General features: G+C 72.8%; 62 protein-coding genes and 1 riboswitch. Of the genes, 22 read left to right on the forward strand and 40 right to left on the reverse strand.

The annotated features are described in order from the left end of the window. Positions 1 to 172 precede the first annotated feature (172 nt). The 15 genes from SNR22_RS25155 to SNR22_RS25225 form a co-directional block, all read right to left on the reverse strand. Positions 173 to 895 carry a hypothetical protein gene (locus SNR22_RS25155; RefSeq protein WP_320069129.1) on the reverse strand — a complete coding sequence of 241 codons (723 nt, stop codon included), beginning with the start codon at positions 893 to 895 and terminating at the stop codon, positions 173 to 175. Between the two features lie 99 nt (positions 896 to 994). Next, entirely contained in the window at positions 995 to 1,357 is a 363-nt protein-coding gene (locus tag SNR22_RS25160) for a hypothetical protein (protein ID WP_320069130.1), read from the reverse strand. Further along, the gene (locus SNR22_RS25165; RefSeq protein ID WP_320069131.1) at positions 1,357 to 1,662 is read right to left on the reverse strand and encodes a hypothetical protein; all 306 of its coding nucleotides are present in this window, start codon (positions 1,660 to 1,662) and stop codon (positions 1,357 to 1,359) included. Before SNR22_RS25165 ends, SNR22_RS25160 begins: the two co-directional genes overlap by 1 nt. Before the next feature lie 37 nt (positions 1,663 to 1,699). Further along, a complete protein-coding gene (locus tag SNR22_RS25170) occupies positions 1,700 to 1,876 on the reverse strand; it encodes a hypothetical protein (RefSeq protein WP_320069132.1) in 177 nt (58 codons plus the stop codon). Continuing rightward, positions 1,873 to 2,058, reverse strand: a complete 186-nt coding sequence (locus SNR22_RS25175) for a hypothetical protein (RefSeq protein ID WP_320069133.1) — start codon at positions 2,056 to 2,058, stop codon at positions 1,873 to 1,875. The genes SNR22_RS25170 and SNR22_RS25175 overlap by 4 nt, the downstream gene beginning before the upstream one ends. Next, on the reverse strand, positions 2,055 to 2,336 hold the full coding sequence (locus SNR22_RS25180; protein WP_320069134.1) for a WhiB family transcriptional regulator: 282 nt from the start codon (positions 2,334 to 2,336) through the stop codon (positions 2,055 to 2,057). The genes SNR22_RS25175 and SNR22_RS25180 overlap by 4 nt, the downstream gene beginning before the upstream one ends. Continuing rightward, positions 2,333 to 2,527: a hypothetical protein gene (locus SNR22_RS25185; RefSeq protein ID WP_320069135.1), complete on the reverse strand. Its 195-nt coding sequence runs from the start codon at positions 2,525 to 2,527 to the stop codon at positions 2,333 to 2,335. Before SNR22_RS25185 ends, SNR22_RS25180 begins: the two co-directional genes overlap by 4 nt. Then, the gene (locus SNR22_RS25190) at positions 2,524 to 2,796 is read right to left on the reverse strand and encodes a hypothetical protein (RefSeq protein WP_320069136.1); all 273 of its coding nucleotides are present in this window, start codon (positions 2,794 to 2,796) and stop codon (positions 2,524 to 2,526) included. The genes SNR22_RS25185 and SNR22_RS25190 overlap by 4 nt, the downstream gene beginning before the upstream one ends. A 307-nt stretch (positions 2,797 to 3,103) precedes the next feature. Beyond that, on the reverse strand, positions 3,104 to 3,346 hold the full coding sequence (locus tag SNR22_RS25195) for a hypothetical protein (protein WP_320069137.1): 243 nt from the start codon (positions 3,344 to 3,346) through the stop codon (positions 3,104 to 3,106). Continuing rightward, positions 3,343 to 3,603: a hypothetical protein gene (locus tag SNR22_RS25200; protein WP_320069138.1), complete on the reverse strand. Its 261-nt coding sequence runs from the start codon at positions 3,601 to 3,603 to the stop codon at positions 3,343 to 3,345. The genes SNR22_RS25195 and SNR22_RS25200 overlap by 4 nt, the downstream gene beginning before the upstream one ends. Continuing rightward, positions 3,596 to 3,943 carry a hypothetical protein gene (locus SNR22_RS25205; RefSeq protein ID WP_320069139.1) on the reverse strand — a complete coding sequence of 116 codons (348 nt, stop codon included), beginning with the start codon at positions 3,941 to 3,943 and terminating at the stop codon, positions 3,596 to 3,598. The genes SNR22_RS25200 and SNR22_RS25205 overlap by 8 nt, the downstream gene beginning before the upstream one ends. A 10-nt stretch (positions 3,944 to 3,953) precedes the next feature. After that, complete coding sequence (locus SNR22_RS25210; protein WP_320069140.1) at positions 3,954 to 4,760, reverse strand: hypothetical protein; 807 nt, start codon at positions 4,758 to 4,760, stop codon at positions 3,954 to 3,956. A gap of 5 nt (positions 4,761 to 4,765) precedes the next feature. Further along, positions 4,766 to 5,422: a GGDEF domain-containing protein gene (locus SNR22_RS25215; protein WP_320069141.1), complete on the reverse strand. Its 657-nt coding sequence runs from the start codon at positions 5,420 to 5,422 to the stop codon at positions 4,766 to 4,768. A gap of 78 nt (positions 5,423 to 5,500) precedes the next feature. After that, entirely contained in the window at positions 5,501 to 5,779 is a 279-nt protein-coding gene (locus tag SNR22_RS25220) for a hypothetical protein (protein WP_320069142.1), read from the reverse strand. Next, positions 5,779 to 6,027, reverse strand: a complete 249-nt coding sequence (locus SNR22_RS25225; RefSeq protein ID WP_320069143.1) for a helix-turn-helix domain-containing protein — start codon at positions 6,025 to 6,027, stop codon at positions 5,779 to 5,781. Before SNR22_RS25225 ends, SNR22_RS25220 begins: the two co-directional genes overlap by 1 nt. Before the next feature lie 221 nt (positions 6,028 to 6,248). On the opposite strand from SNR22_RS25225, the gene SNR22_RS25230 reads away from it, so the two are divergent. Beyond that, on the forward strand, positions 6,249 to 6,740 hold the full coding sequence (locus SNR22_RS25230) for a helix-turn-helix transcriptional regulator (RefSeq protein WP_320069217.1): 492 nt from the start codon (positions 6,249 to 6,251) through the stop codon (positions 6,738 to 6,740). A gap of 202 nt (positions 6,741 to 6,942) precedes the next feature. Beyond that, positions 6,943 to 7,341: an AraC family transcriptional regulator gene (locus SNR22_RS25235; protein ID WP_320069144.1), complete on the forward strand. Its 399-nt coding sequence runs from the start codon at positions 6,943 to 6,945 to the stop codon at positions 7,339 to 7,341. 103 nt (positions 7,342 to 7,444) lie between these two features. On the opposite strand, the gene SNR22_RS25240 is transcribed toward SNR22_RS25235, so the two are convergent. Together SNR22_RS25240 and SNR22_RS25245 are read right to left on the reverse strand one after the other, a co-directional pair. Beyond that, positions 7,445 to 8,155: a response regulator transcription factor gene (locus SNR22_RS25240; protein WP_320069145.1), complete on the reverse strand. Its 711-nt coding sequence runs from the start codon at positions 8,153 to 8,155 to the stop codon at positions 7,445 to 7,447. After that, positions 8,152 to 8,943, reverse strand: coding sequence for a sensor histidine kinase (locus tag SNR22_RS25245; protein WP_320069146.1), 792 nt, complete (start codon positions 8,941 to 8,943; stop codon positions 8,152 to 8,154). Before SNR22_RS25245 ends, SNR22_RS25240 begins: the two co-directional genes overlap by 4 nt. Before the next feature lie 321 nt (positions 8,944 to 9,264). Between SNR22_RS25245 and SNR22_RS25250 the strand changes: the two genes are divergently transcribed. The 5 genes from SNR22_RS25250 to SNR22_RS25270 all read left to right on the forward strand — a co-directional run bounded on the left by SNR22_RS25250 (position 9,265) and on the right by SNR22_RS25270 (position 13,570). Next, positions 9,265 to 11,199 (forward strand): hypothetical protein, encoded by a 1,935-nt coding sequence (locus SNR22_RS25250; RefSeq protein ID WP_320069147.1) that lies wholly within the window; start codon positions 9,265 to 9,267, stop codon positions 11,197 to 11,199. Between the two features lie 11 nt (positions 11,200 to 11,210). Next, entirely contained in the window at positions 11,211 to 11,885 is a 675-nt protein-coding gene (locus SNR22_RS25255; protein ID WP_320069148.1) for an ABC transporter ATP-binding protein, read from the forward strand. A 14-nt stretch (positions 11,886 to 11,899) separates the two neighbouring features. Beyond that, positions 11,900 to 12,256 (forward strand): hypothetical protein, encoded by a 357-nt coding sequence (locus tag SNR22_RS25260; RefSeq protein WP_320069149.1) that lies wholly within the window; start codon positions 11,900 to 11,902, stop codon positions 12,254 to 12,256. 205 nt (positions 12,257 to 12,461) lie between these two features. Continuing rightward, complete coding sequence (locus tag SNR22_RS25265; RefSeq protein ID WP_320069150.1) at positions 12,462 to 12,881, forward strand: VOC family protein; 420 nt, start codon at positions 12,462 to 12,464, stop codon at positions 12,879 to 12,881. 65 nt (positions 12,882 to 12,946) lie between these two features. Further along, positions 12,947 to 13,570 carry a histidine phosphatase family protein gene (locus tag SNR22_RS25270; RefSeq protein WP_320069151.1) on the forward strand — a complete coding sequence of 208 codons (624 nt, stop codon included), beginning with the start codon at positions 12,947 to 12,949 and terminating at the stop codon, positions 13,568 to 13,570. Positions 13,571 to 13,717: 147 nt separating this feature from the next. On the opposite strand, the gene SNR22_RS25275 is transcribed toward SNR22_RS25270, so the two are convergent. Next, positions 13,718 to 14,257 carry a hypothetical protein gene (locus tag SNR22_RS25275; protein WP_320069152.1) on the reverse strand — a complete coding sequence of 180 codons (540 nt, stop codon included), beginning with the start codon at positions 14,255 to 14,257 and terminating at the stop codon, positions 13,718 to 13,720. A 167-nt stretch (positions 14,258 to 14,424) separates the two neighbouring features. Between SNR22_RS25275 and SNR22_RS25280 the strand changes: the two genes are divergently transcribed. Together SNR22_RS25280 and SNR22_RS25285 are read left to right on the forward strand one after the other, a co-directional pair. Beyond that, positions 14,425 to 16,800 (forward strand): M4 family metallopeptidase, encoded by a 2,376-nt coding sequence (locus tag SNR22_RS25280; RefSeq protein WP_320069153.1) that lies wholly within the window; start codon positions 14,425 to 14,427, stop codon positions 16,798 to 16,800. 128 nt (positions 16,801 to 16,928) lie between these two features. Further along, positions 16,929 to 17,702 (forward strand): enoyl-CoA hydratase/isomerase family protein, encoded by a 774-nt coding sequence (locus SNR22_RS25285; RefSeq protein ID WP_320069218.1) that lies wholly within the window; start codon positions 16,929 to 16,931, stop codon positions 17,700 to 17,702. Positions 17,703 to 17,968: 266 nt separating this feature from the next. Here the strand turns inward: SNR22_RS25285 and SNR22_RS25290 are convergent, their stop codons facing one another. The 3 genes from SNR22_RS25290 to SNR22_RS25300 form a co-directional block, all read right to left on the reverse strand. Continuing rightward, complete coding sequence (locus SNR22_RS25290; RefSeq protein ID WP_320069154.1) at positions 17,969 to 19,282, reverse strand: hypothetical protein; 1,314 nt, start codon at positions 19,280 to 19,282, stop codon at positions 17,969 to 17,971. Between the two features lie 145 nt (positions 19,283 to 19,427). After that, positions 19,428 to 20,969 carry an FAD-dependent oxidoreductase gene (locus SNR22_RS25295; RefSeq protein ID WP_320069155.1) on the reverse strand — a complete coding sequence of 514 codons (1,542 nt, stop codon included), beginning with the start codon at positions 20,967 to 20,969 and terminating at the stop codon, positions 19,428 to 19,430. Positions 20,970 to 21,008: 39 nt separating this feature from the next. Beyond that, positions 21,009 to 21,521, reverse strand: coding sequence for an MSMEG_6728 family protein (locus SNR22_RS25300; RefSeq protein WP_320069156.1), 513 nt, complete (start codon positions 21,519 to 21,521; stop codon positions 21,009 to 21,011). A gap of 87 nt (positions 21,522 to 21,608) precedes the next feature. On the opposite strand from SNR22_RS25300, the gene SNR22_RS25305 reads away from it, so the two are divergent. Continuing rightward, positions 21,609 to 23,369 carry a potassium channel protein gene (locus SNR22_RS25305; RefSeq protein ID WP_320069157.1) on the forward strand — a complete coding sequence of 587 codons (1,761 nt, stop codon included), beginning with the start codon at positions 21,609 to 21,611 and terminating at the stop codon, positions 23,367 to 23,369. A gap of 39 nt (positions 23,370 to 23,408) precedes the next feature. Here the strand turns inward: SNR22_RS25305 and SNR22_RS25310 are convergent, their stop codons facing one another. Beyond that, positions 23,409 to 24,200 carry a phosphatase PAP2 family protein gene (locus SNR22_RS25310; protein WP_320069158.1) on the reverse strand — a complete coding sequence of 264 codons (792 nt, stop codon included), beginning with the start codon at positions 24,198 to 24,200 and terminating at the stop codon, positions 23,409 to 23,411. Between the two features lie 77 nt (positions 24,201 to 24,277). Here SNR22_RS25310 and SNR22_RS25315 point away from each other — a divergent pair, with 77 nt between their 5' ends. Next, positions 24,278 to 25,501, forward strand: coding sequence for a DUF4032 domain-containing protein (locus SNR22_RS25315; protein ID WP_320069159.1), 1,224 nt, complete (start codon positions 24,278 to 24,280; stop codon positions 25,499 to 25,501). A 35-nt stretch (positions 25,502 to 25,536) separates the two neighbouring features. On the opposite strand, the gene SNR22_RS25320 is transcribed toward SNR22_RS25315, so the two are convergent. Further along, a complete protein-coding gene (locus tag SNR22_RS25320) occupies positions 25,537 to 25,977 on the reverse strand; it encodes a DoxX family membrane protein (protein WP_320069160.1) in 441 nt (146 codons plus the stop codon). 84 nt (positions 25,978 to 26,061) lie between these two features. On the opposite strand from SNR22_RS25320, the gene SNR22_RS25325 reads away from it, so the two are divergent. After that, positions 26,062 to 26,670, forward strand: a complete 609-nt coding sequence (locus SNR22_RS25325) for a TetR/AcrR family transcriptional regulator (RefSeq protein ID WP_320069161.1) — start codon at positions 26,062 to 26,064, stop codon at positions 26,668 to 26,670. A 363-nt stretch (positions 26,671 to 27,033) separates the two neighbouring features. Here SNR22_RS25325 and nagA read toward each other — a convergent pair whose 3' ends face one another. From nagA to SNR22_RS25340, 3 genes are read right to left on the reverse strand one after another with little or no spacing between them, the layout of a single operon-like run. Next, complete coding sequence (gene nagA, locus SNR22_RS25330; protein ID WP_320069162.1) at positions 27,034 to 28,143, reverse strand: N-acetylglucosamine-6-phosphate deacetylase; 1,110 nt, start codon at positions 28,141 to 28,143, stop codon at positions 27,034 to 27,036. After that, positions 28,143 to 29,093: an ROK family protein gene (locus SNR22_RS25335; protein WP_320069163.1), complete on the reverse strand. Its 951-nt coding sequence runs from the start codon at positions 29,091 to 29,093 to the stop codon at positions 28,143 to 28,145. Before SNR22_RS25335 ends, nagA begins: the two co-directional genes overlap by 1 nt. Further along, positions 29,090 to 30,019 carry a sugar isomerase gene (locus SNR22_RS25340; protein WP_320069164.1) on the reverse strand — a complete coding sequence of 310 codons (930 nt, stop codon included), beginning with the start codon at positions 30,017 to 30,019 and terminating at the stop codon, positions 29,090 to 29,092. Before SNR22_RS25340 ends, SNR22_RS25335 begins: the two co-directional genes overlap by 4 nt. A 198-nt stretch (positions 30,020 to 30,217) precedes the next feature. Between SNR22_RS25340 and SNR22_RS25345 the strand changes: the two genes are divergently transcribed. From SNR22_RS25345 to SNR22_RS25360, 4 genes are all read left to right on the forward strand, one after another. Then, the gene (locus SNR22_RS25345) at positions 30,218 to 31,003 is read left to right on the forward strand and encodes a DeoR/GlpR family DNA-binding transcription regulator (RefSeq protein ID WP_320069219.1); all 786 of its coding nucleotides are present in this window, start codon (positions 30,218 to 30,220) and stop codon (positions 31,001 to 31,003) included. Positions 31,004 to 31,186: 183 nt separating this feature from the next. Further along, positions 31,187 to 32,137: an ATP-binding cassette domain-containing protein gene (locus SNR22_RS25350; protein WP_320069220.1), complete on the forward strand. Its 951-nt coding sequence runs from the start codon at positions 31,187 to 31,189 to the stop codon at positions 32,135 to 32,137. Then, the gene (locus SNR22_RS25355; RefSeq protein WP_320069165.1) at positions 32,134 to 33,153 is read left to right on the forward strand and encodes an ABC transporter permease subunit; all 1,020 of its coding nucleotides are present in this window, start codon (positions 32,134 to 32,136) and stop codon (positions 33,151 to 33,153) included. Before SNR22_RS25350 ends, SNR22_RS25355 begins: the two co-directional genes overlap by 4 nt. 137 nt (positions 33,154 to 33,290) lie before the next feature. Then, positions 33,291 to 33,761 carry a DUF3263 domain-containing protein gene (locus SNR22_RS25360; protein WP_320069166.1) on the forward strand — a complete coding sequence of 157 codons (471 nt, stop codon included), beginning with the start codon at positions 33,291 to 33,293 and terminating at the stop codon, positions 33,759 to 33,761. A 5-nt stretch (positions 33,762 to 33,766) separates the two neighbouring features. On the opposite strand, the gene SNR22_RS25365 is transcribed toward SNR22_RS25360, so the two are convergent. Beyond that, entirely contained in the window at positions 33,767 to 33,982 is a 216-nt protein-coding gene (locus SNR22_RS25365; protein ID WP_320069167.1) for a hypothetical protein, read from the reverse strand. A gap of 250 nt (positions 33,983 to 34,232) precedes the next feature. Here SNR22_RS25365 and SNR22_RS25370 point away from each other — a divergent pair, with 250 nt between their 5' ends. After that, entirely contained in the window at positions 34,233 to 34,742 is a 510-nt protein-coding gene (locus tag SNR22_RS25370) for a GNAT family N-acetyltransferase (protein WP_320069168.1), read from the forward strand. Positions 34,743 to 34,797: 55 nt separating this feature from the next. Here SNR22_RS25370 and SNR22_RS25375 read toward each other — a convergent pair whose 3' ends face one another. Genes SNR22_RS25375 through SNR22_RS25400 form a run of 6 tightly spaced genes read right to left on the reverse strand, consistent with a single transcriptional unit; the run spans position 34,798 to position 42,926 of the window. Further along, complete coding sequence (locus tag SNR22_RS25375) at positions 34,798 to 37,056, reverse strand: AAA family ATPase (protein ID WP_320069169.1); 2,259 nt, start codon at positions 37,054 to 37,056, stop codon at positions 34,798 to 34,800. 59 nt (positions 37,057 to 37,115) lie between these two features. After that, a complete protein-coding gene (locus SNR22_RS25380) occupies positions 37,116 to 37,904 on the reverse strand; it encodes a GTP-binding protein (protein WP_320069170.1) in 789 nt (262 codons plus the stop codon). Continuing rightward, positions 37,882 to 38,373 carry a DUF742 domain-containing protein gene (locus SNR22_RS25385; RefSeq protein ID WP_320069171.1) on the reverse strand — a complete coding sequence of 164 codons (492 nt, stop codon included), beginning with the start codon at positions 38,371 to 38,373 and terminating at the stop codon, positions 37,882 to 37,884. Before SNR22_RS25385 ends, SNR22_RS25380 begins: the two co-directional genes overlap by 23 nt. Further along, a complete protein-coding gene (locus SNR22_RS25390) occupies positions 38,370 to 38,837 on the reverse strand; it encodes a roadblock/LC7 domain-containing protein (RefSeq protein ID WP_320069172.1) in 468 nt (155 codons plus the stop codon). Before SNR22_RS25390 ends, SNR22_RS25385 begins: the two co-directional genes overlap by 4 nt. Beyond that, a complete protein-coding gene (locus tag SNR22_RS25395; RefSeq protein ID WP_320069173.1) occupies positions 38,834 to 41,701 on the reverse strand; it encodes a nitrate- and nitrite sensing domain-containing protein in 2,868 nt (955 codons plus the stop codon). Before SNR22_RS25395 ends, SNR22_RS25390 begins: the two co-directional genes overlap by 4 nt. Beyond that, on the reverse strand, positions 41,691 to 42,926 hold the full coding sequence (locus SNR22_RS25400) for a hypothetical protein (protein ID WP_320069174.1): 1,236 nt from the start codon (positions 42,924 to 42,926) through the stop codon (positions 41,691 to 41,693). Before SNR22_RS25400 ends, SNR22_RS25395 begins: the two co-directional genes overlap by 11 nt. Positions 42,927 to 43,297: 371 nt before the next feature. Here SNR22_RS25400 and SNR22_RS25405 point away from each other — a divergent pair, with 371 nt between their 5' ends. Together SNR22_RS25405 and SNR22_RS25410 are read left to right on the forward strand one after the other, a co-directional pair. Beyond that, complete coding sequence (locus tag SNR22_RS25405; protein WP_320069175.1) at positions 43,298 to 46,168, forward strand: alpha/beta fold hydrolase; 2,871 nt, start codon at positions 43,298 to 43,300, stop codon at positions 46,166 to 46,168. After that, a complete protein-coding gene (locus SNR22_RS25410) occupies positions 46,168 to 47,040 on the forward strand; it encodes an ABC transporter permease (RefSeq protein ID WP_320069176.1) in 873 nt (290 codons plus the stop codon). Before SNR22_RS25405 ends, SNR22_RS25410 begins: the two co-directional genes overlap by 1 nt. 41 nt (positions 47,041 to 47,081) lie before the next feature. Here the strand turns inward: SNR22_RS25410 and SNR22_RS25415 are convergent, their stop codons facing one another. The 5 genes from SNR22_RS25415 to SNR22_RS25435 form a co-directional block, all read right to left on the reverse strand. Next, entirely contained in the window at positions 47,082 to 47,603 is a 522-nt protein-coding gene (locus SNR22_RS25415) for a GNAT family N-acetyltransferase (protein ID WP_320069177.1), read from the reverse strand. Next, a complete protein-coding gene (locus SNR22_RS25420) occupies positions 47,600 to 47,890 on the reverse strand; it encodes a DUF1778 domain-containing protein (protein WP_320069178.1) in 291 nt (96 codons plus the stop codon). The genes SNR22_RS25415 and SNR22_RS25420 overlap by 4 nt, the downstream gene beginning before the upstream one ends. Before the next feature lie 50 nt (positions 47,891 to 47,940). Continuing rightward, the gene (locus tag SNR22_RS25425) at positions 47,941 to 48,210 is read right to left on the reverse strand and encodes a hypothetical protein (protein WP_413775702.1); all 270 of its coding nucleotides are present in this window, start codon (positions 48,208 to 48,210) and stop codon (positions 47,941 to 47,943) included. Beyond that, positions 48,207 to 48,440, reverse strand: a complete 234-nt coding sequence (locus tag SNR22_RS25430; protein WP_413775703.1) for a DivIVA domain-containing protein — start codon at positions 48,438 to 48,440, stop codon at positions 48,207 to 48,209. Before SNR22_RS25430 ends, SNR22_RS25425 begins: the two co-directional genes overlap by 4 nt. Positions 48,441 to 48,638: 198 nt before the next feature. Then, positions 48,639 to 49,199, reverse strand: a complete 561-nt coding sequence (locus SNR22_RS25435) for a hypothetical protein (protein ID WP_320069180.1) — start codon at positions 49,197 to 49,199, stop codon at positions 48,639 to 48,641. 218 nt (positions 49,200 to 49,417) lie between these two features. Here SNR22_RS25435 and SNR22_RS25440 point away from each other — a divergent pair, with 218 nt between their 5' ends. Beyond that, entirely contained in the window at positions 49,418 to 49,657 is a 240-nt protein-coding gene (locus SNR22_RS25440) for a winged helix-turn-helix domain-containing protein (RefSeq protein ID WP_320069181.1), read from the forward strand. A gap of 561 nt (positions 49,658 to 50,218) precedes the next feature. Continuing rightward, the gene (locus SNR22_RS25445; RefSeq protein ID WP_320069182.1) at positions 50,219 to 50,452 is read left to right on the forward strand and encodes a winged helix-turn-helix domain-containing protein; all 234 of its coding nucleotides are present in this window, start codon (positions 50,219 to 50,221) and stop codon (positions 50,450 to 50,452) included. Between the two features lie 97 nt (positions 50,453 to 50,549). Here the strand turns inward: SNR22_RS25445 and SNR22_RS25450 are convergent, their stop codons facing one another. Both SNR22_RS25450 and SNR22_RS25455 read right to left on the reverse strand, forming a co-directional pair. Next, positions 50,550 to 51,263 carry a hypothetical protein gene (locus SNR22_RS25450; protein ID WP_320069183.1) on the reverse strand — a complete coding sequence of 238 codons (714 nt, stop codon included), beginning with the start codon at positions 51,261 to 51,263 and terminating at the stop codon, positions 50,550 to 50,552. 112 nt (positions 51,264 to 51,375) lie between these two features. Further along, positions 51,376 to 51,843, reverse strand: coding sequence for a hypothetical protein (locus tag SNR22_RS25455; protein ID WP_320069184.1), 468 nt, complete (start codon positions 51,841 to 51,843; stop codon positions 51,376 to 51,378). A gap of 197 nt (positions 51,844 to 52,040) precedes the next feature. Continuing rightward, a riboswitch (SAM riboswitch) is annotated at positions 52,041 to 52,172 on the forward strand. Positions 52,173 to 52,184: 12 nt separating this feature from the next. On the opposite strand from SNR22_RS25455, the gene thrC reads away from it, so the two are divergent. Continuing rightward, the gene (gene thrC, locus SNR22_RS25460) at positions 52,185 to 53,471 is read left to right on the forward strand and encodes a threonine synthase (protein WP_320069185.1); all 1,287 of its coding nucleotides are present in this window, start codon (positions 52,185 to 52,187) and stop codon (positions 53,469 to 53,471) included. Positions 53,472 to 53,737: the final 266 nt, after the last annotated feature.

Raw genomic sequence — 53,737 nt, forward strand, 5'->3', positions numbered from 1 at the left:
CCCCCCGGTGGGTGGTGTTTGGTGTGGGTCCCCCCCAAACCCGCCACCCCCCCCCCGCCCTATAGACAAACCTCTGGTGTCGGCGGGGCCGGGGCACGCGGGGCCCCGGTCGGGGGGGCCCGCGCCGGGTTATTGAGCAGGGGCTGGGCGGCTGGGACGTCTACCCGGCCGCCTACCCGGCCGGGCCGGGGTTGCCGCAGACCCGCCCAGTGCCCGGAGCGTGGCCGTACAGCCGCCCGGCCGGGTCCTCGCAGTAGCAGGTACCGGGCAGGCTGTCGTGACACCAGCAGCCGCACGCGGCGCAGACCGGCGGGGTGCACTGGTCGTCGTGGAGTCGTTCGAGGATCCGGAGCCGGTCGCCGATGTCGTTGGCCTCGATGTCCCACCGGCCGGGCGGCAGGCCTGCGGCGGGCATCTGCTCGACGGCCAGGTCGTGCACGAGGCAGATCACGGCCGGGCCGGTGGGGGCGGCCACCGCGCAGTCGGCGGGATGCTCGATCTCCCACGCGCCGTCGCCGGCGACGGCCACGACGTGCCCGCTGACGGGCCGCTCGTCGGCGGGGATGGCTCGGCCGATCAGGGCACGTCCGTCGGCTCGGGCGTGGGCCAGGCGGCGCTGCACGTCGAGCGGCACCCCGTCGGCACCGAAGTCGAGGGGCTCGCCAGTGAAGAGCGCGTCGAGCAGGTGGTGGACGTAGGGCGGGGTCGTCGGCGCGGCGATCCGGCCGGCGGCGGCCAGTTGCATCAGGACGGCCCGGAACCGGTAGTCCTGGTCGGCGGCGGGCACCAGGCACCGGCAGGCGACCGTCCGTCCGCAGACGGGGCAGGGGGCGAGGCGGTACGCCTCAGCGGCGAGGGCCACGTCGGCGGTGGTGAACAGGGGCGGGTTGGTCATGGTCATCTCCACCAGCGGGTGCGGACGTACGTACGGGTTCGGCGGCGGCGGATAAGCAGGGGCACGAGGTGCCGGATCACCGCCGCCCGCACTACGCGGTTAGGCACGGTCGCCACCGACCGATCGGAGAGCGCCCGGCCGGCCGCTGGGCACGTCGGTCAGATCCAGGCCGGGAATCGGATCCGGGCGAGCCGGCGGCGGGATGCGCCTGTCGGTCAGCCCCTTCGCCCACGCCATCAGGGCGGCGGCCTGGTCCGGGTCGGTCTCCGGCTCGATGCGCAGTAGCCGGATCGTGGGAGTCGGGACCAGGTCGCCCTCGACGACGTCGTGTTTGATCGAGACGCAGTCGAGCACCACGATGGCGACGTGTTGGCCCTCCGGGTTCTCCAGCAGTTGCTGCCGGATCTCGCCGATGCCGTTGAGCTCGTATGGCGGCAGGGTGCCCTTGATCTTCGTCCCCATCAGGCCACCTGGGGGGTGTCGTCCGTGTCCGCCGAGCGGGCCTGCTCGGTGGCGGCGGTGAGGATCTGCTCGCCCCGGGTCGTGAGCCGGTAGAGCCGGATGCCCTCGTTGTCGGCGTCGCTGGTCAACTCGACCAGCAGGGCCGCCTTCAAGGGGCGCAACCGGGCTGTCGCCCGCCGGGTGTGGTGCCGGTTGTCCGAGAGTCGCTCGAAGTCGGGCCGGCTGAAGCGAGCATCCGCGTGGACGCGGCCGGCGTCGACGGCGGCGAGCAGGGCCACCTGGTCCTCATCGAGGATGATCTCCATCAGGGTCTCTCCGATCGGGTGTGTGGGGTTGGGGCGGTCAGGCCGCCGTGGTGGTGTGCTGGCCTCCGTCGAGCAGCACCAGGTGCCGGCCGCGGGGCGGCGGGGCGGGCACGGCCGGGGCCTGGGGCACCCGCCGCGGCGGGGCCGGCGGCGGAAGCGGCCGGGGCCCGTACCGCTCCAGCAGCAGCTCCGCGAGCAGCTCGTCGCGCGTCATCCGGCACCGGCCCGTGGGTCGAGCTGCTGGGCGCAGGCCGCGCAGTTCCGGCCGGTGTAGCGGTACGGGTTGCCGGAACGGGTCGCGGTGGTCGTCATGCCGCACAGGTGCGGGTACCGGCCGGCCACCGGGACCGGCCGGCCGAGCACGGTGGTGGCCACCAGCCACGTCCCGGGCGTCACGAGGCGCTCCGGCGGGGCCTGAGCCAGCGGCGTTGGCTGCGGCTGGTGCCGGCCCAGATCCCGTGCAGGCTGTCGGGTGGCTGCGCGAGCGCCCACGCCCGGCACGGCCGGTACAGCGGGCAGCGGTGGCAGTAGAGGGCGGCGGCGGCCGCCGCTGCTGCGGAGGTCTCGGGTTCGGGAAAGAACGTGGTGTCGTCCTCTGTGCCGGCGCACGCGGCCGGGCCGTGCGGGGTGTCAAGGAAGTCCGGGGCGGCGCTGCGGGTGCCGATCGGGCTCACCGGGACCACCGCCGGGCCTGCCGGGCGGAGCGGCGGTACGCGCCGGCCTCGGTCCAGGTGTAGCCGGTGGCGACCTGGCCGGTGGCGGAGATGACGGTCCACTGCCACCGCGGCCGCCACGGCGGCCGGGCCGAGTTGCGCAGCGGGTGGAACACGGCCGGCGCGGCGTCGGCGTCGGCGCGGTCGCTCACCGGGTGCCTTCACGGATCGCGCGTAGGGGCGGGTCGATCAGGCGCACCTCGTACCGGCCGGTGGGCAGAGACCCGCCGGGGACAGCGTCGAGTAGCTGTCGGGCCTCGCAGCGCGGCGACAGGCAGTCGGCGGGGTGCTGCACGGCGCGGGTGCCGTCGGCGACCTCGACCAGGTGCCGGTCCGGGGCGGGCCCGCCGGCCTGCGAGCCGGGCAGGGCCGGTGGCGTGTTGGCGGCGCGGACGACGTCCTCGGCCAGTGCCCAGCACACCCGGTCGGCGGCCGGCCAGCCGAGGACGGCCAGGACGGCGCGCGCCCCCCGGGCGGGGGCCCGGGGGGGGGGGGCGCCCGGGGGGGGGGGCCCCGCACGGCACCAGGTCGCCGCCGGACGGCGGCGCAGGACGCGGGTCGGCGACGTCGGGCGGTGCGGTGGCCGCGAGCGTGGCGTCGACCAGGGCGAGGCAGCGGTCGACGCCACGTTCATCGACCGGGCCGGCGCTACGGGGGTGCCGGGCGGCCAGGTCGGTCTCCCACATGGTGCGGCCGGGCGGCCGCGACCGCGTGTACGTCGACACCGGTTATTCCTCTCCGTCGGGGCGTTCGCCGAGAATCGCGGCGTCGCGGGCGCGGGCGGCGGCCGCGAGACCGGGCGGTAGCGGCCGGCGCGGAGGCAGCGCCGGCGCGGGCGGCGGGGTGTGCCGGACGTCGCCCGGCTCGCCGACGCGCCCGCAGTTGCGGCACGTCGCCCGCTGGCGGTGGTCCAGTCCGAGGTCCGGGTCGGCCACGAACTCCGGGCACTGGCGCGGCGGTGGCGGCTTCACGGCTGCGCCTCGTCGACGTCGGCGTCGTTGACGCCGGCCTGGTCGACGTCGGTCAGGCCGTCGAGCAGGTGCGGGCCGGCCTGCCCGGTTGCTCTGCCGGGCCGGGACAGGCCCGGCAGAGCAACCGGGGTGACCTGGGCCCGGGCCAGGGCGCGGCGCTTACGCCAGCACCCTGACCCGATCCGCCGGGCCCGGGCCACCGCGCTATGCACGGGGGTCCCGCAGTCCAGGCAGGGCACCTTGGGTTTGTCAGGCACGACCCGACCCATCCGCGCCGTCCGGGACCGGGGCCGGGGCCGCCGTGGTGGCGGCCGCCGGCTGCGGGTCGACCCGGGCCACCGCCGCGGCGCGCAGCTCATCGTGGAGCCGGGCGGGCAGCAGCTCGCCGAGCCGGTCCAGTGACATCGTGAGCGGGTCCAGCACCTCGGGCACCGCGATGATCGGCAGTTCCTGGGTGGACGTCGTCAGCGCCTCCGCTGTGACCACCGCGACCGGGGCTGGGTCCGCCGACGCCGGGGCCGGCGGGTCTGGCGGTGGGGCGGGCCGCAGGGCCCACAGGGCCGCGCCTAGCGGCGGAAGCTCAGCGATCGCTGGCACATGCTCCTCCTCAGGCATTGCAGTCGGTGGCCGCAGGCCGGCCCGGGGTCGGCACCGGCGGCGGCTGCGGTCGCTGCGATCTGGGCTGCGTGGTGACCCGCACGCCGAGTGCCTTGGCGTGCTGGCGGGCGGCGGCGCGCAGCGCGGTGCGGGCCGCCGCCTTGCTCCGGCCGCAGTCGATGACGACGACCTCGCCGCCGTCGGGCCGGTGCGTCACCGCCCACCCGGCCTCACGGCTGTAGCTGGCCTGCGCCAAGGGGTGCTCGGTGTCGGGGCGGTGGATCGTGTCGAGGGTGATGACCGCGTACATCGGCGCGTCGCGCGCGTAGTCGTGCTCCCAGACGCGGACCTCCGCGACGCCGTGGCAGCGTCGGGGCGGGGCAGCCGCGTCGAGCTTGCGCCAGGGCGGGATGGACCACGAGTAGCCGGGGCCGGTCCGGTCGGTCCACACCCGCACCGCCGAGAACTCGGTAGCCCGCTCGACGCGCTCAACGGTCTCCCACCGGCCCAGCGGCGACACGACCTGCCAGCCCTGGGCCACCTGCTCCGCCACGGGCCGAATGTCGTCGCAGCCCACGCACTTCTTGCTACCGCCGCAGATGCGGCAGGTCGGCTCGCGCCCGTCGAGGACCTGGGCGGCCAGGTCCCGGCGGTGGCGCAGGATCCGCAGGACGGCGGAGACCGCGCCGGCCGCGTCCGGGGCGATCTCGCCGACGGCGGTCCGCAACTCGGTCAGCGCCTGGTCGAAGTCGTAGTCGTCGGCCGGCAGGTACGGGACCCGCTGGGTGGCGTCGTACCGCTGGGACCACTCAGACACGGGGCTCATCGGGTGCCGCCGATCCGGTCGCGGAGCCGCAGTCGGGGGCGGGACCGCATCGGCCGGTCGTCCAGGGCCGGGTCGTAGGCGGCCACCGATCCGGGGGCCGCCCGCTTCGCCCGGTACATTGCCGCGTCTGCGCGCCGGAGGGTGGCGTGCAGGTCCCCGAGGACCACGGGGGCCAGGCCCACCGTGGCGGTCACCGTCACGGTGGGGCCGTCGGGCAGCGCCACCCGCCATGCCCGGTCGGGGGTGCCCTGCATCCGGCCCACGATGACCAGTTCGTCGCCGCCGAGGCGGGCGGCGATCGGCCAGCCGAGCAACTCGCCGGCGATAGCGGTCAGGACCGCGTCGCCGGCGGGGTGCCCGTACGTGTCGTTGATGGCCTTGAAGCGGTCCAGGTCGAGCAGGCCGAGCTGGTAGTCGCCCTGCACCGCCCACCACGCCCCGGCCAGGCCGGCCCGGTTGTAGAGACCCGTGAGCGGGTCGGTGCAGGCCTCGCGCCGAGCCTCCACAAGCTGCGCCTGCAGGAAGGCGACCCGGGCTTCCAGGTAGGCGATCCGCCCGGTGGGGTGACTGCCGCTGCCGGTGCTGGGTGTCGGCCCGAGCGGTCGGGGCGGGTGGGGTCGGACGTCGGTGACGTCCGGTACGATCGCGGTCATCTGGGTCTCCTGGTCTGTGGCGGGTCAGGATCTGGTGCTGGAGCCCTTGGCCGTTCGCGCGGCTGAGGGCTCGCGTCGTTAGGCCGAGGCCCGACGGCGCGTCTGCGCGCTGGACAGCGCCATGCGGCGGTAGTGCGCCTTCTTGAGCCGGTCGACCGCAGCCGCCAGCTCGGCCGGGGCGAGCACGCCGTCCGGGTCGGCCTTGCGCTCCCACTGCCGCTGCCGAGCGGCCCGGGCGGGCGCCAGGGCTGCGGTGCGGTCTGCCTGGCTGGTCACGCGGGACCAGCGGGTCAGCGACCCGATGGATGCGGCGAGCTGCCGCTGAGCCGGCGGCAAAGCCTGGAATCCCCGGCTCATCAGGCGGCGGCCCTGTCGGTACGGAAGGCGTCGGCGCGTTCCGGGCGCAGGATCTGCACCAGCGAGGCGTGGACGGTGACGCTGCACCGGGGCGAGTAGCCCAGCTCCAGCTTGCTGATGTACGCCTTGCTGACGCCGACCCGGGTGGCGAGTTGGAGGACGGACAGTCCCCGCTGCTTGCGCGCCTCGCGCAGCACGGGGCCGTCGATCGCGATGGCCGCGCTGGCGCGGCTTCGAGGCGACTTCATGGCGGAAACTGTAGGAACCTGTAGGGCGAAAGTCAACCAGGAACCTACAGGAAGCTCGAAACCTGCGCCTACCTGGCGTGAGTTACTTAACCCGCGCTTAATTCACGTTCACGAATCATCTAGCGCTCAGCAGGGCGGGTTTTTGTTTCCCGCAGTTTCCTGTCATCCTGTGCCTACATGAAGAAACCTTGACCCGAGAGCGCTGGTCGATGACCAAACGGATGAGCCCGGATCAGCGGGCTGCGGTAGGGAAGCTCGTACAGAGGCACCGCGCTGCGCGTGGGCTGAGCCAGGACGCCATGGCTGCCAGAGCGCCGATGAGCGCGGTCACCTGGGGTCGGGTCGAGGACGGCAAGGGCGTCCACGCCGCGACCTACGTCGGCGTCGAACGGGCCCTCGGTTGGCCCCTCGGGACGATCGCGCGCTACGTCGACACGGGCGAGGAGCCGCCGGCGCCCACGAGCGGCGAGACAGACGTAGCCGAGCAGGACCAGGACATCGTGGAGTCCGTCTTGGACGGGCCCTATCCGGACGCGGTCAAGGTGCTGCTCGTCAAGGCGCTGCGGTCCGACGGCGACCCGGTCGATGCGCTCCTGGATGCCGCAGCCCCGGACGGGGACAAGATCAGGGCGATCAGGGCGCTGCGCGAGCTGCGGTCAGGAGGGTCACGAGCGAGCCCCGCACGGTCCGCAGATCGGGCCCGAACAGCCTAGCCAGCGACCAATCGCTTATCGGCTTCGCGCTGCCTGTGATGGCGCTCAGAGCCTCCAACCGTACGATGCTCCGGCGGTCTCTGCTTGTAAGCGAGATGTCGCCGGTTCGATCCCGGCCGGGGGCTCCATATTTTCGCCGGCGTCCCGGAGGACGGTATTCCGGCTGTCGCGCAGGCGTCCGTCCGCGCTGGACGGAGGTGGGATGAGTCGCGCGGTGGAGGAGTCCAACCGGGCCATGCTCCGTGCCCGGGACGCCATGGACCGCTCGTACGCCGAGTTGCTCGACATCCCTGCCCTGGCCCGGATCGCGCACGTCTCCGAGGCGCACTTCATCCGCACCTTCCGCGCCACCTTCGGCGAGACCCCGCACCGGTACCTGCAACGGCGTCGGGTCGAGCGGGCCATGTACCTGCTCGCCCAGACCGACCGGGATGTCACGGAGGTCTGCTTCGCGGTGGGGTTCAACAGCCTCGGCACCTTCAGCCGGACGTTCCGCCGGATCGTCGGGGAGTCGCCGACGGAGTACCGCCGGCGCAAGGGCCCGGTGGACGTGCCCGCGTGCTTCACCAAGGCATGGATGCGACCTAGTGTCGTCTTTTGACGGCTGGCTTAAGTGAGGATCTGGTAGGTGGTCCTGGTCCAGATGGGCGGTTGGCAGCGTTCGTTGCAGGCGTCGATGAAGGTCAGGAACTCGCCGAGACGTGTTATGGCCGCCGGTCACGTACGGGGGCGGGCACGGGATTCACAAGGCCACCGTTGTATGCGGCGATCACGAGTTGCACCCGGTCGCGGGCCCCGAGCTTGTTCAGCAGGTGCGAGACGTGGGACTTGACGGTCTTGACGGCGATGGTGAGATGCCCGGCGATTTCGTCGTTGGACAGACCCTGCCCGATGAGGCCGAGTACCTCGGCCTCCCGGGCGGTCAACTGGTCGAGCAGGGATTGTGCGGGAACGGCAGGGCCGGTGTGCTGCCTGCAGACGTAGTGCTCGACCAAGCGCGCCAGGATCGACGGGGCGAAGAGCGATTCGCCGTTGTGCGTACGCCTGATGGCGTCGAGTAGATCGTCGGGCCGGCTGTCCTTCAGCAGGAAACCACTGGCTCCGGCACGGAGCGCGTGGAAGACGTGCTCGTCGAGGTCGAACATGCTCAGGACCAGCACTCGGGTGTGCCCGAGCTCCGGCAGTCGGCAGATGCCCCGGGTCGCCTCGATGCCGTCGAGCCGCGGCATCCTGACGTCCATGAGCACCACGTCGGGCGCGGTGGCCTCGGCCGCGGCGATCGCCTCCATCCCGTCGCCGGCCTGTCCGACCACAGCGAGATCGGGCTCGGCGTCGATGATCATCGCGAGGCTCCGTCGGAGTAGGGGTTCGTCGTCGACGAGAACGACCCGCAAGGGCCGGTTGGATCCGCTCATACCGCTCCCTCGGGGATGATGGCCTCGAGACGGAACCCCACACGATCCCCGTGCTCTTTTGCGCGCGGCTCGGCCGTCAGGGCACCACCCAGGCTGTTCACCCGTTCCCGCAGCCCGATGAGGCCGTGCCCGGCGCCTGGCCGGACGGCCCAGCCCCGGTTCGGCCCGTCGTCGTCGATGGTCACACTGACTGCCGCCGGGGTCCGCGTCAGACGGACGTCGACCCTGGTCGAGCCAGCGTAACGCGCGCTGTTGGCCAGCCCTTCGCGGACGACCCGGCAGATCGCCACCTGGGCGCCCGGGGACACCGCGCCGAGCTCTTCCTGGGTCAACTCCACGTCCAGACCGGCCCGGCGGGCGCCCTCGATGATCTCCGGCAGGGACGCCAGGGTCTCCGTCGGGTGGCGGGTGGGCCGGTCGTCGGCCTCCCGTAGCGCGTCCAGCATGCGGCGCAGCTCGACCGTCGCCTTCCGGCTGATGGCCTCCACGTCCTCGATGGCGGCCAGCAGCGCTTGATCGTCCGGCTTGCGTGCGTGCAGGTGCGCCGCGGCGGCCGCCCGCACGGTGATCATGCCCAGGCCGTGAGAGACGATGTCGTGCAGGTCGCGGGCTAGGCGCAGGCGCTCCGCGAGCACCGCCTCCGCGATGTCGCGGCGCGCCATCACCGTCTCGTGCTCGGCGCGCTCGACCCGTAGTCGGACGATCGCCCAGACGGAGACCGCCGCGAAGCCGAGCAGCAGGACGGTGACGAATGGCCAGGTGAGCCCGAGCGCGAGCACGGACGTCATCACGACGAGTAGCGCGCCGGCCGACAGTAGCAACCATGATCGACGAGAGCGATGCCGGCTCGCGATCATGCGGTGCAGCCTACCGTTACCAGGCTCCGTGGCGTACGAAGCGCGAGTTCGTGCCTCCCGGGCACCCGCATCGGACCACGGTCTGACGGACTCAGGGCCGACGAGCGACCTCCAATGCCGCCCACGGCCCGATGCTCCGGCGCGCTCCACATGGTTGTTTGGACACGGCGAGTGGCATCACCTTCGCCACGGTGTCCAGATCGCCCGGGAGGGTCGTTGTACAGGCGCGTGGTAATGGCGGTCGCGGGAGCGTTGTTCACCCTGCTGGCTCTGGTGGCGGTGGTCGTCACCGATCTGCACGACCGGGACTTTCCCCAGGCCATGGGCGCGCAGAGCAGGCTGGGCCTGGACTTCGGCGAGTCGCAGTTCAGCGACCGGGAAGCCTTCACAACATTGACGCAAATGGATGTTGAATGGAGCCTGGGGCTGGTCAGGATCGCCCCGGAACTGGTTGGCGACAGCGACGAGCGGATCTTCGTGGCCCTCAACGACGGGAGCCTGCCCGCGACGTTCCGCTGGTTCAACGGCGCCGGCGCGGGAAGGGTCGTCGGCAGGGACCGGCTGGCAAACTCGTCGCCCGACGGCTTCTATCTGGTCACCGGGGACACCGCCCAGCTCGCCGAGTTGGAGAGCCGGCTGAGCAGCACGGGCGTACGGGTGACCCGCATCGACGCGTCCGTGACCCACAGTCTCTGGTTCGCCATGCGGGAGGGCGGCTTCGCCGCGGCCGTCCTGGCCGCTTTCGCCCTCATCGCGGCGCTGGCGCTGTTCTGGCTGTCGATGAAGGCGCGCAGCCGCGCGCTCCGGGTGCTCGGCGGCTGCCCCACGTTGCGCATTCAGGCACAGGACCTGGGCGGGTTCGCGGCCGCACTGCTCGTTCCGGCGGCCGCTGTCACTCTCGCGGCCGCCGCCTATGTGGGCCTTTCTCGTGGCTGGCTGTACGTCGGCGTCTTCGTCAAGGCACTGGCCGGCGTGGAGGTCGCGGTCATCGCCGTGTCACTGCTCGTCGCCCTGACCATGTCGGCCTCCGCCTGGCCGAGCGCCACGATGCTCGCCACCCGGCAGCCTGCGGTGAAGAGCCTTCGCTCGGCGGCCGTGGTCGTCCAAGCGCTGACGTTTCTGCTGGTGTTGGGCGTGGCCGGGCCGGCATGGTCGGCGTATCGCAGCTCGTCCGCCATGGCCGCAGAGATGGCGCAGTGGAAGAACCTCGCGGATCAGGTCGCGGTCCAGTTCGGAATGAGCGATGACGAGATGACCAGTCTCGAATCCCGGATCGGAAACCTGGTCAAGGATGGCGAATCGGCCGGGGTGATCGCGTACTCGTACACCTTCTCGGACGAGACATGGGGAGGCGATTTCGGCGACTACTCGGCGATCACCTTCGTGAACCAGCGGTGGCTCGATCTGATGACGACGAACGCGCCGCCGGACGCGCTCACGCCGGTGCCGTACGAGCGTGTGAGCAGCATGCTTTCCCGGGAGTTCGGCGAGACGTTCTCGCTGTGGTCGAGAGACCGGCGTTCCGGGGAAGAGGTCCTGTCGGGGTTCGGATTCCTGCGGCCCGCCGGCGGATTCCGGATGCCTGTCGCCCAGGGTGGCGGCGGGGATCTGAGTTTCCTGGACGATGTCCTCGTCGCCGTAATGCCCTCCCTGCATCAGACGTTCAATGATCGGAACCTGACGTCGATGGTCTCGACGAGGAACATCCTGTTCACCGGCGTGGCGGCCACCCAGGCGTTGCTTGAGCGCGGAGACCCTTCCGCCGAAACCCTGAGCGGCCGGGGGATCAACGGTGACCTGAGTGTGGTCTACGTCGCGGAGGAAGGGATCCTTCGGGCGCAGTTCATGGCGTACGTGGTCTGGCTCATGAATCTCGCGCTCACCGCCTTGGTCGTCGCCTTCACGGTCGCGGCCGTGATCAGCGCTCTGATCACCGCACTGCTGCATGCGAAGCGCGACTTTCCGTTGCGGCTGTCCGGCCGGCCGTGGGCGCGGATCCTGCAGAGCCGGGTGTCCAAGGAGTTGCTAACCGGCGCGGCGCTCGTGTCCCTCGTGGCGCTGTTCCAGAGACCCGACTCCACAGGGGCCCTGCTGGTGGCCGCGTTGTTCGGGATGTTCGTTGTCCCGCTGAGCCATCTGTGGGCCGCGAACTGGTGTTTCTCCGGCGTCAGCAGGCGTCGAATCTGATGGGAGCTCCCATGCTGATTGAGGCCGAGGCCGTTTCCGTGGCGATCGGTGGGCGGCTGGTGCTCGATGGCGAATCCGTACGTTGCGAGCCCGGGACGATGACCGCCCTCGTGGGCCCGAGCGGATCAGGGAAGACCACGCTGCTGCACTGCCTCGGGCTGCTGCTCCCGGTCGACCGGGGCCGCGTCCTGATCGACGGGAAGAACGTCACGAGGTACGGCTTGGCGGCACGGCGCCGCTTCTGGCGTGACCACGCTGCATTCGTCCTGCAGGACTACGGGATCATGGACGAGGAGTCGGTTGCCTTCAACGTCACGATGCAGTCGAGCCCGCTGGGCAAGCGGGCCACCGGCGACGGGAAGCGGCTGGCACAGGTTCTCGATCAGACCGGGCTGGCGGGTCGGCGGGATGAGGCGGCCAGTCACCTCAGTGGCGGTGAGAAGCAGCGGCTCGCGCTGGCCCGCGCCATCTACAAGCGAGCCGCGATCGTGTTCGTTGACGAGCCCACCGCGTCGCTCGACGCCGCCAACCGGCGGAAGGTCATCGCTCTGCTTGCGGAGTTCGCCGCCGACGGCTGCACGGTCGTCGTGTCCACGCATGACTCCGAGATGATCGAGGCCTGCGGTTCACGCCACGAGATCGGGAGCGGACGAACTGTCGCGCAACCCGTCGATCAGTCCCACTAGTGGAAGGACCTGCCATGTCACTGCTATCCAAGATCGCGATTGGCGCCGTCGCGGTGGTTGCCATCGGCGCGGGTGCGGCCGCGGTTCTCGGCGCCGCGTTCCCAACGTCGACCGACACCCACCCACCCTGCGAGGAACTGCCGACCGCCGCCGAGGCCAGCGCAGCGTTGACCAGGAGCGAGTCCCTCGCCACCGACATCGCGGCGCTGGGCAAGGGAATCTCGGTCGAGGTGGGCTCCCCGTGCCCCAAGGGCCAGGACCGTGCGCTGATCCAGGTGACCTACGGATCGAAGCCGGAGCGTGAGGCGATCAGCGGCCTACTCGCGCGCCGCGACGGGTTCGGTGTTCCGGTGCACCTCGTCGAGAGGTAGCCGGATGACACGCCTGTGGCTCGGTGAGCATCGTTCGCCGAGCCACAGGTGTCAGAGCAGGGTCAGCAGGTGCGGTGGTGGCAGCTGGCCTCGACCAGGACCGCCGACCAGATCCTCACCAAAGTCAACCGTCAAAGAACTCAGACACGCGACCTAGCAGTTTTGGATAAGCAGCAGGTCAGGCCGGTCGAATAGCGTGATCGGCATGACGATGAACGCGATCAGCCGCTCCCAGATCTACGTGCTCGACCAGGACGAGGCCCTCGACTTCTACGTCGGCAAGCTCGGCATGGAGGTCAACACCGACCAGGACCTCGGCTTCATGCGCTGGCTGACGGTCAACCTGCCCGGCGACCCGACGCGGGAGATCCTGCTGGAGACGCCCGGCTCGCCGGCCCTGGACCCGGCCACCGCCGAGCAGGTCCGCGAGCTGCTCACCAAGGGGGCGCTGGGCGGCTACCTCTTCATGACCACCGACGACGCGCACAAGACGTACGAGGGTCTGGTGGCCAAGGGCGTGGAGATCACCGACGAGCCGACCGAGCGCCCGTACGGCATCGACTTCGGCATTCGGGACCCGTTCGGCAACAAGATCCGTATCGGTCAGATGTTCCCGCGCGGCTGAGCGGGGCGGGTGGGGCGCGGGAGTCGCGGGTTAGCATCGCGCCTCCCGACCCGTACGAGGTGACGATGGCGAGCCGCCTGCTGTTCCTGGCCCGGCACGGTGAGCAGGACCGGCCCGCCGGCACTACCGACGACCCGCCGGAGGTGGGGCTCTCCGCCCGGGGTCGGCGGCAGGCGGCCCTGCTCGGCGAGCGGCTGGCCGGGGTGCCCTTCACCGCCGTCCACCACGGGCCGCTGCCCCGGGCCGCGGAGACCGCCGGCCTGGTCGCCCGGCAGCTGCCCGGGATCCCGGTGTACGCCACCGAGCTGGCCGGCGACCACCTGCCGCACGACACCGATCCGACCGGCCTGCCCTCGGCGTACGCGAGGCTCCTGGCCGGGTTCTCCGCGAGCGAGCGGGTCGACGGGCCGCGGCTGACGGCGGCGGCCGTCGCGCGGTTCGCCGCCCCGCCGGCCGACGGGGACGACCGGGTGCTGGTGGTCACCCACACGTTCCTGATCGCCTGGCTGGTCCGGCACGCGCTGGACGCCCCGCCCGGGCGTTGGCTGGGGCTGAACCACCACAACGCCGGGCTCAGTGTGATCCGCTACAGCTCGGCCGGGCCGCCGACCCTCGTCGCCGTCAACGACGTGGCCCACCTGCCGGCCGAGCTGCGCGGCACCGGGCTGCCCCCGGACTACCGGTTCTGAGCCCGGCTACCGGTTCTGAGCCCCGTCGGTTCTGAGCCCGGCCGCGCATCGGCGGGCAGTCAGCCGGCGAGGAGGCTCACCACGGCGGGTTGCGTCGGCACCGCCCCGTGGCTTCCTCTCCACGCATCGGCCCGGGTCGATCTCGGGTCAGTCGACGGCGGTGAAAACGAGCGTGGCCAGATCCGACGCCGCCTGCGGTGGCTGGCCGGCCACCGGGCAGTCGGTCCAGTCGATCGTGGCGGTGCCGACGGTGAGCCGGTATTCGTAGGCGTCGGAACAGCGGCCGGCGGCGTCGGCAGTGCCGCCCTCGGTGAGCCGGGGTTCGGCGGTGAGTCGCCGCAGCTGGTCCAGGGCCGTCGCGCCGAGCCGGCCGGTACGTCGGGTGCCGGCGCGGTCGACCGCCGTCCACCGGCCGTCCGGTTCGACGGTGACCGTGTCGTCGCGCCCGGGGAAGCCGCCTGAGCGGCGCAGCACCACCCGGGCGGCGGGCGCGGGGGACGCCTCGGCCGGACCGGGGGTTGCGGCGGTCGCCTCGGGTGCCGCGGTCGTGGTGGACGACGTGTCGGCGGCGGACGGGACGGCGGTGGACGTCGACGGCGCGGGCGCGCCGGGGTCGCCGGCCGAGCATCCGCTCGCCGTCGTCAGCAGGGCGGCGAGCAGGGCGAGGCGCAGGGGAGTCGAGCTCATGTCCGTCGGACGTATCCGGACTCCGCCCGGTTCCGTCACCTTGGCCTCCTCATCCTTTCGGTCAGTGTTGCGGACCGGTAGTGGCCGCCCTCTTCCACTTTTGTCGATCAATCACTATATCTACATGCGTGACTATTCTTGTCACACATTCCTTGCCAGGAGGGCACGTGAAGAAAACCCTCGCCGCCGCCAGTGCAGCGCTGCTTACCGGCGGCCTGCTGACCTGCGTCGTCACCACGGCGCAAGCGGCAGCCCCCACCGCCCCCGCTCCGGAACGCGCCGAGTCCGTCCTCAGTAGCAACCCCGGCGCCGTCCAGGGTGCCAGCGGAGAGGCGTACCAGGCCGTCCGGACGAAGGTGGACGCCAGCGGTGCGTCGCACACCCGCTACTCCCGGACGTACAACGGCCTGCGCGTCTACGGCGGTGACTTCGTCATCCACGCCAAGGCCAACGGCGAGTACGCCGGAGCCTCGGTGGGTCTCGCGGCTCCGTTGACCCTGAGCACCAGCGCGAAGGTTCCCTCGGCCAGCGCCAAGGAGGCCGCGCGCAAGGTGTTCTCGGGTTCCCTGACCGGCGTGGGCGCCCCGGAGCTTTTCGTCGACGCCAGTTCCGGTAAGGGCCGGTTGGCGTGGGAGACCGTCGCTTCCGGTTGGAAGGCCGACAAGCAGACCCCGTCGAAGCTGCACGTGATCACCGACGCCGTCAGCGGCAAGGTGATCGGCTCGTACGACGAGATCGAGACGGTCACCGGCAGCGGCACGGGCATCTACACCGGTGCGGTCAGCGTCGACACCACGCTCTCCGGCAGCACCTACAACATGATCGACCCGGTGCGCGGCAACGGCCGCACCTGCGACATGAACAACGGCACGTCGACCTGCACCACGTTCACCGACGCCGACAACGTCTGGGGCAACGGCGCCAACACCAACCGGCAGTCCGCCGGCGTGGACGCCCACTTCGGTGCCGCGATGACGTTCGACTACTTCAAGAACGTGCACGGCCGCAACGGCATCTTCGGCAACGGCACCGGCGTGCCGAGCCGGGTGCACTACGGCAACGCCTACGTCAACGCCTTCTGGGACGGCGCCCAGATGACCTACGGCGACGGTTCCGGCAACTCCCGGCCGCTGGTCTCCCTCGACGTGGCCGGCCACGAGATGAGCCACGGCGTCACCGAGGCCGTCGCTGGCCTGGTGTACTCCGCCGAGTCCGGTGGCCTCAACGAGTCCACCAGCGACATCTTCGGCAACATGGTCGAGTTCTACGCCAACGCACCCAGCGACCCGGGCGACTACCAGGTCGGCGAGAAGATCAACATCAACGGCAACAACACGCCGCTGCGCTACATGTACAACCCGACGCTGGACGGCTCGTCCGACTCGTGCTGGTCGACCAGCACGAAGAACAAGGACGTCCACTACTCCTCCGGCGTGGGCAACCACTTCTTCTTCAACCTCGCCGAGGGCACCGGCGCCACCGCGTACGGCACCTCGCCGGTCTGCGGCACCGCCCCCGCGGTGACCGGCATCGGCCGGACCAAGGCCGAGAAGATCTGGTTCCGGGCACTGGACGTGTACTTCACCTCCAACACCTCCTACGTCAACACCACCACCCCGGCGAACACCTCCCGCGCCTACACCCTCCGGGCCGCCACCGACCTGTACGGCAACTGCTCCACGGAGTACAAGGCCGTCCAGGCTTCGTGGACCGCGGTGAACGTGGCCGGCAACGACGCGCCCTGCTCGTCGACCGGTAACGACTTCTCCGTCACGCTCTCGCCGACCTCCGGCTCGGTCGCCCCGGGCGGCTCCGTCGCCACCACCGTGGCCACCGCCACCACCAGCGGCACCGCGCAGACCGTCACGTTCTCCGCGTCCGGCCTGCCGACCGGCGCGACCGCGTCGTTCAACCCGGCCTCGGTGACCTCGGGCGCCTCGTCGACCCTCACCATCGCCACCACGGCCGGCACCCCGGCGGGCACCTACACCGTCACGGTGACCGGCACCGGCGTGGTGGCCAAGACGGCGACCTACTCGCTGACCGTCACCGGCACCGGCGGCTGCACCGGCGCGGGCCAGAAGCTCGGCAACCCCGGCTTCGAGTCCGGCAACACGGTGTGGACGGCCAGCTCCGGCGTCATCGGCCAGCACGGCACCAGCCAGCCCGCCCGCACCGGCACCTGGGGCGCCTGGATGAACGGCTACGGCAGCACCCGTACCGAGACGCTCTCCCAGTCGGTGAGCGTGCCGTCGGGCTGCAGCTCGTACAACTTCAGCTTCTGGCTGCACATCGACTCGGCCGAGACCACCACCAGCACCCAGTACGACAAGCTCGCGGTGCAGGTGCTCAACTCGTCCGGGACCGTGCTGGCGACCCTGGCCACCTACTCGAACCTGAACAAGGCCGCCGGGTACAGCCAGAAGTCGTTCTCGCTGGCCTCGTACGCCGGTCAGACCGTCACCCTGAAGTTCAACGGCACGGAGGACGTCTCGCTGCAGACCTCCTTCGTCATCGACGACACCGCGCTCAACGTCGCCTGACGTAGCCGTACCGTCGGCGGGCCCGTCGGCCACCCCACTCGGGTGGTCGGCGGGCCCGCGCCGTTATGGTCGCCGTACCGCCCCCGGCGCGTCCGCGCCGTCGACCGGGCCGGCGAGGCGAAGGGGTGGTGGCGGTGTCTGACGCGGAGCTGACCGTCGAGGTGACGGGCCCGGTGGCCACGGTTGTGATCGCAAATCCGGGGCGACGTAACGCGATGACCCCGGCGATGTGGCGGCAACTGCCGGTGCTGCTGGACCGGCTGGAGGCGGACACCCGGGTCCGGGCGTTGGTGCTCACCGGCGCGGCCGGAACCTTCTGCGCCGGGGCCGACCTGGGCGACCTCGATGAACTGCTGGAGGCCGGGGACGCCAGCATCGCCGTGGCTGCGGAGGAGCGACTCGCCGCCTTCGGCCGGCCCACCATCGCCGCGATCTCCGGTGCCTGCGTCGGGGGCGGCTGCCAGCTCGCGGTCGCCTGCGACCTGCGGTTCGCCGCCGCCGACGCCCGGTTCGGCGTGCCACCGGCCCGGCTGGGCCTGGTCTACCCCGCACCCACCACCCGGCGGCTGGCTCGGCTGGTCGGGCCGTCCGCCGCGAAGCATCTGCTCTTCACCGCCGACCTGATCGACGCCGAGCGGGCCCTGCGGATCGGCCTGGTCGACGAGGTGCTGCCGCCGGACGAACTCGCCGACCGGATCGCCGCGGTCACCGCCACGATCGCCGACCGCTCGCGGCTCACCGTCGCCGCCGCCAAGGAGATCGTCGACGAGCGGGCCGACGCGGAGCGGATCGCCTGGTGGCACGGGCAGGTCCGGGACAGCGGCGAGGCGCGCGAGGGGGTCGCGGCGGCCAACGAGCGCCGGCCGCCCCGGTTCGGCTGGGCCCCGCCCGCCGCCGACTGACCTGGGTACGGCGGCAGCGCCGGGTGACGTTCCGCGTGTCGGCGGCGGTGGAGGCCGGCGGGTGCCGCGCCGGGGCGTACCCCTGACGCGGCCCCCCGTTCCCGCCGGCCGGTCCGTCACCCCGGGCGCCGCCCCATCCGGGCGGCCGGTCCGTCACCGCCCGGCGGGCACCGCCCCACTCGGGACGGCCGGAGAGGGTCGCAGCGACACGCGTCTGAGACGCAACGACTCGGCTCGTTCCCGGCGGGTTGGTTGACCTTGCATGATCACGGTAGGTCGGCGGGGGCGAGACGGGCAACGTATTTCGATCCAGCGTCGGCCTCGGCGGGCCGGTGCTGCCGGCGGGAGCGGGCGGCGGCCCGGGCGTCGGCCAGCGGACGATCGACCCGGACGGCCATCCGCACGATCAGCTCGCCGTCGAGCAGCGGCCGGTTCACCTCACCGGCGATGGCCAGGGCTGGCCCGGAGACCGACCGCCAGATGGCCGTCAGTCCAGCGGCGAGCCCGACCAGGGCGACGGCCGCGCGGGCGGTGGGGGAGCCGGACGCCGCGGCGGCGCTCACCCCGACCACCGCCAGGAGCACCACCAGCAGCGGTACGAGGACCGGCCAGAAGACCCCCCGGGCCGCCTGCACCACCAGCCGTCGGTCCCGGACGATCACGTTCCGGGCGACGATCGCGTAGTCGTCCTCGTCGAGCAGGTCCCGGGGGTTCAACCCACCGGTCAGCACGTTGCGCCACAGCTCGCCCTGGTTGCGCAGCTCCCGGGCCAGCTCGGCGAGGCCCGCCTCGGCCGGGTCGCCCAGCCCGGCCCGGGTGACCGCGCCGGCCCACGCCGCGAGCGACCGGCGCACCACCGCGGCCGAGTACGGCGGCAGCACGCTGGCCAGCTCGTCCAGCCAGCGGCTGATCTGGAACTGTCGGCCGGCGAAGCGCCACGGCACCTGGTCAGCGTCGCCGCGCCGGACGGTGTCGGCCAACGACCGGCCGAGCCGGTAGGCCAGCCCCACCCGGTAGTTCGTGGCCGTCGCCCAGCGGAGCACGTCGACGTTGAGGTCGTCGAGGGCGAGCAGGATCTCGTCCGCCTCGGTCGGCAGGGCCGCCCGGACGGCGGCGGTGGACGGCGTGACCCAGGCGGCGAGGGCCGGCCCGGCTGCGGGCCAATCGGTCGGTCGAGTTGGCCCGGCGGCGGGTCCGGGCTCCGGTCCGGTCGGCCCGGCCATGGGTCCGGTGGCGGGATCGCCCGTGGGCCCGGCGACCGCCGTGGTGCGGGTCAGCGCGGCGATCTGGGCGAGCGCCATGTCGATGCCGTCCAGGTACATCCGCATCCGTCGCCGGCCGGACATCTCGGTGAGGTTGGTGAGCTTCGCCGGTGGTGCCTTCGGCCGCTCATCCGTCGTCAGGTCGGCGGTCCGGGCGTAGTGGTACGCGTCGGCCATCCACCAGCCCAGCCGCAGGGCGGTCACGATGCAGGCCCGCTCGTCCCGCAGCAGGCCGTACGCGTCGTCGTCCCGGCCGCCGCCGGGTGCGTCGTCGACCGGCGGCCGGTCGGCCGGTGCGCGCCGGTGCGCTGTCGACACCCTGTCTGACCTCCCGTATCGGCCGTCGCCGGCGTCGCTGGGCGTCAGACGAGCGTAGAACAGTGGCTGGCCGTTTCGCGGTGAATTCGTTGCTTTAGCGGTTATTTCGACACGTTAATAGGGGGCCCTTCCTATACCGGAAGCGTTAATAAGGTGCCCTTTCTTTCCTCCGGAGGAGGCCGTGGGGACGGATCGACCGGACGGGCTCGGCCGCCCCGCCGCAGGCCCGGAGGATGTGGTTCGCGGCGATGATCCCGGTCGCCGCCGACCGCTCCATCAACGCGCTCGGGAAGTCGGTCCGGATGCCGTCGCCGGCCAGGTAGAGCCCGGCGGCGTCGGTGCGTACCGCCGGCCGCCCGGCGTGGCTGCCCGGGGTGAACGCCGGGGCCTTCGCCTCCACCCGGGCGCGCAGCTCGCGCACCCGCAGCCGGGCCGACTCCGGCCAGAGCGCCACCAGCTCGGCGCGCATCCGCTCGGCCAGCTCCTCGGCGGGCACGCCCTCCTCGCAGGCGTACGCGTGCAGCTCCACCACCGAACCGCCGGTGCGCTCCGCCCAGCGGCGCGACTCGTTCTCCAGCCGGTGATACAGGGTCACCGAGTCCAGCGTGGGCTGCCGGGACACCCCGCTGAACACCGCCCGTCCCGCGTCGACGTCCCCGTCGCACCAGTACCGCGCCACCGCGTACGGCGGGCCGGGGGTGCCGAACGCGGGCATGGCCGCCACCAGCTGCGGCGCGGCCCCGGCCAGCACCGGCGAGGCCGCGACGAGGGCGGCCAGCGCCGGCGGGTCGACGGCGAGCACCACGTGCCCCGCCGGGTACGCCGAGCCGTCGGCGGCGGTCACCCGCCACCCGGCCGGGCCCCGGTCCAGCCGGGCGGCGGCGGCCCCGGTGATCACCCGTCCGCCGTGCTTCTCCACGTGCCGGGTCAACGGCTGCCAGATCGCGGTGGCGTAGTCCTCGTCCGGGCAGTCGAAGGCCAGCCCCTCCGGGTTGCCGAGCAGGTAGAAGTGGAACTGGGCGATCATCTCGGCCGCCGACATCTCCGCCTCGTGGTTGAAGAACGAGTGGGAGAAGACCTCGAACAGCATCGCCCGGGCCCGGTCCGGCAGCCGCAGCGAGCTGAGCAGCTCGTCGGCGGTGGCGTGATCGAACTCGGCGTACGTGCGCACCGGGTCGTAGGCGAGCAGCGGCAGCGCGGCGTCGCGGTCCATCCGGCGCAGGTCGGCCAGGCGCAGGCTGGGGCTGCGCAGCAGCAGGGCGAGCAGGTTCGCCGGCGGGGCCGGCGGCAGCCTGCCGAACTCCTCGGCCGGCCACTGCCCGCTCAGGATCGGATAGCCCGGGACCGGCCTGAGGAAGCCCAGCTCCGGATCGACCCGGCGCAGGATCGACCGCCAGTTGTAGTACTGCCGGAAGAACGCGTGGAAACCGTGCTCGTTGACCTGGGCGCCGTCGGCCAGCGCCTCCGGCCACGCGCCCAGCCGGCCGCCGAGGGTCGGCGCCGCCTCCAACACCGTCACCCGCACCCCGCGCTCGGCGAGGACCACCGCCGCCGACATGCCGGCGATTCCGCCACCGACCACCACGGCCTCGGTCGGGCGCGGCACGCGCGGGGCTCCACCGCCGCCCGGGTCCACCACGTGCTGTCGTACGCCGATGAGCCGACCGATCATCCGCGACAGTGTCATGCGTCACAGTCTGCCCCAGCCTCGGTGGGAGGACATCGCTCAGCGCCCCGCGTCGGCCGGGGGTCCTCCCCCCGGCCCCGGGCCGTGGCGTTCCCGGTCGGAGGCCGGCCAGACGTACTCCAGGGCCAGGTCGACGTCGCCGAAGATCGGGCGGTAGTGCTCCGGCGCCTTGCGCACCAGCGAGGAGCGGTGGCTGCGGTGCAGGTCGTCGAGGCCCAGCCAGGGCGGTAGCTCGCCGGCGGCGGCCAGCTCCGCCTGGGTGCGCACGACGGCGATGCCGCAGGCGGCAGCGAGGTCGGTGACGAGCGTCGCCGCACAGGTGTCCGCCCGCCCCGGCTCGCACCACACCGCACAGACGTCGAGGCCGTAGCGGACCAGCGCCTCCTCGTACCCGGCCCACATCTTCACCGCCGGGTGGTTGCGCCAGCCGTACCCCGGCCAGGTCAGCCCGCGCAGCACCTGGATCGCCTCCACCCGCTGCTTACCGAGCCGCTTGGTGTCCAGCGTCCGGGCGCTGGCCAGGAAGTCCGGGTACGGCAGGAACGTCTGCATGCCGCTGCTCTACCCGTCCCGGGGCGCGGCATTCGTTCGTGATCACGGGGCTGCGTGGTCTCGCGCCCGCTGACTACGATTCGGCGCATGGCGGATCCCCTGCGTGATCGTGCCCGCCGCGCGACCGGCTGGCGGCTGCGGATGAACGGGGAGGGCCGTCCGCACTACGTCGTCTGCGGGTCGGACCCGTTGGCGTACTGGGTGGTGCGGGCGCTGCTCGCCACCGAGCTGGACTCCGGCCGGATCCGGATCACCCTGGTGGTGCCCGAGCGCCGCCGCTCCGAGGGGCCCGACGGCAGGGACGTCCAGGGCATCCAGGTGGTCCGGGCCGACCGGCTCGACGAGGCGACGTTCCGACGGGCGGGCCTGGCCGGTGCGGACGGGCTGGCCCTGCTGCACCAGGACGACGTCGGCAACATGCACGCCGCGCTCTGCGCCCAGGAGGTCGAGCCCCGGCTGCGGTTGGTGGTGCGGATGTTCAACACCAGCCTGGCCAACGGGGTTCGGCAGCTCTTCCCCGACTCGGCGGTGCTCTCCGACGCGTCGATGGCCGCTCCCGCTTTCGTGGCCGCCACGCTCGGCGAGGTCGCGCCGACCCACTTCCGGCACGGCGGGCGCACCCTCTACGTGGCCCGCCGCGCCGACGTACGCCCGGAGACCGTGCTCTGCGCGGTGGCCGACACCCGCGATTCCGCCCGTCCCCGGCTCCTGCCGGCCGACGAGACGACCGCCGACGTGGTGCTCGCCGAGGCGGCCGGGCAGCCGCCCGGCACCGAGCTGGCCGCCCGCCGGTTGGTCCGCGCCCGACGCCGCCGCCAGCCGCTCGCGGTGCTGCTCCGGGCGGTCCGTAGCTTCGCCACCCGCAAGATCGGCGTCGCGGTGCTGGTGCTGCTCGCGGTCATTGCCGCCCTCGGCTGGCTCAACGCCCGGGCCGCCGGGGTCGACTGGGCGGACGCGCTCTACCTCACCCTGGTCACCACGCTCACCGGCGAGGACCCGGACGTCACCAAGCCCGTCGCCGCGCAGGTCATGCAGGTGGTGCTCAACCTGGCCGGGCTGGCGCTGATCCCGCTGATCACCGCCGTGGTGGTCGACGGCATCGTCAACGCCCGGCTGGCCCTGCACGCCGGGCGGATCCAGCCCGACCGGGCGGGGCACGTCGTGGTCGTCGGGCTGGGCAACATCGGTACCCGGGTGATGGCCCAGCTGCACGACTTCGGCGTCGAGGTGGTGGCCATCGACAAGACCCCGGATGCGCGGGGCACCTCGTTGGCCCACCGGCTCGGGGTGCCCGTGGTGGTCGGCGACGCGGCACTGGAGGAGACGCTGCGGTCCGCCTCGGTCGAGACCTGCCAGGCCCTCGTCGTGGTCTCCACCGACGACGGGGCCAACCTGCGGGCCGCGCTGAACGCCCGGGGGCTCAACGCGGACCTGCGGGTGGTGCTGCGGCTCTTCGACGGCGATTTCGCCGAGCGCATCCAGAAGGCGTTCGACATCGGCATCTCGCGCAGCGTGTCGTACCTGGCCGCGCCCTCGTTCGCCGCCGCGCTGCTGGACCGGGCGGTGATCGCCACCATCCCGGTGGGCCGGCACGCGCTGCTGGTCACCGAGATCCCGGTGGTCGCCGGCTCGCCGCTGGACGGCCGCCCGCTGGCCGCCGTGGCCCACCCCGGCGAGGTGCGCCTGCTCGCACACGCCCGTCCCGGCCAGAAGGCCGACTGGTCCGCCGACTCCCGCCTGGTGATCGGCGCCGGTGACCGGCTGACCGTGGTGGCCCGTCGGTCCGGGCTGACCGCCCTGCTCCGCGAGACCACCCCGCCCCCGCCGGCACACCCGTCCGACGCATAACCGCTGGCCCTCTGCCCGAGGGTGCGCGAGACGGCCCGATCAGCGCCCATGGCGGCGGACGCCGTACCCGGCGGACAGCGCGGGTCGGCGCCAGTCGCCCAGTCGGCCAGGCAGCGGCACGTCGTCCCACGGCACCCGGCGCAGCAGCCGGTCGAGGAGCAGTCCGAGCAGCAGCCCGGCCACCGAGTCGGTCAGCCAGTGCCAGCCCAGGTACGTGGTGGTGCTGAACACGACGATCGGCGGGACCAGTCGGACCGCGGTGACCAGCCGCGGCGGGACGGCCCGGCCGAAGCTGGCCAGCAGCGGCGCCAGCAGCAGCGCGATGACTCCGTACCAGATGATCGCGTTGGCGACGTGCCCCGACGGGTAGGACTGGGCGAACCGCACGGGCAGGTCGTGCTGGAACAGCGGCAGGGTCGCCTCGGCGGGCAGGAACGGCTCCTTGACGCTGGCGCTCGGTGCGGGCCGCGCGGTCCAGAGCTTCAGCGGGCCGATGGTGAGGTAGGTCAGCACGAAGGCCAGCACCGGCGGCAGCACCGGGCGCACCGAGCGCACCCGGACGGCCAACAGCACCCCCATGCCCAACGCGATCAGGGTCAGCGGCGTGCCCTGGCCCAGGTAGTTGAAGACCACCGCAACCCAGTACGCCGCGGTGGGCCGGTGCGCCTCGGCCCAGTCGGCCACCGCCCGGTCGACCCCGAAGAGTCGGTCGGCGGCGAGTGCGGCCGTCAACCCGGCCAGGGCCGCGAGCAGCAGCGCGTCGCACCACCAACCGGCCGGGCGCACCGGCCTGAGCTGCACTTTCCGCCGTACCGTCTGGGTTTCCCGCACGCGGACACGCTACCGGCCCGCCGACCGGCCGTTGTGGGGCGAACCACGAAGAGAAGCGTTTGGCCGGTTGAGCCGTCATGCTTGGCGGCGTGCGGATCACCTCTGCCCTCGTGGACCCGGCGCTGCTCGACCTTCCATGGTCGACCCCGCTGGCGGAGTGGCCTGCCGAACACCTGGTGGCGCTGCCGCAGGGCATCTCTCGGCACATCGTCCGGTTCGTTCGGCTCGCCGGCCACGTCTACGCCTTCAAGGAGACCCGCGAGCGAATCGCCGAGCGGGAGTACGACCTGCTCCGGGCGCTGGAGCGGATCGACTTCCCCTCGGTGGAGGCGGTGGCGATCGTCGCCGACCGGCAGACCGAGGACGGGGAGGCCCTGGAGTCGGTGCTGATCACCCGGCACCTCCAGTTCTCCCTGCCGTACCGGGCGCTCTTCTCGCGCACCCTGCGCCCGGAGACGATGGGCCGGCTCCTCGACGCGCTGGCCGCCCTGATCGTCCGGATGCACCTGACCGGCTTCTTCTGGGGGGACTGCTCGCTGTCGAACACCCTGTTCCGTCGGGACGCCGGGGCGTTTGCCGCCTACCTGGTGGACGCGGAGACCGGGGCGCTGCACACCGCCCTCTCCAACGGCCAGCGCGGCGAGGACCTGGAGATCGCCCGGGTCAACATCTTCGGCGAGGCGCTCGACCTCCAGGCCGCCGGGCTGCTGCACGACTCGATCGACCCCGAGGTGGTGTGCGAGGAGGTCGTCCAGCGCTACGAGCGGCTCTGGCACGAGATCAGCTACGAACAGCAAGTCGAGCGGGAGGCCCGGCACGACATCGAGGGCCGCATCCGCCGCCTCAACGACCTGGGCTTCGACGTGGCTGAGGTGGCCATGTCCACGATCGCCGACGGGCGGTACCTGGTCCGGCCGAAGGTGGTCGATGCTGGACACCACCACCGCCGACTGCTTCGGCTGACCGGCCTCGACGCCGAGGAGAACCAGGCCCGCAAGCTGCTCAACGACCTGGACGCCTACCGGGCGGAGAGCGACCTCACCGACGAGCAGCAGGCGGCCCACCGCTGGCTGACCGAGGTCTTCGAGCCGGTGGTCCGGGCGGTGCCCGCGCACCTGCGCCGCAAGCTGGAGCCGCAGGAGCTCTTCGCGCAGATCATCGAGCACAAATGGCTGCTCTCCGAGCAGGCCGGCCGGGACGTCGGCATGGGCCCGGCGATGCAGTCGTTCCTGTCGGACGTGCTGGTGCACCGCCCCGACGAGCAGGCCGTCCTCGGCGTCGAGGTGAACACCCTGAGCTGACCCCGCCCGGCCCCGCCCCGCCCGCGGGCCGCAGGTCACAGCCCGGCGGCGACGGCTGCGGCCACGAAGAGTAGTTGCAGCGCGGTGCGCTGGGGCAACGGCGTGACCGGGCGCCCGGCGAGGGTCAGGGCTCGGCGGGCCGCGAAGACGTTCGCCGGGAACATCGCCAGCATGAGCAGCGCGAGCCCGGCAGCGGCGTACGGCGCGACGGGCGCAACGAGCAGGCCGACCGCGCCCGCCAGTTCCAGGACGCCGGTGGCGGTGACCAGCAGGTCGGGTCGGGGCAGCGACGGTGGCACCATCGCGGCGAGGTCCCGCCGCCAGCCGGGCAGGAAGTGGGGCACGCCGGTGACCACGAGCATCAGCGCCAGACCGCCGCGCAGTGCGGGCTGCCAGCCGTCCAGCGCGTCAACGCCGGCCACGCCGACCAGCCGCAGCGCGACGAACCCACCGAGCAGAGCGATGAATGGACCCATGCCTACGCCTTCCCACTGGAAAGTTTCCATCGTAAAGATACTCCCGGCGCAGGGATTTTTCCAATGGCAAGATATGGTTGACGCATGCCAGGGACCGCAGAGGTGGGACGGATGGACCAGCACGGCTACCACCACGGCAACCTCCGGCGGGTCATGCTCGACGCCGCCCTGCGGGCCATCGACGAGACCGGCCCCACCGGCTGGAGCCTGCGCGAGCTGGCCCGAAGCGCCGGCGTCTCGCACACCGCCCCCGCGCATCACTTCGGCGACAAGACCGGCCTGCTGACCGCTGTGGCGGCCGAGGGATTCGAGTCGTTCGCCGAGACGTTGGCGGCGGCGGGCGACGACTTTCACGAGGTCGGCACGGCCTACGTCCGCTTCGCCGTCGCCCACCCGGCGCACTTCCGGGTCATGTTCCGGCCGGAGCTCTACCGGCCCGACGACCCTGCCGTCGCCCCGGCGCGAGCGCGCTCCGCAGCCATCCTCGCCACCGGCGCACAGAGCCTTTCCCCCGATCCGGCCCTCGACCGGAAGATCGCCGTCGCCACCTGGTCCATGGTGCACGGCTTCGTCAGCCTGTGGCTCGGCGGAGCTCTGGCGGACGGCCCCGAGATCGAGCCGGAGGCGTTCACTCGCGAGATCATCACCCTCGCGTTCGGCCACCTCCGGGAGCCACCCGTCGACATGCCCTGACGGGCGACGCTCGGTTTCGTCGTCCTCGGCCCGAGTGCCTGTTACTCGACCGGCCGGCCCGATCCGGCAGTGGCGGGACCGGCCATCTCGATGGCCCGCAGTACCGGGCGTCGCGGCCCCTGTGGAGTTGCCCGCGGGGCCGGGGCACCGGTCCGGCCGCGCGGCCTATCGACCCGGGGCGACCCCGTTCGCGCGCAGCCACCGCAAGCGGGCGGCGGGGTGGGCGCTTGAACGGGGCAGCTCCACGTGCACTGGCGCGGACCTTCCCGCCCGGCTGCTGGGTGCCGTGCACCGTCGCGAAAACGGGTCCGGGCCTGCCGTGAGCCGGCCCCGGGGCCCGCTCACGGCAGGCCCCCGGCGAGGTCACTCCACCCAGGAGCCGCCGCGCATCACCCGGGCCACGTTCAGGTCGTCGTCGAGGACGATCAGGTCGGCGCGGAGGCCGACCTGTAGCGCGCCGACCCGGTCGCCGAGGCCGATCGCCCGGGCCGGCGTGGTGGCCACCATCCGGCAGGCGTCCGCCATCGGGATGCCGGCGTGCACGGCGTGCCGGAGGGCGGCGTCCATGGTGAGGGTGCTGCCGGCGATCGCGCCGTCGGAGGCCAGCCGGGCCACCCCGTCGGCCACGGTGACGGCCTGACCGCCCAGGTCGTACTCGCCGTCGGGCATGCCGGCGGCGGCCATCGCGTCGGTGATCAGGGCGGTCCGCTCGGGGCCGGCGGTCGAGGTGGCGAAGGTGAGCATCCCGTCGTGCAGGTGCACCCCGTCGGCGACCAGCTCACAGACCACGTTCGGGGCGTCCAGCAGGGCGATCACCGGACCCGGCTCGCGGTGGTGCACCGGACGCATGCCGTTGAACAGGTGGGTGCCGACGCTCGCGCCGGCCGCCACCGCGGCGCGGGTCTGGTCGTACGTGGCGTCGGTGTGCCCAATCGCGGCGACCACCTGGTGGGCGGTGAGCAGCTTGATCGCCTCCAGTGCTCCGTCACGCTCCGGAGCCAGGGTGACCATCCGGACCGCGCCCTCGCCCAGCTCGATCAGCTCGGCCAGCTCATCGGTGGACGGGTCGCGGAGGAACTCGGGGTTCTGCGCGCCGCAGCGGGCCGAGGAGAGGTACGGCCCTTCGAAGTGGACGCCCGCCAGCACCCCCTCGGCCACCAGCGGCCGGTACGCCCCGGTCGCCGCCCGCATCAGCTCGAACGGCGAGCTGACCAGGCTGGCAAGCAGGGTGGTGGTGCCGTGTGCCAGGTGGAACGCCGCCGCCGCGCGGGCGGAGTCGGCGTCGCCGGTGGTGAAGGTGTGCCCGCCCCCGCCGTGGGTGTGCATGTCCACGAAGCCCGGCACGATCCAGTGCCCGTCGTGCGCCGACGGGTACTCGGCGACGGCGGTGATCCGGTCGCCGTCGATCTCCACGCAGCCCTGCCGGACCACGCCGGTGGGGGTCACCACCTTGCCGTTCACCCGAAGAGCCATCACTTCTCCAGACTGTCGAGGGCGAGCAGGGCGGCGCCGAGGCAACCGGCCTCGTCGCCGAGGGCCGCCGCGACGAGACGCGGCTCCCGGTGGAAGGTCATCCGCTCGTGCAGCGCCGCGCGCAGCGGGTCCAGCAGGTGGGGGCCGGCCTGGGCCAGGCCGCCGCCGATCACGATCGTCTCCACGTCGAACAGCGCCTGGCCGGTGGCCAGCCCGTCGGCCAGCGCCTCGACGGCCTCCGCCCAGACCTGGACGGCCGCCGGTTCGCCGTCAACGGCCCGGTCGGCCACCTCGGCCGCCGTGGCGGGCGTGCCGGTCAGCTCGGCGGTGGTGCCGGGCGTGCCGGTCAGCTCGGCGTACCGGCGGGCGATCGCCGAGGCCGAGGCGATCGCCTCCAGGCAGCCGGGGCGGCCGCAGCCGCAGCGCGGGCCGTCGGGGCGTACCAGGATGTGGCCGATCTCCCCGGCGGCGCCGTGCGCGCCGACGGCGGCCGACCCGTCGACCACGTGCGCGGCGGCGATGCCGGTGCCGATCGCGACGAAGAGCACGTGTCCGGTGCCCCGGCCCGCGCCGAGCCGGGCCTCGGCCAGGCCACCGGCGCGCACGTCGTGGCCGAGCGCCGTGGGTAGCCCGAGCCGCGCCACCGCCAGGTCCCGCAGCGGTACGTCCCGGAAGCCGACGTTCGCCGACCAGACCGCCATCCCGGCGGCCTCGTCGACGACGCCGGGGACGGCGACGCCGAGCGCCACCGGGGCGAGCCCGTCGGCCCGTGCCCTGCCGGCCAGCCCTTCGGCGACCTCCAGGATGGTCTCGACCACCGCGTGCGGGCCGCGGCCCGCGTCGGTGCAGTGGCGCTCGACGTGTATGGCGACGCCGTCCGGGCGGACCAGGGCGCACTTCATCCCGGTGCCGCCCACGTCCAGTGCGACGACGACGTCGGCTGGGCTCACGCCAGCACCACGGAGCGGCTCAGGTGCCGGGGCGCGTCCGGGTCGAGGCCGCGGCTGGTGGCCAGGGCGACGGCGAAGCGCTGGGCGAGGATCAGGTCGGCCATCGGGTCGACCGGGGTACGCCCGGCCGCCCAGCTTGTGAGCACCGTGTGGCACCCGTGGGTGCGGCTGTGCGCGAACGCTGCCCCGGTGGCGGCGACGTCCTCGGCCAACCCCTCGGGAATGGCGCCGAACGCCCAGACCAGCCGGCCGGGGGCGGCCACCGAGATCGGGCCGTGCCGGTAGTCCATGGCCGGGTACGCCTCGGCCCAGAAGGTGGCCGCCTCGCGGCACTTCAACGCGGCCTCCTGGGCCAGCCCGACGGTCCAGCCCCGGCCGAGGAAGGTGACCTGCTCGATCAGGGCCGGGTCGATCGGCAGCGGGGCCCGGACAGCGACCTCGGCATCGGCGGCGAGCGCGGAGAGGTTTTCGCCGAGGTGGGCGCGGAGCACGGCCAGCGCGCTGGTGGCGAACCGGGTCTGCACCACGGACCGCTCGTCGGCGAACGGCATGGGCACGGCGGCCGAGGCGAGCTCGACGGCGGGGGAGGCCGGGTCGCCGACGATGACCGTGGTGGGGAGTTGGCCGCGCAGCGCGGCGAGCAGCTCCAACACTTCGGTGGTGGTGCCGGAGCGGGTGATGGCGATCAGCCGGTCGTAGCGGCGGCCGGCCGGGAACTCGGACGCCTGGAAGGCGTCGGTCTCGCCGAGGCCGGCGGCCTCGCGCAGCCCGGCGTACGCCGCCCCCATGAACCACGACGTGCCGCAGCCGACGACGGCGACCCGCTCCCGGGGGCGCGGCAGGTGCTCGGCGACCGTGGGGGCCAGCAGCGCCGCCTCCCGCCAACAGTCGGGTTGACTCGCGATCTCCGCGTGGACGAACGCCATGAGAACTCCTCGCCGGGAGGCCGTGCGCAATACGGCGCGATATGGCCGTCTTTCGCGCGTCATTCTGTGTGAAACACCGTGGCCCTGGCAACCGCCTCCCAAGATCGCGCAGGGCGGAGCTTTGCGCCAGCCTAGTTTCGCGCACTACTGTGCACGAAATCGATCAGCATTCGTGCAGAGTCAGTGGAGGGCCACGCAGTGGACCGGTACGCCCGATGGAACGCGCTGCTGGAGATGCTCACTGACAACGGCCGGGTGAGCGTCGAGGAGGCCGCGGCGCGGCTCAAGGTCTCCCAGGCCACCATCCGGCGCGACTTCGACCAGCTCGCCCAGCAGCAGATGATCACCAGGACCCGGGGTGGCGCGGTGGCCAACGGTGTCTCGTATGACCTGCCGCTGCGCTACAAGACCGCCAAGCACTCGGCCGAGAAGCAGCGGATCGGAGCGGCCGCCGCCGCGCTGGTCACCCCGGGCACCGTGGTCGGCCTCAACGGCGGCACCACCAGCACGGAGGTGGCCCGCGCGCTGGCCGTTCGGCCGGACCTGAACACCAGCGCGGAGGGTGCCCAGCTCACCGTGGTCACCAACGCCCTGAACATCGCCAACGAACTGCTGGTCCGCTCCCGGATGAAGGTGGTGGTGGCCGGCGGGGTGGTGCGGCCCAAGTCGTTCGAGCTGGTCGGCCCGCTGGGCGGGGCGCTGCTGCGCGAGGTCACCCTGGACGTGGCCCTGCTCGGTGTGGACGCGATCGACCCCCAGCTCGGTGCCGCAGCCCACCACGAGGGCGAGGCGGCGATGAACAACCTGATGGTGGCCCGGGCGAAGCGGGTGGTGATCATCGCGGACTCGTCCAAGCTGGGCGGGCACGCGTTCGCCCGGATCTGCCCGGTGGACCGGGTGGAGACCCTGGTGACCGACTCCGGCGCCGCCCCCGAGGTGGTCGAAGCGTTCCGCGCTGCGGGGGTCCACGTGGTCTGCGCCTGAGCGAGGTACTCCCTGCACCTGCGCCACCTCCCGACACGCCGGGATGCATACCGAGTATTGCGGCCGTTTGCATACCGCGTATGGTGTGCGTCGTCACCTGTACTCATCGGGGGAGGCGCAGCTTTGCCTGCTGTCCTGGAAATAGAAGGTCTACGCAAGACGTACAAGAGTCGACGCCGGGGGGTGCGGCACGCCCTGGACGGCTTCGACATGGTGGTCGAACAGGGCCAGGTGCACGGCTTCCTCGGCCCCAACGGGTCGGGGAAGACCACCACCCTGCGCACCCTGCTCGGCCTCATCCGGCCCAACGGCGGCCGGATGGCGATCTTCGGTCAGGAGGTGCCGGCCGCGCTGCCCGCCGTGGCCGGCCAGGTCGGCGCGATCGTGGAGAGCCCGCAGTTCTTCCCGAACTTCTCCGCCCGCGACACCCTGTCGCTGCTCGCCGGGGCCGGCGAGGTGCCGCAGAACCGGGTCGACGAGGTGCTGGAGCTGGTCGGCCTGCGGGACCGGGCCGGCGAGCGGGTCAAGACGTACTCGCTGGGCATGAAGCAGCGGCTCGCGGTCGCCTCGGCCCTGCTAAAGAAGCCGAAGCTGCTCATCCTGGACGAGCCGGCAAACGGCCTCGACCCGGGCGGCATCCGGGAGATGCGCACCCTGACCCGCGACCTCGCCGCCTCCGGGATGACCGTGCTGCTCTCCAGCCACATCCTCGGCGAGATCCAGCTCATCTGCGACTCGGTCACCATCATCTCGCTGGGCCGGCGGGTCGCGTTCGGCCCGGTCGACCAGGTGCTCGCCGAGCACTCCGGCGGCGGGGTGCGGGTCCGCCTGGAGGCGGTCGCCGACCTGCCGAGGGCGGCCGACGCGCTGACCAGGGCGGGCGTGGCGGTGAACGCCCAGCCCGACCACCTGATGCTCGCCGGGGTCGACAAACCGGCCATGGTGAGCCGGCTGCTGGCCGAGCAGGGCCTCTACGTCAGCGAACTGGCCCCCGTCATGGTCGACCTGGAGAGCGTCTTCCTGGAGCTGACCGCGACCGCTCCCGTGCCCGGGCAGCACCGCCAGGTCGACCAGTCCACGAAGGTCGGTGGCCCGGGTCAGCCCGGCGCCGCCGGAGGAGGTTGGGGCGCATGAGCCTCTATCGCACGGAGCTGCGCCGGCTCGGCAAGCGGCGCCTTACCCGCTGGGCGACGCTGCTCGGCCTGCTGGTGCTCGGGGCGGTGCTCGTCGGGGTCTTCTTCACCAACCAGAAGATCGACGCCGAGCAGCAGGCCATTGCAAAGAGCCGGGCCGAGCAGCAGCACCAGGATCAGGTGCGCGAGGCCGAGCGGGAACGGGCGGCCTGCGTGCAGGCCAAGGCGTCCGGCCAGGATCAGCCCGAGGGTCGGTACCCGACGGACTGCGCGATGATCGAGGCACCGCCTCGGGAGAGTGTCGAGACCCAGTGGTTCCTGCCCTCGACGTTCGACTTCCGCCTCAGCTTCGAGGAAATGGTCATCACCTTCACCTCGATCGTGGCGCTCATCGGGTTCGTGGTCGGCGCCTCCTTCGTCGGCGCCGAATGGAACTCCGGCGGGATGATGAACCTCCTGCTCTGGCGGCCCCGGCGGCTCACCGTGCTGCTGACCAAGCTGGCGGCGCTGCTGACCGGGCTGGTAGCCGTCTCCGTCGCCGCCCTGGTGGTCTGGACCGCCGGCTTCTGGGCCGTCGCCACGCTGCGGGGCAGCACCGCGAAGATGACCTCCGGCGCGTGGCAGTCGTTTGCGTTGACCGAGCTGCGCGGGTTGGCGCTGATCGTGGTCGCGGCGACCCTCGGGTTCGCGCTCGCCTCGCTCGGGCGGCACACCGCGATGGCTCTCGGCGGGGCGATCGGGCTCGTCGTGGTCGGCCAGTTCGGCCTCGGCATCATCATGCAGATGGCCGGCGCCCGGTTCCTGGAGGCGTGGCTGCTGCCGACGTACGTGCTGGCGTGGATGCAGAAGAAGGTGACCCTGGAGGACTGGGAGTCCTGCAACGCCACCTACTACGGGGAGTGTAAGCCGGACACGCTCGACGTGACCTGGGGGCACGCCTCGATCCTGCTCGTCTTCGGGCTGGTGACCATCCTCGGCGCGGCGCTGGTCACCATGCGCCGCCGCGACATCGCCTGACCCGCGGCACGTCCGCCACACCGGCCGGCCCGGGCCGCACCGCTCGTCCGATGCGGCCCGGGCCGGCCCTGGTTAGGCTGGGGATCCCCGGTCGGCACGCCGCTGCCGTCCCCTCGCCCGCCCGCGTGAGGAGCGCCATGTCGCCTGCCGACGCCTCTCCGGCCGCCACCGACCGGCCCGAACCGTCGGGCCCCGCTGGCCGGCGGGGCGAGGCCGGCCGGGAGGCCACGGGCGTCCGGGAGGGCGTCACCGTCCCCCCGCCCCGTGCCGCGCCCGAATCGTCCGTCCCGGCGTTCCAGCCCCGCGCCGCGCCCGAGTCCTCCGCCCCGGCGTCCGACGGCGCGGTGATCGCCCCCGGTGCGGACGCCGCGGTCGACGCCGGCCTTACCGAGCGGGAAGTGCGCATCCTCGCGTTCGAACAGCAGTGGTGGCGGCACGCCGGCGCCAAGGAGCAGGCGATCCGGGACGCCTTCGGCCTCTCCGCGACGCGCTACTACCAGCTCCTCAACGGGCTGCTGGACAATCCGGCCGCGCTGGCCGCCGAGCCGATGCTGGTCGGCCGGCTGCGTCGGTTGCGTTCCTCACGGGCCCGCAACCGACGACGCTGACCGGCTCAGCGGACCTCGTAGCTGCGCAGGCCGTTGCCGATCGCGAAGAACGTCGGCGCCCACTCGCCGATGAAGATGCCCCAGCGGTCTGCCCGGTCCACGCCCGCCCGTTCCAGGTGCTTGGACATGAACCAGCTGGTGAACGACAGCCCGATACTGACGAACCCGGCCAGATAGGCGTGCTCCGCCTTGATGCCTGACTGGTGCAACCGTGCCAACATGCGATCCCCCTGTCGCCGTCGAACGCCCCCGGCCGCCGACCGGCACGCCGGTCGGGCCGCCGTAGTGGCCGATCACCCTGACGCTACCTTCGGTCACCGTTGCGTGTCGCAGAGTTGTGGCGATGTCCCCGGGCGCGCCCCCGGGCGGCATTTCCCCGCCGCGGTCCGACCGGCTCGTACCCGCCGGCGGACCGGCCGCAGCGGGCGGAAAGGGTGGACGCGGGCGGGCTCGGCCGGCAGACTGCGCCACGTGGCAGGTGTGGTCAAGCTGGAGCCGGTGGACGAGCGGAACCTGGAGCCGTTGCTCTCGGTGGCGGTCGCCGAGGCCGAGCCGGACGACGTGATGCCCCCGGTCGACGCGCCCGCCGGTTGGTCGCACGCCCGCCGGGAGGCGTTCCGTGTCTACTACCGGACGGGTTTCGCCGGTTTCGAAGGCCCGGCCCGCACCAGGATGTACGCGATCCTGGTGGGCGGCGAGGTGCTGGGAATGATCCGGATGACCCGCTGCCCGGCACCCGGCACCGTCGAGACCGGCCTCTGGCTCGGCCGGTCTGCCCGAGGGCAGGGGGTGGGCGTCGCCGCCCTGCGGGAACTGCTCAACCTCGCGGCGGCGGCCGGGATGCGTACGGTCGTGGCGTACACCACCCGGGAAAACGTGGGTGCCGTGTCGGTGCTGTGCGGGTGCGGCGCAGTCCTGGCCGAGAACGGCGACACGGTACGCGCCGAGATCTCCCTCGACGCCATCCCGCCCGCCCGCTGAGCGTCCTCGGAATCGTCCGCTCGGCTTACGCCCTTTCCGCTCCGCGCCGGCGCGCTCAACGCGCCGCGCGGGCCTCCGCGTACGCGGCCAGCCAGGCGACCTGGCCGGGGTCCAGGGACGGGCGGACGCGCCTCCGTGCCGCCTCGACGTGCCCGGCGGTGACCGTCGAGGCGGTCAGCGACTCCCGCATCGCCGCGAGCGCCGCCTCCCGCACCAGCGCCGCGCAGTCCGCCCCCGAGAAGCCGTCCAGCCCGTCGGCTAGGTCGGCGAGGTCGACGTCCTCGGCCAGCGGGACGTTCCGGGCGGCGGCGCGCAGGATCTCCGCACGGGCCGCCCCGTCGGGCGGGGGCACGTACACCAGCCGTTCCAGCCGGCCCGGCCGCAGCAGGGCCGGATCGACCAGGTCGGGGCGGTTGGTCGCGCCGATCACCACCACGTTGCGCAGCGACTCGACGCCGTCCATCTCGGTGAGCAGGGCGGCGACCACGCGGTCGGTGGTGCCGCCGTCGCTGGCCTGGCCGCGTACCGGGGCGAGGGCGTCGACCTCGTCGAGGAAGACCAGCGTCGGGGCGGCCTCCCGGGCCCGGCGGAACAGTTCCCGGACCGCCCGTTCACTCTCGCCGACCCACTTCGACAGCAGCTCCGCGCCCTTCACCGAGAGCACGTTGGCCCGGCCCGACCCGGCCAGCGCGGTGACCAGGTAGGTCTTGCCACAGCCGGGCGGCCCGTAGAGCAGCACCCCGCGTGGCGGCCGGACCCCGAGCCGGGCGAAGGTGTCCGGGTAGGTCAGCGGCCAGAGCACCGACTCGGTCAGCGTCTCCTTGACCTCGACCATGTCCCCGACGTCGTCGAGGGTGACGTCGGCCAACTCCAGGGTGGACCCGGCCATGGTGGTCGGCCGGACCACCTCGGAGGCGGCGGTGAAGTCGGCCATGGCCACCGTCGGCGTCTCGGCCGACTTCTGTCGCAGCGCCGCCCGCACCCCGGCCTCCCGGACCAGCGCGGCCAGGTCGGCGGCGACGAACCCCGGCGTACGCCCGGCGACCTCGTCGAGCCGGACGTCCCCGGCCAGTGGTACCTGCCGGGTCAGCACGGTCAGCTGCTCCCGGCGTAGCGCCTGGTCGGGCAGGGGCACGGTGATCCGGAGGGAGAGCAGGTCGGGGGCGCGCAGCGCGGGGTCGACCGCCTCGGGGCGGCTGGTCGTGCAGACCACCGCCACCCCGGCCCGGAGGGTGTCGGCGAGAAGCTGCCGGAAGACGGTGGAGAGCGGCCCGGGGTTCTCGGTCGGGGCGAGCGCCTCCACGTCGGTGACCAGCAGCACGGCCGGGTTGTTCCCGCGTACCTCGTCGGCGGCGGCGCGCAGCCGCCGTGCTGCCGCGTCGTTGGTGAGCGCGGCCAGCTCGGGCGCCCAGATCGGGCGAACGGTTGCCCCTACCCGGGTGGCGACCGCCCGGACCAGGGCGGACTTGCCCGACCCGGCGGGCCCGGCGACCAGCACCCCGAGCGACACGGCGGTGCCCAGCCGGCCCAGCACCTCCCGGTGGTGGAACCCGAGGTCGAGCAGCTCGGTCAGCTCCTCGGCCTGGGCCCGCAGCCCGGGCAGCTCGTCCACGCCGGGCGCGTCCTCGGCCCCGCCCACGTCGCCGGTCCGGTCGACCGGGTGGTCGGCACCGGCACCCCGGTCGGCCGGGGTCGTGCCGTCGGCCCGGTTCGTGCCGGGCAGTCCGCCCGTGCGGGTGGTCTGGCCGTGTTCCCAGCCGACCACCGTCTCCATGGTCACCAGCGCACCGACGTCCGGCTCGGCGGCGGTCACGGTGAGCAGGGTGCTGGTCCAGGCGTACCCGACGGTGTTCGAGAGGCTGCGCCGGGCGGCCTCGACGAGGGTCCGCACGGAGGCGTCCGGCAGCACGTCCTGGGGCAGCAGGGAGACGTCGTCCCCGGCGGTGACCACCTTGCCGAGCAGGGCCAGCCGGAGCATCTCCGGGGAGACGGCGGCGATCACCCCCACCGGCCCGGCCAGGGTCACCCGGCGGGCGGCGGTGACCGGCGCGGGACTCACCGTCACCTGTCCGCCGTTGCGGATGCCCAGGTTGCCCAGGAGCAGGTCGTCGGCGTAGAGCAGGGCGGTGCTCGCATCCGCCCCGGCCGGGGCGACGATGCCGGCCGTCACCCGCCGCCCGGCCAGCCGGACCGGATCGCCGGGGCGCAGCGCCAGCGCGGTCAGCACCTCCGGGTGCAGCCGGACGACGCCGCGCCTGGCGTCCAGCGCGGCTGGTCGCAGAATGGCGGTGAGAGTCAGGTCGGGTGCGGCCATCGCCCGAGGGTAGCCGCCCCCTGAGGGACAGGGGCCGCTGGATCGAGCCCGGGGACGGTTCAGTCCCGCGTCGCCCGGGTGGCCCGGTCCAGCGCCCGGTCCAGGAGGACCAGCAGGGCGTCCCGCACCGAGAGCCGGTCCCGGGCGTCGAACTGCACCAGGGGCACCTGATCGCCGATGGCCAGGGCCCACCGGATCGAGGCGAGGTCCAGGGCCAGCCGGCCGTCGAAGGCGTTCACGCCGACGACGAACGGCAGCCCGGCCCGCTCGAAGAAGTCGATCGCCGGGTAGCAGTCGTCGAGCCGGTCGCCGTCCACCACGACCAGCGCGCCGAGCGCCCCCAGGGCGAGGTCCTCCCACATGAACCCGAAGCGGGACTGCCCGGGGGTGCCGAAGAGGTAGAGCTTGAGGCTGCGGTCGATGGTCACGCAGCCGAAGTCCATCGCCACGGTGGTGGTGGTCTTGGCGGACCGGTCGCCCGGGTCGTCGACGCCGATCCCGACGCTGGTCATCTCCGCCTCGGTGGTGAGCGGGGCGATCTCGGAGATGGCCCCGACGGTGGTCGTCTTGCCGACGCCGAAGCCGCCGGCGATGAGGATCTTGACCGGGATCGGCGGCGCGATCCGGCCCGTACCGGGCTCCGGCGTGGCGTGCCGCGGCCCAGCCGGCGGCCGGTACGGCGGCGCTGGGGTCGGTGGCGCTGGGTACGGCGGCGCTGGGTACGGCGGGGAGGCGTGCCCGGGGACGGGCGGTGCACCCGCCGCAGTGCCGTAGCGGCCGGCGGCGCTGTTGCCGGCCAGCCCACCGAGCGGGGCCGTCGGCCATTCAGGAGATCGCACGAAGTCCATCAATCACTCGCAGGATGATGTCGGGGTCGAGGGCGTCCTCGGACGTGCCGACGTGCACGTCGAGGTGGCCGGCGGCGCGTAGGTCGCCGACCAGGACCCGGGTGACGCCGAAGTGCATCTGGGTCCGGGCCGAGATCTCGGCGACCGAGATCGGCTCACCGCACAGCGCGATGATCACCTGGAGTTCCGAGGCGAGCAGGGACGCGGACCCGGCGTTGCGCCCGCCGGCCTGCGGCCGGGCGGTCACCTGGGTCTCCAGCCCGATGGCCGGGTCCGCCCCGGCCACCCGGCCGGCGGTCAGCACGAACGGGCGCGGTCCGGCCGGTCGGACCGGCTCGGGGTCGACCGGTGCGCCGGGGACGCCGCCCGGCGCACCGTCGTCGCGCCGGGGGGACGACGCCCGCAGGTAGGGCCGGATCCGGACCACAGGTTCCGGATCCGGCCCGGCGCTGGCGACGCCCGAGCTCACTGCTGGACGGCGTTCTTCAGCTCGGCGATCAGCCGCGGTGTGAGGGCGCCGCCGGCCCGCCCCGCGAAGAGGGTCATCTCGTACGCCACGGTGCCGAGGTTCGCCGACCGGTCGGCGACCACCCCGAGCACGGAGCCGGCGCTGATCGCGCTGATCAGCAGGTAGCCGTCGGCCATGTCGACGATCACCCGGTTCAGCCCGCCGAGGGCGTACCAACTCGCCGCGCCACCGGCGAGGCTCGTCATGCCGGAAACCACGGCGGCGAGGCGTTCGGCGTTCGAGCGGTCCTTGATCGCCGACATGGCCATCAGCAGCCCGTCGGAGGAGACCGCGATTGCCTCCACCACCCCGGCGGTGCTGGAGGTGAACGAGTCCAGCAGCCAGTTGAAGGTTCGGGCCTCCGGGCTCAGGTCCCCGGGATGGTTCTGATGCTCGATGTTTTCGTGCAGGAACGGGCTGGTCACCGTGTCGATCCCTTTTCGTAGCGGCGGTCTGGACAGACTTCGCTCAGAGCACGGGCGACGCCCGCCTCGAACTCGTTGATCAGGTCCCGCACCTTGGCCGGATCGCCGGGGTGCACGGGTGGAACGGGTCGGGTCGGCGGGACGGTCAGGCTGGCGCCGGGAACCCGCCGGCTCAGTTGGACCTGGCCCGGCAGTTCGGTCGCCCCGGCCGGGCTGCCGGTCGGTGGCCGCAGCTCGGCCCGGCGTACCCCGGCCTCGAACTCCTCGACCAGCGTGCGGGCGGCGATCGGGTCGGCGGTGGAGGCGTCCACCGGGCCGACGGTCGGCCCGGTGCGGGGCAGGCTCGCCCCGGGAACACGTTGCCGGATGCCCGAGCCTCCCCGCAGCGCCCCGGCCACCGATCCGCCCGTCCCGGCGAGGCTGGCCGGTGGTGCGAGGCCGGCCGGCGGTGAGCCCGCTCCCGTCCGGGGCGTCGACCCCGCTGCTGGTGGGGTGGGCCGGGCGACCGGCCCACCGACCGACGGCGGGGCGGGGAAGGCGGCGCCCCGGGTCCGCTTGGGTAGCGGCGACGTGGTGTCGAGGCCGACGGCCCCGCCGACCGGCGCGGCGTCACGGTGCGGCCGGGCAGCGCCGGGGGCCGCCGGGGGAGCGGCGGCGGGCGCGCCCGGCGTGACGCCGGCGGTCGGCGGGGTGACCAGGGCCGGCGACGGGCCGGCGGTCGGCGGAGCGGTCCCGGGGGAGCTACCTGACCCGGTGGGCGAACTGGCCCCGAAGGCGTCCCAGGACTCGCCGCCCTCCATCGACCGGGTGGCCCGGGTGAGCACCTCGTGGTCGACCCCGAGCGCTGCCGGGCTCCGCTCGTCGGACCCGGCCGGCGCAGCCGGCGGGTGGGGCGACGCGGTGACGGCGGCCAGGGCCCGGCCGGGGCCGGCCGGCCCCGGCCGGGCAAGAACGGCCCGCCGGTCCCGGGTCGGCACCATCGCCCGGGCCACCGTGACACCGGCCCGGTCGGCCGGGGGGACGATCAGCAGCGCGGACGGGATCTCCACGCGGGCGGTGACCCCGCCACCGGTGGTGGGGACGAGGTCCACCGTCCAGCCGTGCCGGCGGGCCAGCCGGCCCACCACGAACAGTCCGAGCACCTCGGTCGGGGCGAGGTCGAGCCGTTCCCGGCGGGTGAGCCGGGAGTTCTCGCCGGCCAGCCGCTCCTCCGACATCCCGATGCCCCGGTCCACGACCGACAACCGGATGCCGCCCTCGGTGGGCGCGGCGGTCACCACCACCCGGGTGTGCGGCGGGGAGAAGACGGTGGCGTTCTCCATCAACTCCGCCAGCGCCAGCACCAGGTCGCCGACGATGGCCGGTGCCGCGGACACCCCGGGCGGAACCGACACGTCGACGCGGGTGTAGTCCTCGATCTCACCGAGCGCGAGGCGGACCACATCGGCCAGCGGCACCGGGGCGGAGTGCCCGTCGGTGCCGGTCGAGCCGGAGAGCACCACCAGGCTGCCGGCGTTGCGGCGCAGCCGGCTGGAGACGTGGTCGAGGCGGTACAGGTGCTCCAGCCGTACCGGGTCGGTCTCCTGCTCCTCCAGCCGGTCGATGATCGCGATCTGCCGGCCCACCAGGTTCTGCGTACGCCGCCCGACGTGCCCGAACATCTGGGCCACGTTGCGCTGGGCGGCGATCTGCCGCTCCACCAGCCCGGCCGCGGTGGCCTGCACCCGATCGAACGCGCGGGCCAGGTCGCCGATCTCGTCCTGGCCCCGGACATCGACCGGGTCGAGGCGGATCGACGGGACGCTTTCGCCTTCGTCGTCGGCGACCCGGATCAGCTCGGACTCGGCGGCCCGGGCGACCCGGTCGGCGGAGCGGGTGAGCCGGGTCAGCGGTCGGGCCACCCTCCGGGCCACTGCGACGCTGAGCAGCACCATGACCAGTAGGACGGCGGCCGCCGCGTCGCCGACCAGCCAGGCGGCGATGAGCGCCCGACGTTGCTCGGCGCGCACCTGCACGGTGACGTCCGCGATGATTTTCTTCTCCACGAACTGGCCGAGGGTGATCATCGAGAGGGCCGACGGGAAGAGCACGTCGGGCGGGATCCCGGCGATGGCGGCGGCGGGGTCCCGCGAGCTGTCGGCGAGGAACGTCGGGCTGGTCCGGGCGGCGACCGCCGCGTCGTCCAACTGTGCCAGCCGCAACTGCTCCGGGGTGATCAGGCTGCGGAACCGCCTGTTGTCCACGTTGAGCGTGGCCACGCAGGCGACGTAGCTCGCGGCGGCCCTCGGATCGCCCGTCGTCCGCACGAGGACGATCAGCGTGGCGCACCGCGCCATCGCCTCGTCCGCGCGCAGCAGCCCGTCCAGGGCCAGCACCTGCTGGCCGATCGTGGTGGTGGTGTCGACCAGCCAGGGCAGCCGCAGAGCCGCGATCAGCGCCATTACGACCGGGTCGAAGGTCTGCATGACCTGCTCCGGGGTGGCCCGGCGGCCCAGCACGGCGGTGCGCAGGTCGGCCAGCCGGCGCACCCCGTCCAGGGCGCTGGCGACCCGGTCGGGAAGCTGGTCGCCCAGCTCGACGCGCAGATCGGCGACGCGGTCGTCGACGCTGGCCGACTTCTGGATCAGCTCGGTGCCGGCGATCCGACCGAGTAGCAGCCCGACCGAGAGCGTGCGCTCCTGTTGGAGGTCCTGGACCAGGGTGCCGACCCGGCTGGCCACCCGGACGGCCTCGGCGGTGTCCGCGGCCCGTTGGGCGGTGGCGACCCGGTCGTACACCACCGGCACGGCAAGCCCGACCATGCTGAGCAGCGGAATGATCACCAGCAGGGCGAGCTTGCCCCGGATGCGGAGCCTACCGAGCATCGAAGTGCCCCCACCGTTCGGCGCCGGCGGCGCGGCCCTGTCCGGCCGGTTGGAGCGTCCGGGGCTCGGCCGGGGGGAGCGTGCCGAGCGGCGCGAGTCCCCGCGGGTCGGCCGGCGGCTCCCAGTCGGCGTCGCCCGGCGACGCGCCGGTGTTCCCACCGGCCCGCTGCTCGGCGGCGGCCCGCTGACGGGCCCGGCGGAACGCGGCGAGCAGCACCGCTCCGAGCGCGGCGACCAGCAGGACGGCCGCTCCGGCCGCCGCCACGGCCAGCCACCGCGCCCGGTCGAGCTGGTCGATCCGGTCCCGCAGCAGCGCGTCCAACTCGTCGAGGATGACCGGCTGGAGTTGTTTGGCGGTGACCTGCACGTCGGTCCGGACTGCGGCGAGCGCGGCGAGATTGCGTCTCGTCGCCGCCTCCTGCCCCAGTTCGGACGCGTCGGTCGGGGTTCCGAGCACGTCGAGCCGCTCGATGGCGCGTTGGTAGGTGTCCAGCGGGGTGATCACGCTCGCACCGAGCTTGTTGCTCTCCGTGCTGTCCACGGCCGCGCGGAGGTTGGTGACCAGGTCGTTGGCGGGGGAGATGGCGCCTGTCCAGAGGGCACCCAGCTCGGCCGTCATGTTGATTCGCTCGGCGGCCGGAGCACGGGCGGCGATGCCGGCCAGGTCGGCGAGCCGGCCGGTCGCCACCAGCGACTCGGGCAGTTCCTCGCTGATCGCATCCTGGAGGTAGAACGTGTCCGGCCGCGGGTCCCGGATCAGCCCGGAGCCCTCCCGGACCTTGCGGTGCAGGGCCAGCAGCAGGTCGGTGACCTCGCCGTACGCGACGAACGCCGCGGCCGGGTCGGTCAGCGCCCGGTCGGGCAGCGCCTCCAGTTTGGCGCGCAGCCCGGTCCACCGGTCGTGGGTGCGCAGTTGCTTGCCGAGGCGGGTGTCCACCGAGGCGGCGTCCTCCACCGCGCGGTTCAGGGCGTCCCGGGAGTCGGTCCGGCCGGCCACGGCGGCGGACTGGGCGTCGACCAGCGCCAGGGTGACCGGGCCGAGGGCCCGCAGGTATTCGACTCCCAGCCGCTCGCGGACCGCCAGCGCCCGGTCGTCGTCGGTGAGCAGCCGCTGCTGGGCGAAGAGGAACGCCACCGGCGCGAGCAGCGCCACGACGAGCAGCAGCGACAGCACACGACCCGTGAGGGTGGGCCGTCGACGGACCCGTTCCGCGGGGACGGTCATGGGTGTCTCCTCCGGCGACGGCGGGGGACGGTGCTGGTGTCGGGGGTCGCCGATGCAGTCCCGCTCACCGGACCGGAAACTAACCGACCTCGGCCGGCCTCCAGCGCGACTGGCCGGTCAGGTTTGCGGCACTTCGAGCAATGTCGCTGCTCGTGTCTTGTTGGACACTCTGCGCACCCCTGGTCTGGCGGACATGGATGGATCAGAGAGGATTTCGGCTGAACATCGGAATTCACATGATCCGAATTCATCTCACTGAGATGCGCCGTATCCTGCGCGGTCGGATCCGATTTGGTCGCCGATCGGCCTGATCGGACGGACGTACGGCGGATCTCAGCCAACGCTCAGGAAGCGCCCCGTACCGTGGCCGCATGAGATCGCCGTTGTCGGCCGCGCCGGTACGACGGGCCCTGGCCACCCGCCGCCGCCGGATCGTCGCCGGATCGGTGGTGGCCGTGCTCGTGGCCGCCGCCCTGGTGTGGGCGACCCGGTCCGAACCGACCGACTTCCGCACCGAGTCCGCGCTGGTCACCGTCCGCTCAGGGCCGGCCGGCGACGAGCCGGTGGACCTGGACACCACGTTCTACCTGCCGAAGGACGCGTCGCCCGACCGCAAGGTGCCGGCCGTGCTGCTCGCGCACGGCTTCGGCGGCACCAAGGAGTCGGTCCGGGCCGACGCCGAGGAGTTGGCCGCCCAGGGGTACGCGGTGCTCGCCTGGACCGCCCGCGGCTTCGGCCGCAGCGGCGGCCAGATCCACCTGGACAGCCCCGACCACGAGGTGCGCGACGCCGAGCGGCTGTTGGACTGGCTGGCCGCCCGGCCGCAGGTGCGCACCGACGCCCCCGGCGATCCCCGGGTCGGCGTGGTCGGCGGCTCGTACGGCGGCGGCCTGGCCCTGCTTCTGGCCGCCCAGGACCAGCGGGTCGACGCGATCGTCCCCATGATCACCTGGAACGACCTGTCCCGCGCGTTCCTGCCGGAGAGCACCGGCAAGGACGCCACCTCCGGCGTGTTCAAGAAGGGCTGGGCGGGGATCTTCTTCGGCGGCGGTGGCAACGCCGGCTCCGGCCCGGCCGGTCTCTCCGGCACCTCGGCCGCCCAACCGGAGGGCGCCCCGGCCTCGGCCGGGCCGGCCAGCCCGGCACCGGGCGCCGGGCCGGGCACCGGCTCCGGGCGCACCCCGGCGGGCGCGGCAGACCCGGCGTGCGGCCGGTTCGCCGCCGACGTCTGCGCCGCGTACCTGCGGATCGCCACCACCGGCCGGGCCGAACAGTCCGACGTGGACCTGCTGCGGCGGTCCAGTCCCGCCCCGGTGCTGGACAAGATCAAGGCGCCGACGCTGCTGGTGCAGGGTGAGGCGGACAGCCTCTTCCCGATCGCCGAGGCGGACGCCAACGCGCGCGGCATCGCGGCGAACGGCACCCCGGTCCGGGTCGCCTGGTACACCGGCGGCCACGACGGCGGCGCGGGGCCCCGCAACGACTCCGACCGGGTGAAGTTCCTGACCGTCCAGTGGCTCGACCACTACGTCGCGGGCGACGGGCCGGCACCGGGCGACGACTTCACGTACTCCCGGATTGCCGGCTTCGACGCTCTCGACCGCGGCCTGGTCGCCACCGGCTTCCGCACCACCGACTACCCGGGCCTCACCGGCGACGCGCGCCGCGAGGTCGCGGTGACCGGGCCGGCCCAGCCGGTGGCGAACCCACCGAACGGCAACCCGGCAGCCATCTCCTCGGTGCCCTTCGCGGGCGCGCTCGGCTCGCTGCTCGACGGGGTGGCCGGCGACGTCCCCGGCCAGCACGCCCGGTTCGAGTCGCCGCCGCTGGCCGACGCGATCGATGTGGCCGGTTCGCCGACGGTCTCCATCCGAGCCGCGTCGCCCACCGGCGAGGCGGTGCTCTTCGTCAAGCTCTACGACGTCGACCCCGCCGGCGCGGCGACCCTGCCGAACGGGTTGGTCGCCCCGGTCCGGCTGACCGGCCTGCCGGCGCAGATCGGGGCCGCGACGCCGGTCACCGTCACCCTGCCGGCGATCGTCCGGCGGATCGAGGCCGGACACCGGCTGCGGATCACGGTGGCCACCACCGACCAGGCGTACACCACGCCGGTCGAGCCGACCGTCTACACCGTGGCGGCCGGCGACGGCCCGGTCGTGCTGCCCACCGTGGCCGGCGAGCCGATCCCCACCACGGCCGTCGTCTGGCGCTGGGTGCTCGCCGGGCTGCTGGCCGCGATCGCCGTCGGGCTCGTCGCGGTCGTCCTGCTGGCCCGCCGCCGGCACCGCCGCCAGGACAGCTCGGTGCACCCCGAGTACGCGGGCGTCCCGCTGGCCGTGCGGCAGCTCCGCAAGGAGTACGCCGACGGCTTCGTCGCCGTGTCGAACGTCGACTTCGAAGTCCACCCCGGCCAGGTGGTCGGCCTGCTCGGGCCCAACGGCGCCGGCAAGACCACCACCCTGCGGGTGCTGATGGGGCTGACCCAGCCGACCGCCGGGGAGATCTACGTCTTCGGCCGCAGGCTGGTGCCCGGCTCGCCGGTGCTGTCCCGGATCGGGTCGCTGGTCGAGGGCCCCGGCTTCCTGCCGCACCTGTCGGGTCTGGAGAACCTGAAGGCGTACTGGCGGGCCACCGGCCGGCCGTGGGCCGACGCGCACTTCGACGAGGCGCTGGAGATCGCCGGGCTCGGCGACTCGGTGCACCGCAAGACCCGCAAGTACAGCCACGGCATGCGGCAGCGGCTGGCCATCGCCCAGGCCATGCTCGGCCTGCCCGAGCTGCTGGTGCTCGACGAGCCGACGGACGGCCTGGATCCGCCGCAGATCGCCGAGATGCGCCGGGTGCTCCAGCGCTACGCCACCGACGGGCGAGCCGTGCTGGTCTCCAGCCACCTGCTCGCCGAGGTGGAGCAGACCTGCACCCACGCCGTGGTGGTCAACAAGGGGCGGATCGTGGCCTCCGGCCCGGTCTCCGAGATCGTCGGCGAGTCGCCGAGCGTGCTGCTCGACGTCACCGACCCGGCCGCCGCGCGCGAGGTGCTGGGCCGGCTGGACGGGGTCACGGTGCTGCCGGACTCCGATGGGAACCTGGTGGTGGACACCAACGGCACCGCCCGCAGCGAGGTGGTGGCCGAGTTGGTCCGGGCCGGGATCGGGGTGGACCGGGTGGTGCCACGTCGCCGCCTGGAGGACGCGTTCCTCGCCCTGGTGGGCGAGAACTCTCGGGGAAGCGGGGACCGGTGATGACGCAGTCGTCCTCCACGGTGGGCGCGGCGGCGGGCTACCGCCCCACGGCCACCATGCCGTTCGCGGCGGAGTTCCGCCGGCAGGCGTCCCGGCGGCGTACCCAGCTCGCGCTCGGGTTCATGGTGCTGCTGCCGTTGATCATCCTGATCGCGTTCCAGTTCGACTCCGGCTCCGACGACCGCGAAGGCGGGGGCGAGTTCGGCAGCCTCTCCGACCTGGCCACCTCGGGCGGGCTGAACTTCACCCTCTTCGCGCTGCTGGTCTCCGCGTCGTTCCTGCTGGTCGTGGTGGTGGCGCTGTTCTGCGGCGACACGGTGGCCAGCGAGGCGAGCTGGGGCAGCCTGCGCTACCTGCTGGCCATCCCGGTGCCCCGGGCCCGGCTGCTCGCGGTGAAGCTGCTGGTCGCGCTCGCGTACTCGGCGCTGGCCCTGCTGTTGCTCGCCGGCACCGCCCTGCTCGCCGGCACCCTCCGGTACGGCTGGGAGCCGCTGAGCAGCCAGGTCGCGGCCCAGCTGGACCCGGGGGAGGGGCTGCTGCGGCTGCTGGCCGTGCTCGGCTACCTGGCGGTCGTCCTGCTGGCGGTGGCCGGGCTGGCGTTCCTGCTCTCGGTCGTCACCGACGCCGCTCTCGGTGCGGTCGGTGGTGCGGTCCTGCTCTGGATCCTCTCCAGCATCCTGGACCAGATCACCGCGCTCGGCGGGATCCGGGCGTTCCTGCCCACCCACTACGCCAACGCCTGGCTGGGGCTGCTGTCGACGCCGGTGCAGACCGACGACGTGGTGCGCGGCTGCATCTCGGCGATCGGCTACGCCACCCTGTTCTGGTCGCTGGCCTTCTGGCGCTTCACCCGCAAGGACATCACCAGCTGACGGGTGGCCTGCCTACCGCCGAGCGGGGCCGGCCAGGGTGGTCAGCCGCCGATCGCGCGGCGTAGGTCCTTCATCAACAGCAGCAGGTGCATCGGATCGGTAGGGCCGGCCTCGAACTTGGCCAGCCCCAGGTAGAAGTCGCGGGCGGCTTCGGCCTCACAATGGATGAGCACTGCCCGCACGCCGATGACTTCGGAGGCGGCGGCGATTCGCCGCAGTGCGTCGACCACCAAGGCACGCCCCAGACCGGCACCCTGGGCGGCTCGGTCGACGCCAAGCCGGGTCAGGATCACCACCGGCTGGTGGTAACGGCCGGCGCCCTGTCTCAGCCGCGGAGAGGCATCGGTCGGGGCGACGCTGCCGGCAGCAAGGGTGTAGTAGCCAGCCACCCGCTGATCCGGGGAGTCGGCATCACGCACAACATAGACCCGAGACAGGCCCGCCCGGTGGGCTTGTAGGGCATGCTCGACCAGCCATCCGGACTGCGCCCGGGATCCGCAGTCGAACCCGGCCACCGCATGCGCGGCTGACAGCGGCTCGACCGCCGAGAAGCGAGGACTCACCCCTCCGCGCCGCTCGTCGGCGGGTCGAGAACCGTCGGACCGGTCAACAACTCCCGTAGCCCGGCGATCTCCTCAGCGGGACCCTGCAGTGCCTCGTCGAAGACCCGCCAAGCGCCCTCGTCCAGCAGGAATACCCGCCGGTCGGCCAGCACATCCGCCGCCGCTTCAGTCGCCGCCCTCAACACGAACGTCGACACGCTGGCCCCGGCCGCTTGACTGGCCGCCTCCAGCAACGCTTTCTGCTGCTCATCCACCCGCAGGTGCAGCCGCTCCGCCTTCGCACTCACCACCGCAACTGTACGCACAACGTACGCCATCAGCAAGCGTGGGTCGGACACTACAACATGCCTGGCTGGGGCTGCGGGTCCGGCCCGCACCGGCCGTCGTGGTCGGCCGGGCGTCGGCAGCGGCCGGGCCCGTCGAGCCGGGCGTCGCACCAGACTCGGGTACGGGCGAACTGCCGGTCCTCCTCGGACAGGGTCGTCTCGCCGAAGTCGATGGCGAGCACGTGGCCGAGGGAACGGCGCAGCGCCATGGCCAGGGCGGCGACATCGTCGACCCGGGTCAGCGTGGTCGGCAGGTGGATGATCCAGTGCGGATCGCTCATCGCGGCCACCGCCCGTTCGTACTCCTCAGGGTGTGCCGGCAGTGTCCCTGCCGCAACGCCTGCCTGAGTCGCTCGGTCTCGGTCTTGGCGGTGATTGCCTCCCGGGCGAGCCGCTCCAACTCGTCGGCGATCCGGTCGAGGTAGGCGTACACCTGGTCGGGGTCGAGGCCGCGCCACCGGCGATTGCCGAAGGTGGCGGCGCGGATGTCCTGCGGCAGCAGACGCTGCATGGCTCGATACATCACGGCTGTCTCGCCTTTCCGGTGTGTTCGGGTGCCGCGCGGGAGATCGGTGTCGCGGGCCGGAGAGCCCGTCGGGATGTGTGCGGCGCCGAGGCGGGCGGGGGCGACCGGCACGACCGCGCGTGGCGTACCGGCCGGAGCCCGGCACCCGCCCCGGGCCCGTCTATCAAGGCCGCGAGTGGGCCTTCAGGTGGTGGCGGGTTCCGCGCCGGACAACCCGCCGGTGTACGTCCCGAGGGCGGCCACCGCAGCCGACAGGCTCGCCGCCATCAGGTGGAGCTGTTCGGCTGCGCTGTCCCACTGCCCGGTTGCCGTCTCGGTGACGAGGTCGGCTCGGTCGGCCAGGTCGGCCGGGTCGGCGTCGAGGAGTTGTCGCCCGGCAGCGGTGATCCGGGTCGGGAACTGCCTGATCCGGGCGGCTGCCGCGCCCAACTGGCCCCGGGCGGTGTCCAGCACCTCGATCAGGTCACCGATGGTGGCCGGCTCGTCGTGGCCGACGTCGGCGCGCAGCCGGCGTACCCCGTCGCTGAGCTGCCGCTCCGCGTCGCCGGCCAGGTCGAGCGCGTCCTCACCGCTGCGCCGGGCCAGCCGGATCGCCGGGTGCGCACAGCCCGCGCTGGTTCGTTCCAGCAGCACGGTGGCGGCGGCGACGGAGAGGTACGTCTCGCGCAGCTCACCGGCTACCTGCTCGACCGCCCAGATCGCGCTCGCGGCGGGCACCGTCGAGTCCGTCTGTGTTTCCGTCACGCCAGACCTCCTTGTCTGTGGGTGGGGGCCGGGGCAGCGCGATGGCCCGAAGGGGGAGTCCGGGCGGGGCACGCGCTGCCCCGGCAGGGGGATCGACCAGTGCCTAGCTGGGCGGTCCGTAACGAACCTTACCGGTAATGATAGTGAAGTCAACGATGTGCTTGAGGTTCCGCCGGGTTTCGTGATCAGATGGACTTGCCTAGCTGGGAGTACTTCGCATGTCCACACCGCGCAAGTTCGAGCCGCACTACCGACGGATCATTGCCGACATCAGGAGGCGCATCGCGGAAGGTGAGTGGCCGGTCGGCCACAAGCTGCCCTCCACCAGGGAGCTGGCGGAGCTGTACGAGGTGGGCAGCCAGTCCACCGTCCGCCAGGCCATCACGATCCTGATCGAGACTGGCGAGCTGTACGGCCACCAAGGCCTAGGCGTCTTTGTGCCCGACGCTCCGAAGTAGCAGAGACGCCTCAACCCTTCACTCACGCCCTAGGCGTGCACCGTTGACGCCCACCACCCCGCGCACCCCGCCACCCCGCGAACTCCCGCGCAAATTCACGGAAAGAGTGGCTATTTCCGCAGCGATAGCCACTCTTTCCGTGAATCTGTCGGCGGGTTGGGCGGGTGCGCGGGGTGGGCTTCGAGGGGCTGGGGTTTGCGTTGCCGGGTAGGTCGAGCGTGTTCTATGCACTGCGTCGGGCCCGGTGGATCGCTGGGTGTGCATAGCCTGCGTTCGCGGCGGGTGTCCGCCTGCTCCGGCTGGTCTTCCTCACGTCGGACCTCCTTGTCTGTGGGTGGGGCCGGGGCAGCGCGATGGCCCGAAGGGGGAGTCCGAGCCGGGGCACGCGCTGCCCCGGTGGTGGTGTCCGGGCGTGAGACCCGGGAGGTGAGACGCCAGGCTGCCGAGCGAGGAATCCCTTATTCGTTAGGCTAGTTCAGATACTTACCTAAGTCAACGACCGTGTTGTAGGTAAGGGTGATCCCATGGTCAGATGGTGGTGCCGAGCGAGGAGTACCACCGATGGCCAACCGAACCGCTGACTATGTTCGTGTCGTAGAGACGATCACGGCGCAGATCCGTGCCGGCGAGCTTGCCGCTGGAGACAAGTTACCCACCTACGCCCAGCTCGCCGACCAGTACAAGATCAGCGTTTCGACCGCACAAGCGGCACTGCGGATCTTGCGAGATCGCGGCTTGGTGGAGGGGCATCAGGGCAAGGGGACCTACGTTGCTGCCCTCTCAGAATCGTCGTAGATCGATCAGGTCGGTGCCGGCCTGAACCTGGTCGGCGCGGGCCGAGGGCAGGGTGGTGTCCGGAGTGCGGGGACACCACCCCGTCGGCCTCCGTTCGCTACGGCTTGTAGGCCTCATCGGTGTGGCTGACCTCGCTGAACGTGCTGCCGGAGAGCTGGTAGATGGAGGTGCGCCGGATGTCCAGCTCGGCCATGCCGCGTTCGGCGGAGCGGGTCAGCCAGACGACCTTCGCCTTGCCACCGGACACGGTGATCGAGACGACCGGGGTTCGGTCGTCCAGTTCGGCCACGCTTTGGTAGACCGGCTCACCATCGGCGTTGTGCCACACCACCAACGTGTAGAAGGTGCCGGTGCCCCCGCTCTTGAGAGCGACCGCACCGACCGCGTCCGCCGCGCCGTCGTCGTCCAGGTCACCGATTCCGCAGGCCTTCTGGAGGGTGACCGTGTCACCGTCCTCACCGGACCAGACGCCCTCGGACAGCGGGAGGTAGTCGGCGTACCCCTGGTAGGGGACCTTGGTGCTGCCGACGTGGGCACCGGCGAGCTGCTTGCAGGTCAGCGCGGGCACCTTCTTCGGCGCTGGCTTCGGCGGCGCGACGGGTGTACCGGCGACGGTCGGCTTCGGCCCGGCGGTGGGGCCCGTTGTTGCCGGGGCCGGCTCCGGGTCGTCCTCCGCCGGGGCGACCGGTTCGTCGGCGGCCGGAGCGGTGGTCGTACCCGCTGAGGAGGGCGACCCCCCGGTGTCGCCGCAGCCTGCGGTCAACAGACAGGCCAGGGCGATCATCGCGAGGCTGGGCAGGGTCCGGCGCATCGGCCAGTTCCTCTCTCGGGGGTTGAGTTGCCCGCACCGTAGCGGCCTCGCGCCACCCCGGTGATCAAGGTCCGGCCGGGCCCTTTCGACGCGGGGGCCCGACCGGCCGGACTCACCCGGTCGACCCGCCGCAGACCCGCCAGGCGTCACCCTCCTTGACCAGGCTGATGACCTTCTCCCGGTCCGCGATCTTGACGGTCACCTTGGCGCTGGTGTCGTCGTTGGTGCTCGTGTGCACCTGGGTGTCGGTGACCTTGTACCCGTCCAGGGGCGGCTCGGCCTGCCAGGCCCGGGTGAACTGCGCCTCGGTCAGTCGGGCGCGCATTCGGTCGCAGAGCCGGGCATACGCGGCCGGGTAGTTGCCCGCCTTCGCGTCGTCCAGGTACTGGGTCGCGGCGTCCCGGGCCGGGGTGATGGTGCCCTGCACGGTGCGGAACAGCCAGAAGCCGCCGCCGACCGCGCCGGTGCAGCAGAGCAGTGCCACCACGGCGACCACGATGATCACGTTGCGGGTCGACCGGCTGAGTCCACGGGACTTCGGGGGTGGCCCGGGGAAACCGGGCGTCGGGGGGTATGTCACGCGGTGAGCGTAGAAACCCCAGGCCAGCCGCCATGTAGGCCCCCCTTGGAATTGGCTGGCGGCTATGTGTCGGATGGTGGTGGCACCGATTCCGGCGGTGACGGTGTGACCAGGTCCATGTCCGCGAAGCGGCCCACCCGCTGGGAACCCCGGGTGTTGGGGCGGTCGTCACCGTAGACTCGGGCGCACAACTGAATACCTCATCCAGAGGGGCAGAGGGATACGGCCCGACGAAGCCCCGGCAACCACCCGCGCGCTCGATGACGAGCGGCGCGGACAGGTGCCAATTCCGTCCCCGCCGCAGGGTGCGATGCGGGGAAAGATGAGAGGACTTCCTCGCCATGACGTCGACTCTTGCCGCGCCCGGCATCGACACCACCGCCAGCCCCGCCCGAGCCCTGGTCTGCCGGGCCTGTTCGGCGCGCTACCCGCTGGCCGCGCAACACGCCTGCTACGAGTGTTTCGGCCCCCTTGAGGTCGACTACGACACCGCAGCCCTGGCCCGGGTCACCCGGGAGCAGATCGAGGCGGGTCCGCAGAACATCTGGCGGTACGCCGCCCTCCTCCCGGCCGGCCAGGACCCCGCCACCCGGGTGACTCTCGACCCGGGGCTTACCCCGCTGGTCGCCGCGCCCAACCTCGCCGCCGAGCTGGGCATCACCGCCCCGCTCTGGGTCAAGGACGACAGCGCCAACCCGACGCACTCGTTCAAGGACCGGGTGGTCTCGGTGGCCCTCACCGCAGCCCGGGCGCTCGGCTTCGCCCGCTTCGCCTGTGCCTCGACCGGCAACCTGGCCAACTCGGTTGCCGCCCACGCGGCCCGCGCCGGAACCCCGTCGATCGTCTTCATCCCCAGCGACCTGGAGCCGGGCAAGATCGTCACCACCGCCGTCTACGGCGGCGAGCTGGTGGCCATCGACGGCTCGTACGACGACGTGAACCGGCTCTGCGGCGAGCTGGTGGAGACCGACGAGTTCGAGGACACCGCCTTCGTCAACGTCAACGTCCGCCCGTTCTACGCCGAGGGTTCCAAGACCCTCGGGTACGAGGTGGCCGAGCAGCTCGGCTGGCGCATCCCGGCGCAGGTGGTCATCCCGATGGCCAGCGGCGAGCTGCTCACCAAGATCGACAAAGCGTTCAGTGAACTGGTCGAGATCGGCCTCGTGGAGGCCCCGGCCGGCGGCTGGAAGGTCTTCGGCGCCCAGTCGGCCGGCTGTAACCCGATCGCCACCGCCCTGCACGCCGAGCGCGACACCATTACTCCGGTCAAGCCGACCGGCATCGCCAAGTCGCTCAACATCGGCGACCCGGCCGCCGGCATCTACGCCCTGGAGGCCGTGCGGCGCACCGGCGGCTGGATGGAGTACGTCGACGACGACGAGATCCGCGAGGGCATCCGGCTGCTGGCCCGAACGACCGGGATCTTCGCCGAGACCGCCGGCGGGGTGACCGTGGCGGTGCTGCGCAAGCTGGTCGACTCCGGCCGGCTCGACCCGACGGCGGAGACCGTGGTCTTCAACACCGGTGAGGGGCTGAAGACCATCGACGCCGTCGCCGGCCAGGTCGGCCCGACGCATCACATCAAACCCTCGTTGCGCGCCGCCCGCGAGGCAGGCCTCCTCGGCTGACGGCTGCCCGAGCGCGCCGCACCCTGCGGGACGCGCTCTGCGGCTCGCCGCCGCTGAGCGACACGATGTGCGGTATGTCACGTCCTGCCCCCCGGGCCGCGGCGGGCACGACATACCGCATCCGGGGAGAACTCCCGGTCACCCGGTCGGTGGAGGTGTGGATCGCCCGGATGGGGGATCCGGCGCATCCACCGAGTAACCGACCTTTTGCCTTGGGTGAGAAAGACCCGTCGCTAAGGACTTGACGGCGATAACCGGACGGCGCA

It is taken from the genome of Micromonospora sp. RTGN7 (assembly GCF_033804645.1).
In the GTDB taxonomy this organism is placed as follows: Bacteria; Actinomycetota; Actinomycetes; order Mycobacteriales; family Micromonosporaceae; genus Micromonospora.

What these genes read in the sequence shown, in the direction of transcription:
- SNR22_RS25165 (WP_320069131.1), bottom strand. Translation starts at nt 1,662, where the DNA reads ATGGAGATCATCCTCGATGAGGACCAGGTGGCCCTGCTCGCCGCCGTC.
- SNR22_RS25240 (WP_320069145.1), bottom strand. Translation starts at nt 8,155, where the DNA reads ATGAGCGGATCCAACCGGCCCTTGCGGGTCGTTCTCGTCGACGACGAA.
- SNR22_RS25325 (WP_320069161.1), top strand. Translation starts at nt 26,062, where the DNA reads ATGCCAGGGACCGCAGAGGTGGGACGGATGGACCAGCACGGCTACCAC.
- SNR22_RS25275 (WP_320069152.1), bottom strand. Translation starts at nt 14,257, where the DNA reads ATGAGCTCGACTCCCCTGCGCCTCGCCCTGCTCGCCGCCCTGCTGACG.
- SNR22_RS25355 (WP_320069165.1), top strand. Translation starts at nt 32,134, where the DNA reads ATGAGCCTCTATCGCACGGAGCTGCGCCGGCTCGGCAAGCGGCGCCTT.
- SNR22_RS25305 (WP_320069157.1), top strand. Translation starts at nt 21,609, where the DNA reads ATGGCGGATCCCCTGCGTGATCGTGCCCGCCGCGCGACCGGCTGGCGG.
- SNR22_RS25380 (WP_320069170.1), bottom strand. Translation starts at nt 37,904, where the DNA reads ATGGACTTCGTGCGATCTCCTGAATGGCCGACGGCCCCGCTCGGTGGG.
- thrC (WP_320069185.1), top strand. Translation starts at nt 52,185, where the DNA reads ATGACGTCGACTCTTGCCGCGCCCGGCATCGACACCACCGCCAGCCCC.
- SNR22_RS25425 (WP_413775702.1), bottom strand. Translation starts at nt 48,210, where the DNA reads ATGAGCGATCCGCACTGGATCATCCACCTGCCGACCACGCTGACCCGG.
- SNR22_RS25365 (WP_320069167.1), bottom strand. Translation starts at nt 33,982, where the DNA reads ATGTTGGCACGGTTGCACCAGTCAGGCATCAAGGCGGAGCACGCCTAT.
- SNR22_RS25405 (WP_320069175.1), top strand. Translation starts at nt 43,298, where the DNA reads ATGAGATCGCCGTTGTCGGCCGCGCCGGTACGACGGGCCCTGGCCACC.
- SNR22_RS25235 (WP_320069144.1), top strand. Translation starts at nt 6,943, where the DNA reads ATGAGTCGCGCGGTGGAGGAGTCCAACCGGGCCATGCTCCGTGCCCGG.
- SNR22_RS25315 (WP_320069159.1), top strand. Translation starts at nt 24,278, where the DNA reads ATGCTTGGCGGCGTGCGGATCACCTCTGCCCTCGTGGACCCGGCGCTG.
- SNR22_RS25340 (WP_320069164.1), bottom strand. Translation starts at nt 30,019, where the DNA reads ATGGCGTTCGTCCACGCGGAGATCGCGAGTCAACCCGACTGTTGGCGG.
- SNR22_RS25410 (WP_320069176.1), top strand. Translation starts at nt 46,168, where the DNA reads ATGACGCAGTCGTCCTCCACGGTGGGCGCGGCGGCGGGCTACCGCCCC.
- SNR22_RS25295 (WP_320069155.1), bottom strand. Translation starts at nt 20,969, where the DNA reads ATGACACTGTCGCGGATGATCGGTCGGCTCATCGGCGTACGACAGCAC.
- SNR22_RS25360 (WP_320069166.1), top strand. Translation starts at nt 33,291, where the DNA reads ATGTCGCCTGCCGACGCCTCTCCGGCCGCCACCGACCGGCCCGAACCG.
- SNR22_RS25230 (WP_320069217.1), top strand. Translation starts at nt 6,249, where the DNA reads ATGAGCCCGGATCAGCGGGCTGCGGTAGGGAAGCTCGTACAGAGGCAC.
- SNR22_RS25450 (WP_320069183.1), bottom strand. Translation starts at nt 51,263, where the DNA reads ATGCGCCGGACCCTGCCCAGCCTCGCGATGATCGCCCTGGCCTGTCTG.
- SNR22_RS25445 (WP_320069182.1), top strand. Translation starts at nt 50,219, where the DNA reads ATGGCCAACCGAACCGCTGACTATGTTCGTGTCGTAGAGACGATCACG.
- SNR22_RS25220 (WP_320069142.1), bottom strand. Translation starts at nt 5,779, where the DNA reads ATGAGCCGGGGATTCCAGGCTTTGCCGCCGGCTCAGCGGCAGCTCGCC.
- nagA (WP_320069162.1), bottom strand. Translation starts at nt 28,143, where the DNA reads ATGGCTCTTCGGGTGAACGGCAAGGTGGTGACCCCCACCGGCGTGGTC.
- SNR22_RS25430 (WP_413775703.1), bottom strand. Translation starts at nt 48,440, where the DNA reads ATGCAGCGTCTGCTGCCGCAGGACATCCGCGCCGCCACCTTCGGCAAT.
- SNR22_RS25270 (WP_320069151.1), top strand. Translation starts at nt 12,947, where the DNA reads ATGGCGAGCCGCCTGCTGTTCCTGGCCCGGCACGGTGAGCAGGACCGG.
- SNR22_RS25225 (WP_320069143.1), bottom strand. Translation starts at nt 6,027, where the DNA reads ATGAAGTCGCCTCGAAGCCGCGCCAGCGCGGCCATCGCGATCGACGGC.
- SNR22_RS25400 (WP_320069174.1), bottom strand. Translation starts at nt 42,926, where the DNA reads ATGACCGTCCCCGCGGAACGGGTCCGTCGACGGCCCACCCTCACGGGT.
- SNR22_RS25155 (WP_320069129.1), bottom strand. Translation starts at nt 895, where the DNA reads ATGACCAACCCGCCCCTGTTCACCACCGCCGACGTGGCCCTCGCCGCT.
- SNR22_RS25245 (WP_320069146.1), bottom strand. Translation starts at nt 8,943, where the DNA reads ATGACGTCCGTGCTCGCGCTCGGGCTCACCTGGCCATTCGTCACCGTC.
- SNR22_RS25300 (WP_320069156.1), bottom strand. Translation starts at nt 21,521, where the DNA reads ATGCAGACGTTCCTGCCGTACCCGGACTTCCTGGCCAGCGCCCGGACG.
- SNR22_RS25320 (WP_320069160.1), bottom strand. Translation starts at nt 25,977, where the DNA reads ATGGGTCCATTCATCGCTCTGCTCGGTGGGTTCGTCGCGCTGCGGCTG.
- SNR22_RS25255 (WP_320069148.1), top strand. Translation starts at nt 11,211, where the DNA reads ATGCTGATTGAGGCCGAGGCCGTTTCCGTGGCGATCGGTGGGCGGCTG.
- SNR22_RS25215 (WP_320069141.1), bottom strand. Translation starts at nt 5,422, where the DNA reads ATGACCGCGATCGTACCGGACGTCACCGACGTCCGACCCCACCCGCCC.
- SNR22_RS25375 (WP_320069169.1), bottom strand. Translation starts at nt 37,056, where the DNA reads ATGGCCGCACCCGACCTGACTCTCACCGCCATTCTGCGACCAGCCGCG.
- SNR22_RS25170 (WP_320069132.1), bottom strand. Translation starts at nt 1,876, where the DNA reads ATGACGCGCGACGAGCTGCTCGCGGAGCTGCTGCTGGAGCGGTACGGG.
- SNR22_RS25440 (WP_320069181.1), top strand. Translation starts at nt 49,418, where the DNA reads ATGTCCACACCGCGCAAGTTCGAGCCGCACTACCGACGGATCATTGCC.
- SNR22_RS25260 (WP_320069149.1), top strand. Translation starts at nt 11,900, where the DNA reads ATGTCACTGCTATCCAAGATCGCGATTGGCGCCGTCGCGGTGGTTGCC.
- SNR22_RS25160 (WP_320069130.1), bottom strand. Translation starts at nt 1,357, where the DNA reads ATGGGGACGAAGATCAAGGGCACCCTGCCGCCATACGAGCTCAACGGC.
- SNR22_RS25265 (WP_320069150.1), top strand. Translation starts at nt 12,462, where the DNA reads ATGACGATGAACGCGATCAGCCGCTCCCAGATCTACGTGCTCGACCAG.
- SNR22_RS25395 (WP_320069173.1), bottom strand. Translation starts at nt 41,701, where the DNA reads ATGCTCGGTAGGCTCCGCATCCGGGGCAAGCTCGCCCTGCTGGTGATC.